We start from the raw sequence: 56,517 nt of genomic DNA on the forward strand, positions 1-56,517 counted from the left end.
GGGCTGCGATGCTGCACCGGTCCCGGGCTCGGGCCGGGCGGGTGCGTAGGCAGGCTGGTTCGACGCCACGGGGGCGCTCTCCTTTCCTTCCCTCTCGCCTACCGGGTTAGCTGACGGGTTCGGAGCAGGAAGGTCTCCTACGGACAGGCTCGCGACTGTCCGATTCACCCCAGGTTCTCGGGTCCCCGGTTCCCGCGGACGGGATTCGGCAAGCGCACGGTGCCGCCTCTTGCGGCGGTGGTGACGACCGCGCTGCGTTATCGAACGTTAATAGAGCCGGAGGCGAAATCCAAGCTGAATCGGGGAGTTGGCCACGGAACCAATCGGGCACGAGTGATGCAGAGAGGCTAAAGCGGTCACCCGGTGCGGTCCGGCAACGATATGAACGTGTGTCAGTTGTTATCAACGGCAGCCCTCCGTGACTACATTCGGTGAACGAGCGGACGCGGTCCGGCGCAGACCGGGACCCGGCGCGCGCGAGCCCCGGCCGCCGGCACCCGGCCGCCGGGCGGAGCGAGCGCCAGCGGTCTGGACCTGTGCCATTACGCGAACCGCTTGGCAGGCCGCGGCGACCGGCCCCACGATGGGCTGGCTCGACGTTCTTGTCATGCACTCGCCCTTGCACGTCCGCCGACCCCACCGCACCGCGACGCCTCAGGGAGCCCCCATGGCACGTCCCAGCCGTCCCCCCACCTCCCCCGACGGGACCGCGGCCGATCCCTCGGCCGCTCCCAGCCGCCGCTCGCTGTTACGCGGTGGCCTCGCCGTGGGCGCCGCGGCCACCGCGGGCCTGGCCGGCGAGTTGTGGACCGGCCGCGGCCGCGCGTCCGCCGCGACCGTCGACTACCCGGGCGCCACCTGGGCACCGGCCAGCACCGCCAACTACACGGCCTCCAACCGGCCGACGTCGTACCCGGTCAACCTGGTCGTCATCCACGTGACGCAGGAGACGTTCAGCGACACCATCAAGCTCTTCCAGGACCCGGCGCACGCGGCCGCCGCGCACTACGTCGTCCGGTCCGCCGACGGCGCGATCGACCAGTGCGTCCGCGAGCACGACATCGCCTGGCACGCCGGCAACTGGGACTACAACACCCGCAGCATCGGGATCGAGCACGAGGGGTGGGTCGACCAGCCGTCGTACTTCACGACCGCGATGTACCACGCGTCGGCCGCGCTGACCGCGGAGATCTGCGACAAGTACGGGATCCCCAAGGACCGCAACCACATCATCGGGCACTACCAGGTGCCCGGCACCGACCACACCGACCCGGGCCCCAACTGGGACTGGGTGCGCTACATGCGCCTGGTCAACGGCGTCTGACGGCACGACGCCACGGCGGCCCGCGCGGCCGCACGTCGCGCCGGCGGCCTGTCCCCGACCCGGGTCAGGCCGCCGGCAGCGGGAACATCTCGCTGAGGCGGGGCAGGCGGCGCGCCGCCTCCGGCTCGTCCAGCGCACTCCACCGGGGGCCGTGCAGAGTGGCCGTCCCGCCGGCCGCGCCGGAGATCCGCTTCGCCCGGACCGCCGCGTCCAGGGCGTCGGCCGGGAGCGCGGCCACCCTCTCGTACGCCTCGGGGGCGAGCCGGTCCAGCGACTCCCAGGCCGGGCGGTCGTCACGCCACGTCTCGCGGGGGAGGCCGGACAGCCGCAGCACCTCGGGGACGTAGGCGAGGGAATCGGGGTCGCGGACCGCCGCCTCGAAGACCGGGCGGCCCAGGCCCACCAGCCAGTGCCGGAACCAGCAGAAGGTGTCGTCGGAGCACCAGCCGCCGAAGACCCGGTCGGCGGCGGCCCACAGGCTCCACGTCCGGGACTCCGCCATGCGCTGCTCCAGCCCCGCCTGGAAGCCGATGATGCCGTCGAGCGACTGACGCGTGAGGGCGGCCCGCAGCCACGCGTCCCGTTGGTCGCCGGTGAGGCCCTGCCGCCGGCAGCCCGCGATGAGAGTCCAGAGGGGGTCTGTCTCCATGCGGTGACTATGCCAGCGGACTGTCACTGGGCGCAGGGGCAATTTCACCTGATGGACGGTCAGCGGCCTCCGGCCCGGTAGCGGGGTACGGCTTCCGGGGTCCCCCGGGCCCCGTTCCCGTCCTCCGCCCGTGGCCGGTTCCTCGCGCCCCTTCCGGGGCCCGTCCTGCCCCGCTGGGGTGGGTTCCCGGCCTCCGCCCAGTGGGTGGTTGCTCGCGCAGTTCCCCGCGCCCCTTTCGGGGCTCGTCCTGCCCCCGGGGGTGCGTTGCCGACTGCCACCTCGTCGTGGCTTGTCGCGCAGTTCCCCGCGCCCCTTTCGGGGCTCGTCCTGCCCCCGGGGGTGCGTTGCCGACTGCCGGTCCGCTGTGGCTTGTCGCGCTGGGGGCACCCCGGAGGCCGAAGGGGCGCGGGGAACGGCGCGACAAGCCAACGCGGCGGCGCACACGGCAGCAGCGGACCGGGGGCACCCCGGAGGCCGAGGGGGCGCGGGGAACTGCGCGACAAGCCAGCCACCGGGCGGAGGACGGGACACACAGCTGAGGGGCAGGACGGGGACCGGCCGGCGCGGGTGGACGGTACGGGCGGGACCGGGACCGTGATGTGCGGGCCGGGCGCACTCCGTACCCCCCACAGCGGGAGCGTGTTAGCTTCGGCAGCCCACAACCGGAGGTGCGGATGGGGACGGCGGTGCTGGGCGCGGTGCTGCGGGACATGGTGGGCGACGACGCGGTCGTGGACGAGGTGATCGCCGCGGCCCGCACCTCCCCCGAGGTCGCCCGGCTCCCCGTCGCCGAGAACCGCCGGCACGTCGCGGTGCTGCTCGCCTCGGGCCTGGCCTCGTTCGAACGGCCCGGGACGGACCCGCCCGACCACGACCCCGTCGCCGCCCTGCTCGGTGCGGACCGGGCCGAGCAGGGCGTCCCGCTGACCGCCCTGCTGAGCGGAGTTCAGGCGGGACGGCGGCGGGCCCTGGAGATCGGGGTGGACCGCGGCCGCGCGGCCGGGGTGCCCGACGCCGTGCTGCTCGACGCCCTGCTGCACTTCGACCGGCACGCGGGCGCGATGGAGCGGCACGTCATCAGCGGTTACCACACCGCGCAGCTCGAACTCGCCCGCACCGCACGGGACGCGCGCACCCAGGTGCTGCGACGACTGCTGCACGACGGGGCGGAGGCGTTGCCGTCCGACGAGATCGCGCAGGCGGGTCTGGACGCGTCCGCCCGTCACCACTGCGTGCTGTCCGAGGTGACCGATCCGGTGCGGGCGCGTGCCCTGGAACGTGAACTGGCGGTGCCCGGAGCCCTGTTCGGCCTGGTCGACGGCCGGTTCGCGGGATTGACGCCCCGGCCGCCCGCCCGACCGTCAGCCGGCCAAGGGCCCCTGGTGCTGGTCTCTCCCGCCGTGCCGCTCGACGGCGTCCCCGCCGCCCATCGGCTGTGCGCGGCGGCGCTGGCCACCGCGTCGGCCCACGGCCTGAGCGGCACGCGGCGGCTCACCGGCCTCGCCGCGGAGACGGCACTCGCCGCACAGCCGGCCCTCGCGGCCCTGCTGGCCGGGGAGTTGCTGGGCGCCCTGGACCCGTCGGACGACTTCCACCGCGATCTGGCCCGCACCGCCCTGACCTACCTCGACCTCGGCCACCGGCTGGACCTGGCCGCGGCGGCCCTGCACGTGCATCCCAACACCGTGCGGTACCGGCTGACCCGTCTCGCAGGCCTGACCGGGATCCCCGACGCCCTGGACGACCCGCGCGTCCTGCCCACCCTGCGCTGGTGGTGGGCCCTGCGCACCTGGCTGGACGCGTCGCGGTCGAACGGCACGGTCAGCCGAGCGACTCAGCGGCCTGCTGGTAGTCGGCGGCCTGGGACGGAGTGAGGATGCGGGAGACCCGGATCAGCGAGGCTCCGACGTAGTAGTGGTACTCGCTGGCCGCCAGCCCCTGGAGCGTGGCGGCCAGGTGCTGGGCGCGGGCGCGGGCCTGGCCGACGGTGGCATAGGTCTCGATCACACCGCCGAGATCCACCGGGCTCGCCCCGGTCCCGGTCACCTCTCCGGGCTGGATACGGGAGTCCGTGAAGGCGGCCTTCGACTGGTATCCGCCCGCTTTGCCGAGCAGGTGGTCGGGATCCGTTGCGGAGGTGTAGACCACACTGGTGGCCATCGCGGAAATGCCCTGCTCCAGGTAGGCGGCGACCTGTTCCGCGCTGCCGAGCCCGACCGGAGCCTTGTGGTCGGCGGCAGACTGCGTGCCGGCGGGTTGCGTGCCGGCCGCGGCGGTGTCCGCCGCGCAGCCGGCGAGCAGGGGCCCGGCGGCCAGCAGGACAAGGCAGACAGCGGTGACAGATGCGGTACGGATGCGCATGATCCCCCCGGAAGGGCCAGTGAAGGGACACACCGTAACGCCCTGCCCTATGCCTGGGAGGCACTTTGCCGAAGAAGAAGGAACGCGCTCTCACCGAGCGCCGGCAGGGGTCGTCGGGCCCGGAGCCCCGGCCCGGGGACCGGCCGGCCGCGCGCGTACCCTGGGTAACGGCCGCACCCCCGACGAAGGCGCGGCATTCCGGGTCCGGGAAACCGTTCCGGAAGGGCGGGGGAAGCTTCGATGACGGTTTCGGGAGTCCCCGGAATGGGCAGAAGTCAGCGTGTTCACCAAGAATAACCGTACGGGCACCAAGCGTGACCGACGAAGAGGCATCAAGCGCCTCACGGAACACTCCACGCCCTCATTCCCCTGAGGTGGAACGGAGTTCGCGACCAAAACAGGGCAAGCCGCCTCCGGGCTCTCGGAACAGCGGGCGCCGCTGCAGGTTCCTGACATCCTCGGTCGCTTCATTTTGCGCGCCTAATAACAGAGGTGTATACCGCGGAACTTGATCATCCGGGTTTCGTATTCTGTTGTTGACACCCTTCACTCCGCTGCTTAATCTCAGCCATGACCCGGCAAGATGACTGCCGGTCGGGGGCCTGAGGAGAACCACGGGGCTGGTCACCCTGTGGTTGCGAAGTCAACTAGATCATGCATGTGCCCCCGGCAATACGCCGCTGAACAGTCGGATTACCACGGGGGACAACGTGGCCAGTGCAAAGCAATTCGCTCAGCTGCCTTTACCACAGACCAGACATAGCCCCTCAATGGCTCTGTCACGGGAAAACGAGGGACAAAACTCCGCAGACGGTGTGGTGCGCACCCTGCTCGAGGCCAGGGCGCTGATCGACTCGACGATGTCGGCCCACCGCCACGGCGCGGGCCACGCACCGCTCGCCACGACCGGCACGGAGGCCGGCACCGAGGGCGAGTCCGTCGCGCGGCTCATCGGCGGCGCGGCCCGGCGGGTCACCGCGGTGCTCTCCGGAGATCCGGGCCAGTCGGAGGCGGTGGCCACCGGGATCGCCCGGCTCACCGCCGGTCAGCGACGTGCCGACCGCGGCGTCCACCCGGTGGCGATCCGCCTCCTCGCCGCCCCGCAGGCGCTGGAAACCTCCCTGGTGAGGACGGTCGCGCCGAAGACCCCGCACTGCCAGGTGCGCACGGTCGACAACGAGCTCGACCAGATCCTGATGGTGGACGGCCGGACCCTGCTCGTACGGTCCGACGGCCCGCCCGGCCACGAGCCGCTGGTGACCGCGATCGAGGAGCCGGGGGCCTGCCGGGCCATCGAGCTGCTGCTGATCGGCGCCTGGCGGGCGGGCAGTCCGCTGGCCGAGCAGAGCAGGCCGGGGGCCCGCCTGGGCACCCAGATCCGCACCAGCGTGCTGGAGAGCCTCTACGCCGGCCGGCCCGACGCGGTGGCCGCGGACCGGATGGACATCTCCCTGCGCACCTATCGGCGTCACGTCGCCGACGTCATGCGGGAACTCGGCGCCGAGTCCCGCTTCCAGGCCGGAGTGCGCGCCGTCGAGCTGCGCCTGCTGGCACACGTCTGATCGCCGATCGTGTCATCGACGGAAACATGCGCGGGAGCATGGAAGAAAACACGGTGATATATCGATCGGACGTCCCGCCGGACAAGATGGAGCAGGACCTGCTCAAGGTCCGGGCGCTCATCGATTCCACGGTCGCGCGACGCCGCCAGAAACTGGCCGAAAACTCACTCGTCAGGAAACTCGGGCTCGGCAGAAAAGAACTGGTCGCCGAAATAGGGCGCCAGGTCAACCGGTCCCGGAATTCCGTCGACATTCTGCTGCCGGACGACCTGGAAGTCGCCGGCGCCGCATTGGAGGCAGTGAAGGAACGACTCTCCCCGGCCGCACCGACGGTGACTGTCCGTGTTCTGTGCGCACCCGGGTGCGTGGACGAGAGCCTGGTCCGCCGCATGGAGGAGGATGAGCGGTTGACCGTGCGTACCTCCCGGTCGCAGGGACTGACCGCCAGCATCATCGACGGCAGGACCGCTCTGGTGTGCGCGGATCCCACATTGGACGCCCGCGCCTCGACGCTCCACGCGCCCTCCGTGATCCGGGCGCTGGAAAAACTCTTCGAGAGCATGTGGCAGGCTTCGGCGCTCGCCGCCGGGCCGATCGATTTCGGGAACCAGGCCCGCTCGGACATGGCACGCGAGGTCCTGCGATGCCTGCGCCTGGGTCTCACGGACGAAGTCGCCGCACGCGAGTTGTCCATTTCCGTGCGCACCTATCGACGCTACGTGGCCGACATCATGAAGGCGCTCGCCGCCGACTCCCGGTTCCAGGCCGGCGTGCGGGCCGCGGCACTCGGTCTGCTGCCGCCCGGTGGCAAGGGCGGCGGCGATCCGGCGTCCCGGTCCTCGGGCGCGGGCACCCACGCGGCCGACACCGGCGAACCGGAACCGCCGCACTGCTGAACCTCGGGCGTGGTGCCGGACGGTCCACGCACAGCGCCCCGCCGGGCTCGGCCCGGCGGGGCGTTTCCGTGCTCGTCTCGCGGGCATCGAGACGCACCGGGACGGACGGTTCCGCCCGGGTGTTCGGGTCAGCGGAGGCGCGGCCGTCGATCTGCGAGCCGCGCCCCCACCCTTCGGACGCCGTGCTCCCGGGCTGGTCGGCACACCGGGCGGCTTCCGGAAATTCCGCCGGACCGCAGGGGGGGTGAACGCGGTTGGCGGAATTCACCAGCCCGCTGTTCCGCACCGCGGTTGGGCTGTTGAAAACATTTCTATCCCGCGGGTGAGAGCCGGGGCAACTCCGCGGCAGGATAGTGCCATGGGCGCGCGGCTCACGCGCTCCGGACAACCTCCGACCATTCCCCGGCCGCCGGGAAACGAAACCCCCCGAGCATCTTTCCGTCCCGCGGCAACCCCTGCGACCTGGCACTTTGGTGCCTGAAGGCCGCCGGGCGAGGGCGGCGGAAGCCCGGTGAGAGGGCAGGGGAAAACGCCTCGGAGTCGCGCCGGATACCGGCGCCGGCAGAATTCGACTCATTCCGGGGAAGCCGCCGAGGACCGCAGTGCGCCGACGCACCCGCCACACGGGAGGTGCCCGGGAAAGGGGGATGCGGCACCGAATCCGGCACCAGAAATCCGGTCCAGCATTCTCCATTCCCCATACCGTTCAGGCCTTTACGGCCGAACTCCCGCGGCACGGCGAGGAAAGGGGGATCAGCGCGTCCTGGAGGCCACGAAGCCGCAGAGCGAGGCGAGGGCGTGGCGGGCCGGCCGGTCGGGCAGCACGGTCAGGGCGCGACGGGCCCGCCGCAGCCGGTCGTCCCGCATGACGCGGGCCTGGTCCACGGCCGGCGACGCGCACAGCAGCGCCAGCGTCCGGGAGCGGGCCTCGGGCGTCGCGTCCGGCCCGGCCGCCAGCAGCTCCCGCAGTTCCGCGCCCTGCGGGCGGTCGTCCTCCAGGGCCAGCAGCACCGGCAGACTCTCCACACCCACCGCGAGGTCCCGGCCGCGTTCCTTGCCCAGCCGCTCGGACGGCGCGGTGATGTCGAGCAGGTCGTCGCCGATCTGGAACGCGACGCCCAGGTGCTCGCCGTACTCGGCCAGGCTGTCGGTCTCCGACGGCGTGGCCCCGGCCTGCAACGCCCCCGCGCAGAGCGAGGAGGCGATCAGCGCGGCCGACTTGCCGGATATCACGGCGAGATAGTGGTCGAGCCGTCGCTGCCGCTCGGAGGGCCCGACAAGTTCCAGCATCTGGCCCTCGACGAGCCGCCGGGACGTCCGTGCCTGCAACTGCACCATGGCCGGGCCGAGTTCGGCGGCGAGCTGGGCGGCCTTGGACAGCAGCCAGTCCCCGGAGAACGTCGCCACGCCGTTGCCCCAGCGGGCGTTGACGCTGCTCACCCCGTGCCGCGTCTGCGCCTCGTCCATCACGTCGTCGTGGTGCAGCGAGGCGACGTGCACCAGCTCCGCGACCACGGCGGCGGTGACCACGCCGTCCCAGACCTCCGCACGGCGTTCCGCGGGCCCGAACTCCGCGCCCAGCAGCGTCAGCAGCGGGCGCAGCCGCTTGCCCCCGGCCTCGATGAGGTGCGCCACGACCTCGGCCACGAACGGGTCGGCGGCCTCCAGCGAGCACCCCCGCAGCCGCCCCTCGACCACGTCCATGCCGCGGCGCAGCCGGCGTCGCATCCCGGGGTCACCGGCGGTCACTTCGGCGATGAGGGAGTGTCGTCTCCATCGTGCGGCAAGCGTGGGCACGCGGCCTCCTCCGGTCACGGCCCGTGCGACAGGCCCGTACTGCCGTGATCGTAGGAACGGAACGGCCGTGACCTCGCGGTTCGCCGGGGAACCTGTCCGCAACCGGCCACCGGGGCCTACTGGTTGGCGCCTGCGGCGGTCCGCGCCGGGCCCCGGCGTCCGTTCGACGCGACGCCGGGGCCCGGCACTTGCAGGTTCATGCCGCGCGCTCGACGCGCGGCCTCATGTCCCCGTGTCCGGGAGGGACGCCGTCCCTGCCTCAGCTCTGCCGGAGCGCGGGCATCGGGATGGGGATGTTGAAACTGGTGGCGCCCGCGCCGACGCCGCCCTCACAGGAGTTGGGCGGGACCGTGGTCACCCCGCGGGTCGCCGGCCGCTCGGCCGCCCAGAACATGTAGCCGAGGAGCCCGGGGCTGGTGCCGGCGCCCGCGGGTGCCGCGCTCTGGGTCCACGCGCTGGTCCCGTTGGTCACGGACGACGGGAAGTCCGTGCACTCGGGGCGGACCTGGGAGCCCTCGGCGATGTAGAGGCTGCCGGTGAACTTCGCCGGGGCGAGCGGCGGGATCGCCGGGCTGTAGTTGGCCTTGCCGGTCAGGTGCTCCTGCCAGTTGGACTCGGCGCCGGCGGCCGTGGGCTGCTTGCTGGGCACCATCGCGTTGGCGTAGTCCAGCACCGGGCCGCTGGTGGTGAGCCAGTGGGCGCTGGCGTACTGGTCGAGGTCGATGAGCCAGCGGTCGCCGGCCGCGACGTCGATGGTCAGCCGCGCGGTGGGGTCGGCGCCCGACGCGTCGTAGGGGTGCGCGGCCCGGTAGGCGTCGATGAACGCCTGGAGCCCGGCGGTGTTCGGGCCGGAGCTCTGCTCGTAGTCGATCTCGATGCCCACGCCGAGCCGGGAGGCCAGCGCGGCGGCGCGCTGCCCGAGCAGGGTGGGGTTCTGCGCGAGGGCGGTGTTCCAGTCGTCGGTGTACGTGATGCCGCCGATGGAGAGCATCACGCGGATGCCGTGGCTGGTGAAGTAGTTCACGACGCCCTGGTTCATGCCGACCGGCACCCCGTCGGCGTTGCCGCTGTTCGTCGTGCCGTTGAGCAGGGTGAGCGGGTTGACGAAGCTGAGCACCACCAGGTTGACCGAGGGGCGGCCGTCACCGCGGTCGATCAGCCAGTGGTTGGCGTGATCGAAGTCGGTCATGTCGCGCACGGTCGCCCAGGTGCACGCGTCGTTGCCGCAGTGCCAGGCGCCGTAGACCTGCGGCGGCGTGCCGGTCGCCGCACCGGCGGGGGCGGTGGACGGAACGACGGCGGCGGCCGCGGTGAGCAGCGCGGCGACCGCGTAGGACGTGAGCCTGCCGCGCGAGGGCGGGGCCGGACGGGAGGAACGAGACGGACGACGCATGAACGCCTCCTGACGCACCGGTGACTTCGGGACGGGGGCAACGGTGAGGCCGTTGACCGAGTCCTGTCAATCTGTAGGTCCGGACCATTCTGCGGCGCGGCACGGTAACGCTTCGGGCGTCCGGTGCGTCCCTTCCTGAGACGAGCCGTCGCGTCGCCCTCGCCGGGCGGGGGAACGCGGCAGGCGGAGCGGACGGTGGACGCCATGAGGCACACGAGGCGGGGCGAGCCGGCGGAAGGGCGCGGGCTGCCGGGCGGGCCCGGACTCGGGCGCGTACCGGGCCGGGGCTCAGGGCCCGGGCCGGCGACCGGCGGTGAGCAGGCCGTTCGGCGCCGGGAGCCGGCCGGGACCGTGACCTGGTGGACTGCCGCGACCACCGGGCGCGCTATCTTTCGACAGCCGCCCGGCGCTCCCGCGCCCGGCGGCCGGTTGTGGAACCGCCTCGGTACGGCGGACGGGTGGTACGGGATCGGGATGGGGCCGCAGGAGGGCCCGCGCGTCCCCCCGCGCCGCGGCGCCCGGCCGGTGTCCGGGGTGAGCTCCACGGACCGGGACACGGGGCGGCGCACGGCAGTGCCGGTGCCGCCGGCGGCCGGTGAACGCGACGAGGACGGGTGGGCAGGGCGGAGGTGCGGCGGCGGGACACGACGGACGACGCGGAGTTCGGCGCCGCTCTGGCCAAGGCCCGCGAGGGCGACGAGGCGGCGTTCGGCACCGTCTACCGGGCGCTCAACCCGCGCCTGGTCGGCTACCTGCACGGCCTGGTCGGGCATGACGCCGACGACGTGGCGTCCGAGACCTGGCACGACATCGTCCGCGGGCTCGGCGACTTCCGTGGCGAGGGTCCCGCGTTCCGCGCCTGGGCGGCGACCATCGCCCGGCACCGCGCGCTGGACCACCTGCGCAGGTTGAAGGTCCGGCCCCGGACCACGGAACTGGAGGACGGCACGGCGGAACCGCCGGCCGAACGGGACTCCGAGGGACTGGCCCTGGAGAACCTGTCCACCGCGCACGCGCTCTCCCTGATCGCCGAACTCCCGCGCGACCAGGCCGAGGCCGTGCTGCTGCGTGTGATGCTCGGGCTCAACGCCCCGATGGCCGCGAAGGTCCTGGGCAAGCAGCCCGGCGCAGTCCGAACCGCCGCTCACCGCGGCCTGAAACGCCTCGCGGATCGCCTGGGCCGCACCGGCGGTGCCGAGGAGGAGTGACGAGATGACCGCGAGCGAGCACCCCGAGTTCCCGTTCCCGGACGACCGCCCCGGACCCCACTGGCTGGACGAAGAGGTGGCGGAACGGCTGCTCGACGGCGAGCTGGACGCCGCCGGCGTGGACGGCCGGGCCGCGGACCTCGCCCGGCTGCTCGCGCTGGCCGCGTCCGAGGCCGACGCCCGCCCGGTGCGGCCCGACGCGGAACGCGCCGTGATGGCGGCGTTCCGGGAGGCGCACGCGGCCGGGCATCGTGCGCGGCCGGTCCGAGCGGCCGGCGCGGCACCGGGACGGCGCAGGACGCGCGGGCCGCGCTCGCTGAAGGCGCTGGCGGGCGGCGTCGCCGCGGTGTTCGTGCTCAGCGGGGTGGCGATCGCCGCGGAGACCGGAACGCTCACGCACCCGTTCCACTCGGGCGGCGGCACCCCCGCCCGCACGCGGTCCGCCTCCCCCTCGGGGACGGTCACGGGGTCGGCCAGCCCCTCGCACGACCGTCCGGCCGGAACCACGGGGGCGCCGACGCACACCACCCCCGGCAGCAGCCCGTCCGCGACCCCTCCGTCGAGCCCGTCGCCCCTGCCCGGGGTCAAGGGCCTGTGCCAGTCCTACGCGAAGGCGTCCCAGCACGGTCACAACCTGGACTCCACGGCCCAGCGCCGCCTCGCCGCGGCCGCCGGCGGCCCCGCCAAGATCCCCGCTTTCTGCGCCCAGTTCACCCCCGCCCCTCCTCCCGGCCACACCAAACCCACCCCCACCGCCTCGACCCACAAATAACGAGCATCGGGGTCTCCCCAGGCCAGCGCGTCGGCGCCGACGCCGGCGCCCGGGGGGCAGGTCGAACCCGGAAGGGGCGCGAGGAACGGCGCGACCGGCCACAACGCACCGCCCGACGGCAACGGCGCCCAAGGGGCGGATCGGACGCCGAAGGGGCGCGGGGAACGGCGCGGGCGATCCACGGGGACAACGCGACCGCCGGGCCGGGAGAGGCGTGACCCCTCCCGGCCCGGCGGCCGAGGACCATCAGGACGTCACAGCGTCGCGAGGTGACGGCGTCACTGCGTCACGGCGTCAGAACGCGCCGACGCCGTTCGGGGTGCCGAGCCCGGTCGGCCCGTCCCAGCCCGCGCGGGCGTTGCACCACTGCGAGGTGGTGCAGCTGCCGTTGCTGCCCGAGGTGACGTCGTTCAGCGAAGACGCGTGCGTGTACGGGTAGTTGTTGTCGATGGAGCCGGTGTTGCCGGCCAGCGCGAACACCGACGCGATGACCGGGGACGACACACTGGTGCCGCCGAAGACCATCCAGCCGACGTAGCCCTGGTAGGCGGTGCTGTCGTACACCGCGACGCCCGTCGAGGGGTTGGCGACCGCGGACACGTCCGCCTCCGCGCGCTTGGCGCACCCCGTGCCGAACGAAGCGGCGCCGCTCAGCGCCGTGTTGTAGGCCGAGCAGCCGCTGCCCGCGCCACTCCACGCGGTCTCCGTCCAACCCCGCGTGTTGGACGCGGTGTTGAGGGTCGTGCCGCCGACCGCGGTGACGTAGTGGGAGGACGCCGGGTAGCTCGCGCCGTACCCGTTGTCACCGGAGCTCGCGGTCACCGCGATGCCGGGGTGGTTGTAGTAGGAGCCGTAACTGGCGTCGGAGGCGTCCGAGCCGCCGTAGCTGTTGCTGATCGCCACCACGCCGGGGGTCTTGGCCGCCTGGTTCACCGCCGCGCCGAGGTTCGCGAAGCTGGAGGTCTTGGCCTCGACCAGCAGGATGTGGCAGTTGGGGCAGATCGCCGAGACCATGTCGAGGTCCAGGGAGATCTCCTGGGCCCAGCCGCCGTCCTTCTTCGGGTAGGTGGTGCCGCCGGTCTGGCTGACCTTGCTGAAGCAGCCGTTGGCCGTGGTGCAGGCGGGCAGCCCGAACTGGGCGCGGTAGACACCGAGGTCGGCCTCGGCGGTCGGGTCGTCGTACGCGTCGACGATCGCCACCGTGCGGCCCGCGCCGGCTGTCGCCGACGGCAGGTTGTAGGCGGACTGGAGGCTGGACGGCCCGTAGCCGGACGGCGTCGCGTTCGGCGAGACCTTGTTCGCCTGCACGATGTCGGTGCGGACGATCGCCTTGCACGACGCGAACCCGGGCTTGCTCGTGGCACAGGAGTGGGCGGTCTTCTGGGCGGGCTGCGCGGCCTTGGTGGCCGCGTGCGAGGCACCGGCGGGGCCGAGCACCGCGAGCGGGATCCCCGCCAGGGCCGCCACACCTATACCGAACAGCCGTGCGCGCAGTTGCATGAACTCTCCTCAGGGGTCATGGCCGAGCGCTGCATGGTGGGGGCATGACAATCGCTGAGCGATTCCGCTGGTGAACGGGTGAAGTGTGGTGCTCTCCGGGTCAGTTGCGCAAGATGTCCGCAGGCACCGGCCGTTGCGATCGGGGTCCCGGCCGGCGGGTCGTCCGGCGGCCGGGGGCGGGCGGGAGGACGCAGGTGACGGCACGGGCGAAGGTGCGGGCAACGGCCCCGAGCGGGGCCCGAGTTGCGCGTGAGGGACCTGGGCAGGTATCCACAGCGGTAACGCTTGGGGGAAGGGTGAGCCCATGGCCAGACTGTCCGACGCCTGGAAGCGGTCCGCGCCGGGACGGTTGACGAAACAAGCCACGCACATCGAACTGCTCCACCGCTCCATGGGGTTCGCCGCGCTGGGCTTCGTCACGCTGATGCCGCTGCTGGTGGTGGTCGCGGCCGCGACGCCCTGGGAGAACCGACCGGGGTTCGCCCAGTGGGTCGTCGACGGCATGGGGCTCAGCACCGACGGCGCGCACAGCGTCCGGAGCATGTTCGCTGCGCCGCGGAGCGTGCTGAACGCCACCAGCGCCTGGGGGCTCGTCTCACTGGCGTACTTCGGCCTCAGCTTCGTGGCGAGCGTGGAGAACGGCTACCGCAAGATCTGGGACCTGCCGGCCGGGCCCTGGCACCGGGACTGGCGCCGCACGGTGTGGCTGGCCGTCCTGACCGCCTTCCTGTTCTGCGAGTCGCAGAGCGCGGCCGTCATGGGCAGTGGGCCGGTACGGGGAGGCCTGCGGTTCGCGCTGACCTTCGTCGTCGGCGTGCTCTTCTTCGCTTGGGGGCAGCGGTTCCTGCTGTGGGGGCAGGTGAGCGTGCGGACGGCGCTGCCCGGGGCCGTCTTCACCATGCTCGGCCTGGCCGGCCTGCGGATGTTCTCGCAGCTCTTCTTCGCGCCGATGATCGTCAGCAACGCCGACGCGTACGGGCCGGTGGGTACCGTGCTGACGATCGAGACATGGCTGGTCGGCGTCGGCTTCGTGGTGTTCGGCGGGGCGCTGCTCGGGCGGCACGTGCGGGATGGCCGCATGCTGCGGCGCGGGGCGGAGATACCGAGGCCGCGGCCGCCGGAGGGGTGGTTCGAGACGCCGGAGGTGCCGGCGCCGGAGATTTTGTGGCGGTCCGACGGAGCCGGCGGGGCCATCGACTGACGGCCCGCCGTCCTTCCGCCCGGGTGCCCCCGTCCCCCCTTTCGCCCGGCCACTCCCGCACGCCCTTCTTCGGGCTCCGCCCTGCCCCCTGCGGTGCGTTGCCGTCTGCCGGTCGGCCTGTGGTTGCTCGCGCTGGGGGCACCACCGGGCGGAGAGCCGGGAACGCGCACCCGGGGGCAACCCCGAATCCGCACCCCCGGGAACAGCTAAAGCAACGGCTTGAACATGTGGACGTCCTCAGCCCCGCCAGGGATCCCGAGGGTGCGGCCCGTCTCCACGTACCCGTGGCCCGCATAGAACGCCGGAGCCTGAAACGTGAAGGACGACACGCACGCACGATCACAGCCGCGCCGCCGCGCCTCCTCCTCCGCCGCCAGCAGAATCCTCGAACCCCAGCCGCCGCGGCGACTCCCCTCCCGGATCCAGAGCATCTCGATCCCGAGCAGACCGCCCCACGTCCAGGCGGTCAGCCCGCCGATGAGCTCGCCGTCGTCATCGGCGACCCGCACCGAGAGGGTGCCCTGATCCGCGGCCGTCGTCCCGGTGGCGGGGAAGTTGACCTCCTCCAGCCCGCGGGTCAGTCGCGCGGTGAGCTCGGGGTCACGCTGCCCCACCCGCAAGGTCCCGTCCTCGTGATCACGCGTCATACCGCCGAGTCTCGCACGCCTCCCCGCAAGAGACGACGACGCGGCAGCCGACGCCAAGCCCCCGGGCACCACGGAAGCCGCACCGCACTCACGCGCAGAGCCGCACCCCGGTCCCGCGGAAGGCGACCCCTCTTTGGACCAGCGGGACGCCCCCTCTTTGGCCCTGGGCGCCAGGCCAACCCCCGGCCAGGGTGAAGGAAGAACCCGAACCCCTTCGGAGGCCACGCGTGAGCATCCCCTTCCTGCTGACCACCCTCGCGGTCGTGGCCAGTCCCGGCCCCGGCGTCGTCTACACCCTCGCCGCCGGCCTGGCTCACGGCCGCCGCGCGGGTGTGGTCGCGGCGGCCGCCTGCACACTCGGCATCGTCCCGCACCTCGCCCTGAGCATCACGGGCCTCGCCGCCCTGCTGCACGGCAGCGGCCCGCTCTACGCACTGGTGAAGTACCTCGGTGTCGGCTACCTGCTGTTCATGGCGTGGGCGATGCTCCGCGACAAGGAGGCGCTGACGTTCGAGGACAGCGCCGAGCCGCGCCCGGTCTCCCGCGTGGTCGTCTCCGCCGTGCTGACGAACCTGCTCAACCCCAAACTCACCCTGTTCTTCGTGGCGTTCCTGCCTCAGTTCGTGCCGCGGGACGACCCAGGTTCGACCGGCACGATGCTGGAACTCGGCGGCGTGTTCATGGCCGTGTCCCTGGTCGTCTTCACCGCGTACGGGCTGGGCGCGGCCAAGGTGCGGGGCCGCCTGCTCGCCCGACCGCAGATCGTGACCGGCTTCCGCCGCACCTTCGCCCTCTGCTTCGTCGCCCTGAGCGCCCGGCTGGCGGTGGCCTGACCATGAGCGCGACCACGACCCCGGGAACGGCCGGGACCACTCTCCGCTTCCGCCACGCGGACGCCCTCCGCGCCGACTTCCCCGAACTGGCCGCGGCCGTCCTCTTCGCCGACGGCGTCGACGCCACCGCCGACGTCGGTCCGGGCGTCGCCCTCCACACCGCCCGCGCGAAGGCCCGGCTGGCCACCGCGAACGAGAGCGAGTTCCCCGAAGTCGCCGCCTGGCGGCGGGCGTTCTCGCGTATGGGTCTCAAGCCGACGCAGTACCGGTGCGCCGCGGAGTCGCTGCTGCGCAGGCTCCGGAAGCACGGTGAACTCCCCCGCATCCACCCGGTGGTGGACCTGTGCAACGCCCTCTCCGTCGCCTACGCCGTGCCGGTCGCCGCTCTGGACGCCGACCGCATCGCCGGGCCGCTCCTCGAAGTGCGGTACGCCCGTGGCGACGAGCTGTACACACCGTTCGGCGGCGGGACCGAGCATCCCGCGCCCGGCGAGGTGACGTTCGTCGACGGCGCGGGACGGGCGCACGCGCGCCGCTGGACCAGCCGCCAGAGCGGGTACTCGGCGGTCGGGCCGCACACCCGCCGCATCCTCGTGGTGGCCGAGGCCCTGCACGACGGCGGCGCCAGGGTCGTGCCCGAACTGATGACGGCGCTCGCGCGGGAACTGACCGCCCACTGGCCGGTCGAGATCATCGGCCCTCACCTCACGTCGCCCTCGCCCGCCGAGCCGGGCGACGGCCGTCCCGCGTGACACCATGGGCCCCGGCGGAGGGGGGCCGGGAACCATGAAGACGTCGGGCGGCGCCTCAGACGGAATCGGGCGCGGAAACGCCAGGGCCCCGCGCCCCGAGCCGGAACCCGCCCCCTACGGCTCGGACTTCCTGCAGCTCGACGCCGCCGACGCCCCCGTCGGCGGCAAGTCCGACTGGCTCACCGAACGTCTGCGTCAGGCGATCGCCGACGGCCGGCTGCCCGTCGGCAGCAGGCTCCCACCCACCCGGGTGCTCGCCGCCGAACTGCGCGTCTCCCGCGGCGTGGTGACCGAGGCCTACCAGCGGCTCACGGAGGACGGCCACGTCGAGGGACGCCGCCGCGCCGGCACGGTGGTCGTCGCCGCGCCCCTGACCGCGTCTCTCGCCGCATCCCTGACCGCCTCCCCTGCCGCGTGCCCGGTCCCGGCCCCCGCCGGATCCCCCGCGGCACGGCCGGCCGAGCCCGCCCGGTCCGCGGCGGCACCCGGCGCCCACCCCGTCACCCCGCCCCTGTTCCCCGCCACGCCCGCCCCCGACGTCTTCGACGCCCTGCGCGCCGCCCCGGCCCGCATCGACCTCACCCCCGGTCTGCCCGACCTGGCCGCGTTCCCGCGTACGGCGTGGCTCCAGGCCGAACGGGCCGTGCTCTCCGACCTGTCGGCGGCCGACCTCGGCTACGGCGATCCCCGGGGCGCCCCGCGACTGCGGAGTGCCGTCGCCGACTGGCTCGCCCGCAGCCGCGGCATCCGCGTGACCCCGGACGAGGTGCTGGTGGTGGCCGGTACCGCCCAGGCCCTCACGCTGCTGCACCCGGTGCTGCGGGCGGACGGCGTCGAGAGCGTCGCCGTCGAGGACCCCGGCTCGCTCGGCACCCGCCAGCACCTGGTCAACGGCGGCCTGGCCACCCCGCCGGTGCCGGTCGACCAGGACGGCGTACGCGTCGACGCGCTGCACGCCACCGGCGCCCGCGCGGTCCTGCTCACCCCCGCCCACCAGTTCCCGACCGGCGTGGTGACCAGCGGGGAGCGCCGCCGCGAACTGCTGCGCTGGGCGGCGGGCGCAGGGGACGGCGGGCGGGCCGGTTCACAGAGCGGCGGGCGGCTGATCATCGAGGACGACTACGACGCCGAGCACCGCTACGACCGGCCGCCGGTTCCCGCGCTGCGTGCCCTGCTGGCCGACCGCGTCTGCTACTTGGGCAGCATCTCCAAACTCCTCGCGCCCGCGCTGCGGATCGGCTGGATGGTGCCGCCGCCGCACTACCGCGACGCCCTGGCCGGCGCGAAACGCTTCACGGACCTGGGCAACGCCGTGCTGCCCCAACTGGTGCTCGCCCGGCTGATGGCGTCCGGCGAGCTGGAGCGGCACCTGCGGATGCTGCGCGGGCGCCACCGGCGCCGCCGGGACGCGATGGCGGCGGCGATCGCCGAGCACCTGCCGGGCGCGGTCACGCACGGCGCGGCCGCCGGACTCCATCTGACCGTCACCTACCCCGCACTGGACGTGCCCGACACCGAGCTCGCGGCCGCCGCGCTGGCCCGGGGGGTCAAGTGCCAGCCGCTGTCCTGGCACCGCCAGGTGCCCGGCCGCCCCGGTCTGGTCCTCGGCTACGCGGCCACCCCGCCGGGCGCCGTCGCCGAGGGGGTCGCCGCCCTCGGCGAGGCCCTGCGCGCGCTCTCCTGACGTCCGGGGCCCGGGCCGGCCCCCGGCGACGAGGTGGTGGCCGTCGTCGTCCACCACGACCCGTACACGTCGCGTTCCCTGCCGCACGCGTGGGAGCGGTGGAACACCGGGGTGCGGCTGGACGTGCTGGACATCCCGCGCCGGTCGCCGGTGCAGCCGGCGGTGGCGTACGCGCAGGAGGCGGCACGCGACGGCCGCCAGGTGGCGGTGCCGATCCCGGAGGTCGAGCCGCGCAGCCGCCGCTGGACCTTCCTGCAGAGCCGGCGGGGCATTTGCCGGCCACGGTGCTGCGGGTCCGCACGGACGTGGCGGTGTGCCTGCTTCCGCACCGCCTCGATCTCCAGCCCGCCGCCCCGCCCGATGCCCGGCCCGACGCCTGATGCCCGATGCCTGATGCCTGATGGCCGCGGCGCCCCGCCTTCGCCCGCGTTCGCGGTGGAGTGTCGGTGGGCCGGTCCACACTGGGAGCATGAAGCTTCCGCGTATGGAGTGCCCGGACTGCGGACGGCCGATCGCCGCCGGCCCGGTCGCCGGGCGCGTCAGCAAGGGCCGGCTGTGGCGGCACGATCCGCCGGGCCAGGCGCGCACGCCGGGCGGCCCTCTGGTGTCGTGCGGCGGGTCGCTGCGGCTCGTCGACCTGCCCGGCCGTAACCGGCAGTTGGAGATCGCCGTCCCCACAACCGCAGGGCCGGCCGCCGAGGACCGTGACCCGGCGCTGTTCTGAGTCCGGTGCCTGACCACGCCTTGCCGATCGTCGCGCGCGTGCGCACCTGACCGCCCGTCACCGCGTCTTCACCCGGACGCCCCCCGCCGTACAACCATAGGGCCGCGACGGCGGTCCAACCCCGCACAGACAGCCACCTCCCCCACACGAACCGCCATGGGCGGTGTGTTGTCGTGCCCGAATTCCGCTACGGCCGGGAGTCGTTCGGCCGTACGAGCCCAGGGGGGGCTTGTTCCATGCCAGCATCTTCGCCCGCGTCTCCGTCCGCGTCCCTGTCCGCGTCCCCGTCCGCCGCCGGCGGCCGTGCTCCCGGGGCCGGGCGGACCCGGAGGCTGCGGCTGCTCGCCACCGCCTGCGCCGCCGTCGCGCTGTCGGTGACCGCCGCGCTGCCCGCCGTCGCGGACACCCCGTCGGCACCCCCGGCGCCGGTCACGGCCGCGAGCGCCGGCGCCACGGCCGGCCACACGGCGGCCGGTTCCCCGTCGCTGGTCCGCCCGAACGTCCCGGGCGGCAGCGTCACGCAGGACGCCGTCCCGCTCGTGATCGGCGGCACGAGGCCGGTGACGACCACGTTCACCGCCACGCTCCCGGCGGGCGCGCACGGCCCGGTCTCCGCGATCATGGCGTTCGGCGAGGACCAGATGCCGCCCGCCGGGGGCTACACCTGGCGCATCGCGGCCGGACTCGCCAGCACCTGCTCGGTCAACGACGGCCCGTTCGTGCCGTGCGACTGGCGCGGCGGATCGCCCGGCGAGGAGCCGGTCGGGCCCTACGACGAGTACCTGCGCCTGATCCTGCCCACCGTGGAGGCGGCGCCCACGATCACCTACCGGATCCGCATCGCCTCCGACCCCTACGGGGTGGCCGGCGAGCGGCTCACCGGCTTCCTGCTGGTCAGCGACGCCGACGGCGGCGCGCTCGCCGACGGCGGGGCCGCGATCCAGTTCCGGACGGCCGCCGACTCGCCCTACTACCGGCCGGCGCTGTACGCCGTGGACGGCTCGGGCGTGATGTGGCGGTACGACGGGACCGCTCCCGGCAGCGCGGCGCCGTTCCAGCCGCGGGCCAGGGTCGGCGCCGGCTGGGGCGTCTACACCGCGATCACGCCGCTGATCGGCACCACGGCCGCCGGCAGCGGCGACGTCGTGGCCCGCGACAGCGCGGGCGTGCTCTGGTACTACCGGCAGTCCGGCAACCCCGCGCAGCCGTTCCAGCCGCGGGTGCGGGTCGGCGCCGGCTGGAACATCTACACCGCGATCGCCGGCACCGGCGGCGGCACGCTGGACGAGCTGGCCGACCAGCGGTCGGGCGACCTGGTGGCCCGCGACAGCGGCGGCGTGCTGTGGCTCTACCGCGCCACCGGCGACCCGGCGGCGCCGTTCGCGCCGCGCGTCCGGGTCGGTTCGGGCTGGAACGCGTACAGCTCGATCACCACCAGCCAGGACGGTGTGATCGCCCGCGAACCCTCCGGGGTCGTGTGGCGGTACAACCGCCACCACACCGACACCGGCAGCGAGCCGTTCGCGGCGCGCGAGCAGGTGAACGAGGGCTGGAACATCTACACGGCCCTGAGCGGCGCGGGCGCCGACGGCCAGCTCCTGCTGGGCCGGGACGCGGCCGGGAAGCTGTGGTCCCTGAACCCCGTCGGCTCGAACCGCACCCTGGTCGGCGGCGGCTGGAACATCTACAGCAGGTTGTTCTGATGCGCGCCCGGCCCGGGACCGGCGCCACCGCGACGGCGCCCACCACCGCCACCACGTCAGGGGGGACTTCCACAGCCATGACCGCACGTATGACACCACGCCCGAACGAAGCCACGACCGCCCCGGCAAGCGCACGCACGAGCGTCCGTGCCGGGCGCGGCACCACGCGCCGCCCGCGCGCGGCGTCCCGGATGCGGCTGCTCGCCGCCTCCGCTGCCGCGGCCCTCGCCCTGCCACTGGCGGCCGCGCTCCCCGCCGGGGCCGCGACGCCGCACGCGACACCCGGGGTGTTCATCTGGCAGGGCGCGGTGCCGACGCTGTACGGCGGCGCCGACCCGGCCGCCGACTCCTACCAGGTCCAACTGCCGTCCAGCGTGCAGGGTCCGGTCTCCGCGGTCCTGGCCTTCGCGCCGAACCAGTTCCCGAGCGGCACCGGCACCGCGGCCGTGGCCGCCCACCTGCACTCCACCTGCGCGGTCGGTGACGGCCCGTACCAGCCCTGCGCGTGGCAGGGCGGACCGTCGGACCGCGCCGACCTGAACGGCTTCCTGCGGCTGCAACTGCCCACCACCGACGCCGCCGCGTCCCTCCTGTACCGCGTGCGGATCGCGGCGGACGCCGGCACGCTGCCCGCCGACCGGCTGGTGGGCGGCTGGATGGAGCTGTCGGGCGCGGACGGCACCGTGATCGGCGACGGCGTCTCGGAGTTCGGGTACTCGGGCGGCCTGCCCCCCGCCGACCGCCGCGGACAGCTGTACGCCGTGGACACCGCGGGCGTCCTGTGGCGGTACGAGAGCACCGGCAACTCGTCGGTGCCGCTGCGGCCGCGCGTGAAGATCGGCCGCGGGTGGGACGCCTACGACGCGATCACCCCGCTCGGCAGCACCACCGCCGACGGCTCGGGCGACGTGGTGGCCCGCGACAGGAACGGCGTCCTCTGGTACTACCAGGCGTCCTGGAACAGCGCGGAGCCGTTCAGGCCGCGGGTGCGGATCGGCGCCGGCTGGGACATCTACACGTCCGTCGTGGGCACCGGAACCCGGGTCGCCTTCCCCGGGCAGGGGGACGGACTGGTCGCCCGCGACAAGCAGGGGGTGCTCTGGTACTACCAGCGCTCGCAGTCGGGCGACCGGGGGTTCGAGCCCCGGGTCCGCGTCGGGGCGGGCTGGAACGTCTACAACGCCCTGTCCACGTACGGCAACGGCATCGTGGCGCGCACCACGGACGGGCACCTGCGCTCCTACACGCGGTCGTCGGTCTGGGAGGGCCCGGTCTTCCAGGCCCCGGTCGACGCGGGCGGGTCCGGGTGGAGCGGCTACACCGCGTTCGCACCGCTGGCCGTGAGCGGCACCGACCCCGACGCGCTGGCGGCCCGTGACGCGTCGGGCCGGCTGTGGCTGCTCTCGGACCAGGCGGGCACCCCGCAGATCCCGGCCGACCCGCATCTCGTCGGCGGCGGCTGGAACATCTACACCAAGCTGTTCTGACGTTCCGGGGCGGCGTCGCCCCGGAACGCGAGGAAGCCCTACCCCCGCCGGGGGTAGGGCTTCCTGCCGTCTTTCCGCGGACGGTGGACCGGCCGGCTCAGACGAGGGTGTTGTACGTGTTCCAGCCGGAACCGATCCGCGAACGGGCCGCGAACGGAGCCGACGCGCTGCCCGTACCGCGGTACAGCCACAGCACACCGCCGGCGTCACGCGCCACCAGATCGGCCTTGCCGTCACCGGTCACGTCCCCGACCGCCGTCAGCATGCCGTAGATGTTCCAGCCCGCGCCGACCCGCGTCCGCGCCGCGAACGGAGCCGACGCGCTGCCCGTACCGCGGTACAGCCACAGCACACCGCCGGCGTCACGCGCCACCAGATCGGCCTTGCCGTCACCCGTCACGTCACCGACGCCGGTCATCGTGCCGTAGACGCCCCAGCCCGCACCGACCCGCGTCCGCGCCGCGAACGGAGCCGACGCGCTGCCCGTACCGCGGTACAGCCACAGCACACCGCCGGCGTCACGCGCCACCAGATCGGCCCTGCCGTCACCCGTCACGTCACCGACGCCGGTCATCGTGCCGTAGACGCCCCAGCCCGCGCCCACACGGACCCGGGGGGCCAGCGGGGTGGTGGTGTTGCCGGTCCCGGCGTAGTACCAGAGGACGCCGGAGGTGTCCCGGGCGACGAGGTCGGCGTGGGCGGTGGCCGTCCGGGTGGACAGCGAGATCAGCGCGTTGTAGATCTGCCAGCCGCCGCCGACCTTCTGCCGCGCCTGGAAGGGCGCCGCGGCGTTCCCGGTGGTCCGGTACTGCCACAGCGTGCCGGTGGTGTCCCGCGCGAGGAACGGCGGGGCGGCGGCGGTCGGCGGAGTGGTGGGCGGCACGTCGCTGACGACCACCCCGCTGACCTTGTGCGCGTCGGAGTTGACGCCCGTCCCGGCGGACAGGGCGAGGAGCGCGGTCGGCGGCAGGGCCTGCGTGCTGTCCATCACCTGCGTGCCGTCGATCCGGACGTACAGGTGTCCGCCGGTGCTCTCGATGTCCACCTGGTGGGTGCCCTGGCGCAGGGCGGTGGCCAGGGAGGCCTTGGACGTGTAGGTGATGTTCGGGGAACCGGCGGTGCTGGTGCCCACGGCCACGTAGTTCTGCATGCCCGTGGCGGCGCTCCAGCCGGTGCCGAGCGCGACGACCACGCCCTGCTGACCGGCGATGCCGAGTCCGGTGCCCGAACCGCCCAGTGCGGAACCGGTGTTCTGGGCCGGGTCGAGCAGCGCATAGGCGATGCCGTAACCGCCGGTGCCAGGACCGAACTTCGCGGTGAAGGTCGCGCGCAGACCGTCGGTGGGCAGCGGCTTGGTGTAGACCACCGAGCCCGCCTGGTCGCCGGGGCTGGCCGGCGTCAGCTGGACGCTGCCGTCGTCGCTGACCGCGGCGGTGCCGTTGGCGTGCCAGGAGCCGTCGGCGACCGTGGTGGTCGCCGGGGTGCCCGTGCCGGTGCCCGAGACGGGGACGAACTGCGCGCCCTGCCCGGCGTCTCCGGTGACCTCATAGAAGGCGCCGCTCTGCGCGGTGGTGGACCGCGGGGTGAAGGTGACGCTCTGCACGGTGCTCTGCTCGGGGCCGATGACCAGGCCCTCGGACAGCTGCACCGCGCTGCCGAAGTCACCCGCGGGCGCCTTGGCCTTGGTCACGGTCACCGGCAGGTTGCCGGTGTTGTTGATCGTGAACGTCAGCGTCTTGGAGCTGCCGATCGGCACCTTGCCGAAGTCCAGGGAACTCGGCGAGAACTCCAGGTGCCCCTGGCCGGTGACCGCCGAGCCCCCGACCGGCACCTTCAGGGCGTGCGACTGGCCGGCGCTGCTGCTGTTGACGACCAGGGCGTCGCTGTCCGACTTGGAGCCGGCGACGGGCGCGTAGGCGACCGTGGCGACGAAGGATCCGCCGGCGGGCACGACCGTGCCGGCGGCCGGCAGTCCGGTGGCGGAGAACGCCCCGGCCGGTGCGGTCACCGAGTCGACGGTCTCCGCGTCGGTGCCGGTGTTGGTGATCTGCAGGTTCAGCGTCGAGACGGAACCGGTGGGCACCTCGCCGAAGTCCAGCGAACCGGGCGCCGCCCCGAGTCCGGGCCGGGTGCCGACGCCGTGGAGGGCGAAGACGAGCTTCTCGCCGTCCGACAGGTTGGCGGTGAGCATCCCGCTGATGCCGCCCGTGGTCTTGGGCGTGAAGCTCAGCGGCACGTCCAGGGTGGCCCCGGACGCCAGCAGGGTGGGCTGCCCGGCCGACGGCAGCGAGTGCGCGGTGACCGCGAACGCGCCCGAGGCGGTGAGCCCGGTGATGCCCAGGTCCTTGGTGGCGGTCAGGGTCATCGTGCCGGTGCCGCTGGCGCCGACCCCGACCTGGCCGAAGTCGACCGGGGCGGCGGTCAGCGCGGTGGTGGCCGGGCTGCCGAAGCCGTAGAGGACGCCGTCCCGGGTCCCGACGTACACCACGCCCTTGTCGGCCGTGGGCGTGCTGAACTTGGTGGCGGTGCCGACCGGCGCCGACCACAGCAGTTGCAGCAGCCCGTCGCCGTCGGGGACGGGGCTGTACGCGCGCAGCGTGCCGCCCCCGCCCGAGGCGTCGTTCGCGGAGACCACCCAGATCAGGCCGGTGGAGTCGTCGGTGCCGTTGGAGGTGACCAGGGGCGAGCCGCTGGTGTAGCCGAAGGAGTCCTGGCTGCGTCCGGTGAAGGTGAGCGCCGGGTTGCCGTTGTTGACGCCGTACGCCAGCGCCCGCAGCGGGCCGTTGTTGCCGACCAGGTAGACGTAGCCGCCGTCGCCGCCCCAGAACGCGGGGTGGCCCCACAGCCCCTGGTAGGGACCGCTCGTGCTCACGACCGCGTTGCCGCCGCCGGGCGCCTGGCTCATGCCGCCGAGGTTGTCGCGGTCGAGCAGGAACACCCGGCCGTCCTTGCCCTGCTGGACCATCAGGTGCGGGTGCGCGGCGGTGCCGAAGCCGTCGGGCAGGGCCATCGGCGCGCCCGAGGAGATGTCCTGGTCCTGGAGGTCCAGGCTCGCCGCGTTGCTGGGGCTGAAGAAGTCGGCGGTGCTCAGGCTCTTGTCGGCGTTGACCTGCAGCCGCACGACGGACTCGGCCAGGCTGCCCTGGACGGTGGTGCCGGGGCCCGGGGCCGGGCTGATGCCGTTGCCGGTGCTGAAGAAGATCCGGCCCGGTCCGTCGGAGACGAGACCGCCGCCGGACTGCCAGATGCCCGCGCCGGCGACGGAGTCACCGGTCTCGGAGGCCCACATCGAGGTGACCTTGTGCTCGGCGACACCGACGCCGACCACGTAGCCCCGGTACGGGACCACGTCGCAGTGCGCGCCGAAGCCCGCGTAGACGACGCCGTCCATCAGCAGCAGGCCGGGGCGCTGCTGCTCGTAGTAGGGGTCGAAGGTGATGTTCGCGGCGTTGCCGGGCTTGCCGCTGATGGTGACCGGCCAGCCGTCGCGTTCGGTTCCGGTGGACGGGTCCACGGCGTGCATCAGCCACGTGGGGTGGCGGTGCGTGGCGGTGCCGTCGTCGACCTTGGTGGTGAAGTACACGGCGTTCGTCGCCGGGTCGTACACGGGCGTCGCGGACGCGCCGATCGAGGGCGTCAGGTCCCCGCAGCCGATCGCGGCGGCGGGGAACGCCGGCCCGAAGTTCCGCTGCCAGTCGATGTGACCGGTCCTGCGGTCGAGGCCGTACGCGGTGTTGTTCTCGGTGACGGCGATGACCTCGTCGCCCACCGTGAGCGGCTGGGCGTAGATCTGCCCGTCCAGCTGGGTGGCGAAGAGCTGCCCGAAGGCGGAGGACTGCACGACGGCGGGCGAGAGCCCGGACTCGCCGGCGTCCCAGTTGGTGCGCAGGTTGTCGACGCCCTGGGTGATCTGGTCGGCCTGCGCGGCCGATCCCCCCACCACGCTGAGCGTGGCCCCGATCACCGCGGTGCCGACGACGGTCGCGGCCGCGGCACGCATGCTGCGCCACACGCGCGAGGCGCGGGGTGTGCGGTTCTGCCGGCCATGACGCCGTCTGCGGCGGTCATGGCTCGACAGCATGGATTGTCCGGCCAACGCCGGCCCCCCTCCGGAAGTCCGCCGCGGCAGATCGGCCTGCGGCGGTGGGACAAGTCCCCAAGTCTGCGGGAATGTTCATATCATCCGGACACTCGCCCCCGCACCGTTCGGCGGGAGTCGGTCCGGTCACGCGGAACCGGCGGCGACCGGGTGCGGACACGCGCCGGGATTCTGTCATCCGTGCTGGTCGGCGACCGTGAACTCGTCGGGCGGAGCGGCCGGCTGGAACCAGCTCGCGGTCCCCCCGCCGTCGTCCGCCCCAGGGGCCCACGCGGGCCGCGGGCCGGGTTCCGTCGCCGCTTCCTCGTCCGGGACCTCGTCGAGCACCTTGAACACCCAGGTCCGGTAGGACCAGAAGCGGAACGCGGTGGCCACGCCGACGCCGACGAACTTGAAGACGTTGCTCTGCAACCGGCCGTCCCAGCCGAGCCCGTAGGTCGCGGCGTAGAGAACGGAGTTCTCGATGACCAGACCGACGAGGCTGAAGCCGAAGAACAGCGCGAGCTCCCGGGCGCGGCTGCCGCCGTCCCGGTCCCGGTAGGTGAAGAACCGGAAGCCCACGTAGTTGCAGACGATGGAGATGAACGTGGCCAGCACGCTGGCCCGGACGGTCTGCAGGCCCCAGTAACGCTGGATCGCGTTGAAGGCCAGCAGGTTGACCACGACGCCCGCCAGACCGACCACGCCGAACTTCGCGATCTCCCGGTAGAAGTGGCCCAGCCGCGACGGGAGTGCGTGCCGGCCGCTCACGAGCGGCGGTTGCGCAGACGAAGGCGCACCGGCATCACGGCGGACTCGACCTGCGTCGACATGCTCATCTTGGAGACGCCCTCGGTGCGCTCCTCGAAGTGGATGGGGATCTCGACCGCGCTGTGACCCCGGCGCACGGCCAGGAACTTCAGCTCCACCTGGAAGCTGTAGCCGGCGCTGGTCAGCGAGTCGAGGCCGATGTCGCGCAGCGTCTGCGCCGGCCACAGGTTGAAGCCGGCCGTGATGTCCCGGATCCGGGTGTCCAGCACCGCGCGGGCGTAGCGGTTGGCGAACCGCGACAGCAGCTGCCGGTGCTTGCCCCACTCCGTGTCCAGCGAGCCGCCGTCCACGTAGCGGCTGCCGACCACGAAGCCCGCGCCCGTCGACAGGGCGGTGCCCAGCATCTGCGGGACGGCGGACGCCGGGTGGCTGCCGTCGGCGTCCATCTGGACGACGAACTCGGCGCCGTCGTCGAGGGCCGCCTGCATCCCGGCCGCGTAGGCGCGGCCGAGACCGTCCTTCTCGGTGCGGTGCAGGACGCTCATCCGGCGGCGGCCGTCCCAGAGGTACTTCTCCGCCAGTTCCTCGGCGAGCCGGCCGGTGCCGTCCGGGCTGGAGTCGTCCACGATCTTCAGGTGCAGGCCCGGCAGCGGCAGGCTCATCACGATCTCGGTCATGCGCGGGAGGTTGGCGGCCTCGTTGTAGGTCGGCATGACGATGGTCAGCGGTCTCTGGGCCCAGGTCGGCGGCAGCTCCACGAGCGGGCGCCGAACGGCCGGAGTGGGAACGTGCATGGTCTCTCCTCAGGGTCTCCTGCGCCCTCGTGAGCCGGTTCGTGACGAACGGCGGGTTCAGCCGGTGGGCAGGGTCGTGGGTCAGGTGGAGCGGGACGCGGCGAGGGTCCCGCTGCGGTCAGGTGTGCACCTTGCGGTCGGCGGCGGAGTCACCGGAGCTTCCGGTGGCGGCCGTCACGACCCGCTTGAGGAGCAGGACCTGGATGTCCGTCAGCTTCGTGGTGCGGATGACGCGGAACTCCTTGCGGAGCACGTCGGCCGTCGCCTTGGGCATGTTCACGTACTGCAGACCGGGCGGTGAGGTGGTCACCAGCCACAGCCGGTCGGTCTTGGCCAGGCAGGCGTCCGGGTGCGTGCACTCGACCGCGTCGTACATGCCGGCCTGCTGCGGGGTGCGGGCCATCAGCACGTCGTGCGGGCGGCCGCTGTCGTCGCGCAGCTCGTAGGCCATCCCGCGCCGCTCGGTCATCACCCCGCCGAACGCGATGCCGTCGTGCGGCTGCTGCCCGTCCTCGACGATGCGGGCCACGCCGCGGAAGTCCGGCTCGCCGAGGATCGGCCCGCGGGCCTCACGGATGCCCGGCAGCGCCGACCAGGCCAGGGCGGCGACCGAGGCCGCCGCGAGCACCCAGCCGACGGCGATCCGGAACGTCGGGGCCTGTCCGGCGAACCGCCCGGTGACGGGCCCGGCCAGCCGGCACACCGCGACGGCCGCCAGCAGCACCCAGGCCGGCACGGTGAAGAGCAGATAGCGCGGCAGGAACAGGTGGAGCTGCGCCGCCGTCGCATAGGTGGCGAGCGGCGGCACCAGCACCCACAGCGCGAGCGGGAGCGCGTACCGTCCGGCGAAGCACAGGCCCACCAGGCCCAGCGCCATCACCGGGGCGCCGACCGCCCAGCTTCCGAACAGGTGCTGGGGGAGGTTCACCAGGTCCTTGGTGCCCGGGTTGTTCCAGGAGATCTGGCCCTTCTGCGTGGACCCGGCCGCCGCCATCGGCAGCACGAAGCACAGCCCCATCGTGCCCGCGGCGGCGTACGCCCAGGCGGCGATGTGGTCGCCGCGGCGGCGCGCGATGACGACGATGACCACGTGCGGCAGCAGCACCGCCATGGACGCCAGGTGGCTCCAGCCGATCAGCGGCACCGACAGCGTGTAGCCGATCCACCCCTTGAACGTCGGCTGTTCCAGCGCCCGGACCAGCAGCAGCGTGGAGAGCAGGACCGCCGCCACGGCGAACGCGTACGGCCTCGCCTCCTGCCCGTAGCGGGTCACCGTGGGCACCACGGCGAAGGCGAGTCCGGCCGCGACGCCCACCTGGGTGGTGAACATCCGCCGGGCCAGCAGGGCCAGCAGTCCCGCCGCGGCGCCCATCGCGATCGCCGACGGCAGCCGCAGCGCGCTCGCGGAGTCGCCGGCCGCGTCCACCCAGAAGTGCATCAGGATGTAGTACGGGGTGAACACCGCGTCGATGCTGCGGATCAGGTGGCCCAGGTCCCCGAAGGACAGCCCGGCCGCCCACCAGGTGGCGTGCTCGTCGCGCCACAACTGCCGGCCGCCGAGGTCCTTCAGGATCGAGACGAGGGCGGCGGCGGTCGGCAGGAGGAACAGGGCCGCGGTCGCGAACGGACTCCACCTTCGGACGGCGGTCCCGCCGCCGTCCGCGGTCTCCTGGTCGCCGAGCCGCCCGGCATCGTTGTCGGCAAGGCCGTTCAGCGCGGATGTGTCGACGGTCATTGCTTCACCCAGATTCGGTAGTCGCCCGAACCGATGGTCGTGGTGAAGGGCAGCACGGCCACCAGGCGATAGTGCGGATTGCCCTTCAGGGCGTCCATGACGGCCTGGTCGTTGTCGGGTGTCACACCGCCGCGCAGCACGATCGCGTTGTAGCGCCCGTCCATGACGGCGGCGTGGAAGGCGGCAGGGCCGGAGTAGTGCTTGCCGTCCTTGGCGTCGTAGTCCAGGTTGAACGTGTTCTGCCACTGGTTCCACGTGGTGACGTCCTGGAGGTAGTACGCGGGTACCTCGCTCTCCTCCGCGAGATAGGTGCCCTTGTCGTTCACCACCGTCCGCATGTAGGCGACCATGTTCGTGGAGTCGGGGAAGCTGTACTCGTCGTGGGCCTGCACCATGCCGAACGTGAGCGTGCCGACGTAGAGCATGATCCCCAGCTGCGGGTTCCTGAAGTGCGGTCCGACCAGGCGCGCAAGACCGAGCCCTGCCATCGGCGCCGCGAACAGCAACCCGAAGCCGACGTGCTTGAACAGCGAGGTCTCCGTGCCGAGGTGAATCTGGTACAGCGGTGCCAGCAGCGTGGAACCGGTGAGCACGACGCCCAGCGAGATGCGGCGCAGCGGCCCGGGGGTGGCGCTTCCCACCCACGGCATCTCGCCCATGCGCGCCCGCATCCCGTAGGCGATCGAACCGCCCACCGCGGCCAGGGCGAGTAGGCCACCCCAATTGGCGCAGTCCCGCAGCATCTGCATCGCGGTGTCCGTGCCGTGCGCCCGGTTGGTGGTGGTCTGACTGATGCCGCCGATGTGGCCGGTCACCAGACTTCCGGCACCGAGCAGGACCGCGCACCCGATTCCCAGGACCACACCGCGGGCCAGTGCCCGCCATCCCCGGTGGCGGTAGGCGGTGATCACCGCGAGCAGGACGAGGGTGGGCAGGAACAGGCCGGACGCGTACTTGGTGCCGAACGCGAGCACGGCCGGAGGCGCGGCGAGCAGGACAGCCAGGGTGTGCGTCCGGCCGGTACGCACGACGACCCACGCGGAGAGCGAGAGCAGGAACAGCGCGGGGGCGTCGAAGGTGGCGAAGTAGCCGAGGAAGACAGTGGACTGTACGACCGAGAAGAGCGCCGCCGCCCCCAGCGCGGCGCGCACATTGAACATCCGCTGCGTCGTCGCGTACAACAGCCCGGTGGTGCCGAGCATGAACGCGAGGCTGACGACCCGCACGCCGGTGAGGCCGAAGTGGGTGTCCACTACGGCGGCGAGCACCGGATAAAGCTTGGGGTAGCCGGAGAAGTACCCGTTGAAGTCCACCGGGAGCGGGGTGCCGTGCAGGAGGTTGGCGAGCTCGTAGTGGCCGGAGGCGATGTACAACGCCTCGTCCTCGAACGCCGTCCCCCGCAGCCGCAGCGACAGCACGGCCTGGACCAGCAGCACGCAGGCCAGCAGGATGCGGCCCAGCCGGACGCTGCGCCGCGCGTCGAACGACCACGCCGACTCGGGCACGTCCGGCAGGACGTAGCCGGGCGGCACGCTCTCCGCCTCATAAGCCGCGTACCCGGCGTCCGGCTCGTCCAGGGCGTAGGTGTCCACCGGCGCGGCCTGCTCGTGCGTGCCGTACGCCCCGTTCACGGCCTGGTCGTAGTAGGGAGCCCGCGGGTACTCCTGACCCGCGGACGGGCCCGGGCCGGGCGTGCTTTCGCCGTACGGATCATCGGTGTACGACGGGCTCGGCGGGGTAAACGTCTCCGCGTAGCTGTAGGCCGGCGGCGCTTCCTCGTAGGCGTACTGCGGGGCCTGGTAACCCGGTTCGGGCTCGGGTTCGGGCGCCGGACGGTCGTCCGGCGCGTTGACCGCCCAGGACGGCTGGGACCTGCCGCGCTGCTCGTGTGCCCCGGGTCTCGGGGGCCTCCAGTCGCTCACGGCTTCCTCACGTCGACCCCGTAGGGCTTGCCGGCCGCCTGGCGGCGGAACTCGGCGGCGGCCGTGGAACTGCTGTCCACCCGCCAGTCGGTCTCCTTGTTGTAGTCGAACCAGACGAAGCCGACCACGTCGGAGCGCTTCGCGGTGCCGCGGAAGAGGTCGTCGATGTCCGCCGGCTTGCGCTGTCCGCCCTCGGAGGCCGTCTCGGCGATGACGAACGGCTTCTTGGTGAAGCCACGCACCTCGTCCATCGTCGGGTCGTACAGCGTCTTGTAGGTGTGCGGTCCGTTCAGGGCGTAGTAGCCGATGACACCGACCCAGTCGACGTAGCCGTCACCGGGCCAGAACGGTTTGAGGCGCACCGACTTCATGGGCGCGATCACGTTGGGGCTCCACACCCAGATGACCTGGGTGGCGCCCTCGTCGGCGAAGACGTCGTGCACGTGCTTCCACGCGCTGACGAACTGCTGCGGGGTCGCCTTCTTCGTCCCCCACGGGTACCAGAAGCCGTTCATCTCGTGGGCGAAGCTGATCGCGACCGGCAGGTTGAGCTCCTTGACGGACTGGGCGTACTGGTGGATGTACGCGTCGTCCTTGCCCGCGGCGATGTCCGCGAGCGACTCCTTCATCGGCTCCCACGCGATGAAGGACAGTGCCCCGTAGTCCCAGGTGTCCTGCACCTGCTGGGACTCGAACTGGTCGCCCCACGCGGCGTAGGACTCCACCAGGTCGGGCTTCTTGCCGACCAGGCTCGCGTACTTCTGCAAGGGCTGCATCGAGGCCGGGAAGCCCGGCAGCGACACCCCGAAGTACTTCTTCTCCGGCTTGAGCAGCGGCCGGATGTCGTACGGCAGGACCGGCTTGGCCGAGGCCTTGGCCCCGTCCGTGGGCGTGCCGGAGACGGACGGCTGCCCGCCCTCGGCGTGCTGGTACTTCTCCCGGCCGGACGAGGAGAAGGTGCTGCAGCCGGCGGTCACCGTCAGCAGCAGGCCGACCGCAGCCGCGGCGGCCAGGGAACGTATGCGGGAAGTCACGCGGTCGCCTTCTGGGAACGGGGCTGAACGAGAACACGGCCGGCGATCATCGCGTAGAAGAGTCCGGCGGAGAGCATCAGGGCGAAGTCCGGGGGGTACATGGTGAACATCCGCCAGGCGGCGAGCACGACCCACAGCACGGCGGTGCCGCCGGTCCAGGCGATCATGCCGACCCAGTACCGGCGCATGCCGTTCTTCTTGGCGCCGTCGGAACCGGTGGGCTTCCAGCCCATCTCCCGCCCGCGGAGCACGTCCCAGACCGCGAAGACGTGCGACCAGCCGTACATCATGCGGGCCGCCCACGCCTCGAGCCGGTACGGCGCCCGGTGCCACAGGGGCAGCACCAGTGCGACGTAGGCGACGCTCGGCAGCACCAGGACGCTCGCCTCGGCGCGCAGCAGTCCGGGCTTGAGGATCAGCAGGCCCAGCGGGATCAGCGGCGTGACGAAGGTCGCCAGCGCGGTCTGCAGGTAGTACAGGAACCCGGAGACGTAGCAGAGCCGGGTGGTGAGGCGCATAGGGGTGTTCCAGAACCGCTTGCCGGTCAGCAGCGACAGGGAGCCCATGCACCAGCGGTACTGCTGGTTGTGGAAGGCGCCGACGGTGTCGGGGCACACCCCGGCGGCCAGCGCGACGGGCACGTACCGCAGTTTCCAGCCCAGACCGCGCAGGTCGAAGCCGGTGTACATGTCCTCGGAGTGCTCGATGAGGGAGACGCCGCCGATCTGCTCCAGGGCCTCCCGCCGGTAGAGCGCGCAGGAGCCGACACAGATGGAGCCGTCCTTGTCCTCCCGCGAGGTCTGCACCGAGCGGTAGAAGAGCTCCTGCACCGCGCCGGCGCCGCGCTCGATCCAGTTCTGCCGGTCGACGCTGCGGAAGAACTGCGGGGACTGCACGATCGCGGTCCGCTCGTCCTCGTCCATGTGCGGCAGCAGCTCGTCGAGCAGGTCGGCGCGCGGGGCGAAGTCGGCGTCGAGGATCAGGATGTGGTCGCCGCCGGTGATGCCGAAGGCGTGGTTGAGGTTGCCGGCCTTCTTGAACCAGCCGCGGTTGGGGCGGACCACGTACTCGAACCCGAAGTGCCGGGCCATGGCGGCGACCTCGGGCTCGGCCGCGTCGTCGAGGACGTAGGCGCGGACGGTGCCCCGGTAGGTCGAGGCCATCCGCTGCACGTACGTCCAGGTGTTGTGGAGCACCTCCAGCGGCTCGCCGCACACCGGCAGGAAGACGTCGACGCTCGGGTACGACGCCGGCTGCCAGCGCCGCACCATGCGGCGGTGCGCCTTCATGTCGAAGTCCTTGCTGAACCCGTCCAGGTACAGCGAGATCAGGTAGTCCGCCAGGAGCGGTGCCAGCAACGGCAGCAGCAGCCAGAACCAGGGGCTGGACGTCGTGAACAAGAACTGACTGGCGGCCAGGCACAGGAAGCTGAGCAGCGAGCAGACCGTCAGGATCCACAGCCGGCGGTGGGCATAAATGTACTTTTCACTGTCCGCGGGCGGCTGCGGAAGCAGCCCCTGCGGAAAGTCACCTTTCGCGCCACCCGCAAAGGTGAGGACGGAATTCCGCTTTCGGCGGCTCGGCGCCCTGTCTCCACGTCCGTCAACACGGGCGGATTGCACTGCACCCATGACAAATAATCCGGGCCTGAACAGGCCCGGCACCCCCCCACCGGAGTACATTCCTGCGATAAAAACACTGCTGAGCCGCGTCAGTATAGCTGATGCTCGGCGTGCCTTTTTGCCCTATTTTATACGTTTCCTTGCACATATCCGCTCATCGGAGGTCCCCAGCTCATTTCTCGGGAGATGCGAAAGGACTGTCAACAGGCGGATACCTCGCATACAGGACATACAGCCCGTGAGTTGTGCATATGATGTGTGCGTATCATGACGGCAGGGAGGGGAGAGCCGCCGCCGGCAAGCGCGGCGGCCAGTCGAGCATGTCTTCACGCGCAAAAGCACCGCACGGTCAACACATCACCAAGGCGGTCATCCCGGCAGCGGGTCTCGGAACCCGGTTTCTGCCTGCATCCAAGGCGATGCCCAAGGAAATGCTTCCGGTCGTGGACAAACCGGCCATCCAATACGTGGTCGAGGAGGCCGTGACCGCCGGTCTCACCGATGTCCTCATGGTCACCGGGCGCAACAAGAGAGCACTCGAGGATCACTTCGACCGCAACTACGAGTTGGAGGAGTTCCTCAGCCGGCGCGGCGACACCGCCCGTCTGGACACCGTGCGTGAGTCCAGCCGGCTGGCCACCGTGCACTACGTGCGCCAGGGCGACCCCAGGGGCCTCGGCCACGCGGTGCTGTGCGCCGAACCGCACGTCGGCGACCAGACGTTCGCCGTCCTGCTCGGGGACGACCTCATCGACCCGCGCGACCCGCTGCTGCCGCGGATGGCCGCGGTGCAGAATCGTTACGGCGGCAGTGTCGTCGCCCTCATGGAGGTCGACCCCGACCGGATGCACCTCTACGGGTGCGCCGAGGTCGTCCCCACCGACGGCGACGGCGACGTGGTCCAGGTCACCGACCTGGTCGAGAAGCCGGCTCCGGGCCGGGCGCCCTCCCGCTACGCGGTCATCGGCCGGTACGTGCTCAGCCCCGAGATCTTCCCGGCGCTCGCCAAGACCCGGGCCGACCACGGCGGCGAGATCCAGCTCACCGACGCGCTGCGCGAGCTCGCGCAGCGGCGCAACGACGGCGGCCCCGTGCACGGCGTCATCTTCACCGGGCGGCGCTACGACACCGGCGACCGCGACGCGTACCTGCGCGCCACCGTCCGGCTGGCCTGCGAACGCGCCGACATCGGGCCGGGCTTCCGGGCCTGGCTGAAGGAGTTCAGCGCCACCGAGCTGGGCTGAGACCGACCCCGTCGCCCTCCTGCCGCATCCCCGGAGAACACCGTGAACCACCTGTCCCAGATCAGACCTGCCCGCGTGCCGGAGACCGCGGCGAGCGAGGCGATCATCCTCGTCGGCGGGAAGGGGACCAGACTCCACCCGCTGACCACCCACACCCCCAAGCCGCTGCTGCCGGTGGCCGGCGTGCCCTTCCTCACCCACCAGCTGGCCCGCGCCGCCGCGGCCGGCGTCACCCGGGTGGTGCTCGCCACCTCCTACCTCGCCGGCCTCTTCGAGGACCGGTACGGCGACGGCAGCGGGCTCGGCCTGGAACTCGTCCACGTCACCGAGGACGAGCCGCTCGGCACCGGCGGGGCGATCCGCAACGCCGCCCGGCACCTGACCTGCGGCCCCGACGACCCGGTGCTGGTCTTCAACGGCGACATCCTCGCCGGCCTGGACATCGCCGCCCTGCGCGACGGGCACCGCGCCTCCGGCGCCGACGTCACCCTCCACCTGACCCGGGTTCCGGACCCGCGCGCCTTCGGCCTGGTCCCCACCGACCCCACCGGACGGGTGCTCGGCTTCCTGGAGAAGCCCGAGACGCCCGAACAGATCGTCACCGACCAGATCAACGCGGGCTGCTACGTCTTCAGCCGCCGGGTCGTCGACGCGATACCCGAGGGACGGCCGGTCTCGGTGGAACGCGAGACCTTCCCCGGCCTGCTCGCCTCCGGCGCGGTGCTGCGCGGCGTCTGCGACGACAGCTACTGGCTGGACCTGGGCACCCCGGCGGCGTTCGTGACCGGCTCGGCCGACCTGGTCCGCGGCCGCGTCGACTCCCCCGCGCTGCCCGGGCCCGCCGGCGAGTCGCTCGTGCTGCCCGGGGCCGTCGTCGCGCCCGGCGTGCTGCTCGGCGGCGGCACGGTGGTGTGTGAGGGCGCCGTCGTCGAGGCCGGCGCCGTCGTGGAGGGAAGCGTGGTCCTGCGCGGGGCGCGGGTCGGGGCGGGCACGCTGCTGCACCGCTCGGTCGTCGGCGAGGGCGCGGTCATCGGAGCGGAGTGCTCGATCGCCGAGGCCGTCGTCGGCGACCGCGCCGAGGTCGTCGCGGGCTGCCGGGTGCCGCGGGAGACCCGGATCGACTGCGGCGGCCGGTGGCCGGCCGGCCACGCGAGCACGGTGCCGGCGGCGCCGGCCGCCGCCGCGCCCGCCACGGGGTGAGCGTCGCCCGCGGGGTCCGGCCCGCGGGTGGGCCTCCCTCGTGGGATGAGCGGCGCCCGCGGGTGGGCCTCCCCCGTGGGACGGGCCGCGCCCGCGGAACGAGCGTCGCCCGGACCCGGTGAGCGGCACCGGGTCCGGGCCCCGGGCGCTCGTGCCGTGCAGCACCCCGCCACGGCGAACGCGCACGCAGTCCCCGCACGACGGTGCCCCGGTCGCCGTGAAGGCAACCGGGGCACGAACACGCAGGTCAGCGACCCCGCGGAGGGATCGACCCGGTAGGCCGTGTGGGACTCGAACCCACAACCAATGGATTAAAAGTCCACTGCTCTGCCAATTGAGCTAACGGCCCGCACCCCGAAGCATAGCCGGGCGCCGGAGGACGGCCGAGACCATATCGGGTCCGGCGTTGGCGGGAAACCGGGGCGGGGCGGCCCGGGGCTCGGGGCCCCGGGCCGGACCTGACGCGGAGCCGGGGTCAGAGGAGGGTCTTGTAGGTCTGCCAGGCCCAGCCGACCTTGACCCGCGGGGCGAACAGGCCGGTGGAGAGGCCGCTGTAGCGGAACAGGTCGCCCGAGGGCGTACGCGCCAGCAGGTCGGGGCGGCCGTCGCCGTCCACGTCGCCCACACCGACCAGGGCGTTGTAGATGTTCCAGCCGCCGCCGACGAGGACGCGGCGCTTGAGTCCGCCGTGCCCGTCGCCGTCGTAGCGCCACAGCGAGCCGGACGCGTCGCGGGCCAGGACGTCGCCGGGACCGTCGCCGGTGAGGTCCTGCACACCGGTCATCAGCGCGTAGATCTGGAAGCCGTAGCCGACCTTGACGCGCGCGGAGAAGGTGCCGACGGCGTCCCCCGCGTAGAAGTACAGGTCCCCGGAGGTGGTGCGGGCCAGCAGGTCGGGAACCCCGTCGCCGTTGAGATCGCCGGGCGACACCAGGGAGTTGTAGATGTTCCAGCCGGCGCCGATGGTGTGGGCGGCGCCCAGCGGCAGGCCGCCGGACGGCCCGGGGTAGCGGACCAGGGTGCCGCCGGCCGTACGGACCAGCAGGTCGTTGTTCCCGTCGCCGCCGCCGTCGCCGATCGTGACGTACGTCGAGGAGGTGGACCAGGTGCCGGCGTCGTCGGCGGCGCCCACCGAGCCACTGCTCGTGCCGGTGCCGGGACGGATGTCGAGGCGGCCGCCGGGGGTGAGGGCGAGCAGGTCGCCGATGCCGTCCTGCGTGTAGTCGCGGGGCGCGGCCGGCGCGCCCGAGACGTACACCGGGCCGGTCGCGGTCCCGGCGGGTCCCTGGCCGTCGGCCGGGGTGGCGGTCAGCGTCCAGGTGTAGGCACCGTCGTAGACCGGACGGCCACTCGAGTCCTTGAGGTTCCAACTGGGCCTGACGCGCGTGCCGTCGCTGCCACTGCCACTGCCACTGCCACTGCCGGTGGCGATCGTGCGGCCCGCGGTGTTCCGTACCGTCAGCGTCCAACGCCCCACCGGGCGGGAGAAGTTCACGCTTCCGTGCCACGTGTCGCCGCTGCCGACGCCCGCGCCGAAGGGGTCGACCGCGGTCATCGTGAGCGGGGAGCGCGTGATGTCGGCCAGCGGGAAGAGGTGGACGTTCTGGTCGGCGTCGGTGTACGCGACGCCGCCGCCGTACTTGTCGACCGACCACGTCACCCCGCGGTCGTCGGTGAGCGCAGACGCCGGGAGGTCGGCGAGAACCCCGGTGACGGCGGTCCCGGTGTGGAAGTCGGTGAGCACGAGCGTGCCCGCAGCCGTGTCGTGCCGCACCAGGAACCCGTCGCCGAGCAGCGCGGCGCCGGCCGGGACGGCGATGTTCTTCCGGGTGGTGAGGTCGTACACGCCGGCCGTCGTGCCGCACGACCAGTACAGCCAACGCCCCTCCGCCTGCAGCTCCTTGAACGTCGCGCAGGTCGCGTTCGTCTGCACGGTGGTGCCGTAGGTGCGGGACGTCAGCGCGTAGGGACGGATGCTGCCCGTGGTGGTGCCGGGTGCCCACAACGTCGTGCCCCACAGCGCGGAAGCGGTGAGAGGGCGGGTGAACGCCACGTCCCCGGCCGAGGCCTGCTGGAACCACACGATCGACTGGGTGCTGTGCGAGGGCGTGTTGACGATGGCGTAGTCCCCGGCGGCGTCGGCCACCACCGCGTCGGTGCCGCCGACCTCGGCCAGGTACGCGCTGGACGGGGAGATCCACTGCTCCACGAAGTCCGTGGAGGGGTCGGCGTAGTCGACGGTGTCGCCTCCCTCGCCGACGAGGCGGACGCAGGAGATCCCGGTGGCGCACTTCACCGCGACGGGGCCGTCGGTGCGCATGAGGGACGGGGCGGACACGGTGGGCGCCGCGCCGGTGGACACGGTGCGGCTCATCAGCGGGGAGCCGCTGCCCGAGTCGTCCTCGTACACCAGGCGGCCGCCGCTGTACGACAGGCCGTACTGGTGCGCGGGCACGGGCGGCAGCGGCCGCACCGGCGTCACGGATCCGTCGGCGGCGATCCGCCGCACCGCCCAGTCGGTGGCGCCGGTCCCGCCGGTCACCAGCACGGAGCCGTCCGGGGCGATCGCATAGGAGCCGCCGGCGTACGGCAGCACCGTCTGCGGGTCGCCGCCGGTGGCCGGGACGCTCAGCAGCGGGTTCCCGAGGGTCGGCGGCGAGGTCGCGACGCTGCGGACGAAGAGGATCCGGTCGCCGGCGGGGACCGCGCTGATCACGTGCGGGCCGCCGCCGAGGACCATCGCGGGCACGGCAGCGGTGTCGACCGTGCCGGACGTGTCGTCGATCCGCTGCGAGTACACCGTCGAGGCACCGGACAGATAGGCGAGGACGCGGCTGCCGCCGATCACCACCTCGGTGTCGTTGGCGAAGGTGACGCCGGTGAGGATCTCGCGCAGGGACGGGGCCCGGTAGTCCAGCAGGTACAGGTGGCGGACGCCGCCGACGCTGAGCAGGACCGTGCCGAGGTCGCCGTTGTCGCCGTAGCCGCCCAGCAGCGCGGCGCCGTCCGGCACGCCCTCGACGGTGCTGTCGACGACCTGCCCGTCCGCGCCCGCCCGCAGCACGTGCAGCGTCAGCGGGCCGGTGCCGGTGGACTCGGTGAGAACGGCGTCCTCGGAGTACTGGCCCTCCCACCGCTGCCCGGCGGGCACCGCGATGGCGGTGGACGCGCCCGTCACATAGTCGGTGAGCGTGACGGTCGCGGGCGTCGTCCCGTTCGACCGGGCGTGCACGGTGTGGTTGTTGACGGTCGCGCCGGAGGAGACGGGCGCGCCCTCGTGGCCGTCCGCCTCGTTCACCCAGCGGTACGTGCCGGCCTCGTTCTCGGCCAGGTAGCCGTCGGAGCCCGCCGAGATCAGCGTCTCGCGGCGCGGCACCCAGCGCGCGGCGGCCGGCACCACGGTCTGCGGCTCGGCGGCCGCGGAGACGGCGGGCGTGGTGGACTTGGTCGTGGACGTCGTGGACGTCGTGGACGTCGTGGACGTCGTAGAGGCCGCGGACGTCGTAGAGGCCGCGGGCGCGCCGGCTGCACGGACGGTCTGCGCCTGCGCGACCCCCGGCAGACAGCCGCCGCCCACGACGGTGACAACGATCGAAGTCGCCGCGGCTGTCAGGCCGCGCACGAGCGCGCGTGATGGCACTCGGTCCTCCCCCAGAGAATGCCTGCCCCCCGGCAGCACATGTGAAGTCCTCTCAGTATGACGCTGGTTGAGGGCGGCGCAGCCGGGGGAACGGGCATCACGTCGTACGGACGGCGGCGGGGCGACGGCGGCCCGCCGGAACGTGCTGGTCAGAGCAGGGACTTGTACGTCTGCCAGGCCCAGCCGATCTTGACGCGGGGGGCGAGCTGTCGGTTGCCCTTGCCGAGATAGCGCCACAGGTCGCCGTTGTGGTCGCGGGCGATCAGGTCGTCGTGTCCGTCACCGTTGATGTCGCCGACGCCGACGATGGCGTCGTACACGTTCCAGCCGCTGCCCACCCGTTCGCGGACGTTCATGTAGCCGCCAGGGGCAGCGGCTTCGTAGCGCCACAGAACGCCGGACTTGTCCCGGGCGAAGAGGTCGACGACCGGGTACTGGGCGTCGTTGTCTGGGATGCCGAAGATCGTGTCGTAGATCTGGTAGCCGTGGCCGATGTTCACGCGTGGGGCGAACACACCGGAGGCCGTACCTTTGTAGAGGTAGAGGTTGCCCGAGGTGTCCCGGGCGACCAGGTCCGGGTGGCCGTCGCCGTTCATGTCGCCCGGTGAGGTCAGCAAGTTGTAGATGTTCCAGCCGGCGCCGATCAGGTGGTGCGGCAGGGACGCTGCGGGTGCCTTGCCGACCGCTCCGTCGTAACGGGTCAGGTGGCCGGACGCGTCGCGAACAAGCAGGTCGTTGACGTGGTTGCCGTCGAGGTCGTCGATCGGGACAAGGGTCGAACCGGCAGGCCAGCTCGTGGATTTGAGCGTGGTGGCGCCCACCGAGCCGGTGCCGGTTCCCGGGCGGACATCGATACCGCCGGCGGAGTTCACGGCCAGCAGGTCACCGACCGCGTCACCGTCGTAGTCCCGGCGCGCGGCCGGGCTGTCCAGCGTCACCGTGCCGGTAGCGGTCGTGGCACCCGGCTGGCCGTCGGCGGCCTTGAGGGTCAGAGTCCACGTGTAGTCGCCGCTGGGGAGCGGCTGGTGCTGCGAGCTGCGACCATCCCAAGTCGTGCTGACCACGCCGGTAGTCGTGCTCAGGTCCGACCAGACCACCTTGGTGGCGCCCTTTCGGCGGACGTCCAGTTGCCACGCCGCGCCGGCGGTGAGCGTCCACTGCGGCTGCCAGCCGGTGCCCGCGGACTCGGCGGTCGCCGGAACGACGCTGTCCAGCACGGCGATCGGGGAGTGCGGTACGCCCGAGGCGAGCACATGCGTGGTGCCATGTGGGTCGGTGTAGGCGAGGAAGTCGCCGAACTTGTCGAGGGTCCAGGTGATGTCGCGGTCGTCGGGGTACGCGCCGGCCGGGAGTGTCGCGACGACGCGGTCGGCTGCCGGGGTGCCCGTGTGCACGTCGGTGAGGACGAGTTGGTCACCCGCGTGCCGCAGCACGTATCCGTCGCCCAGCAGGGCGTGACCGGCCGGTACGGGGACCGACTTTCCGGAGTTGGCGTCCCACACGCCCGCGGGACCATCGGTGCCGCACGACCAGTACAGCCAGCGGCCCAGGGCCTGGAGTTCGCCGGGCGCGCACGGCGCGCCGGTCGCGACGGTCCCGCGGACCGTGCTGGTCGCCGCGTCGGCAGTCGAGACCTGGCCGTTCGCGCCGGTCGCGGAGAACAGGGTGCCGCCCCACAGCGCGGCCGCGATGATCGGGCGCGTCGTCAGGATCTTGTGCTGCGCGAGATCGATGACGTACTGCTGCCCGTCCGAGCCACTGTCGTACACGGCGAGGGGGCCGCTCGCGGAGACGATCCGGCCGTCGTGCGAACCGGTCACCGTGACGCCGCCTTCCGCGCCCTGCACCACGTCGCCGCTCGCCGACCGCGTCACGAAGGCCGCCAGGGCCGCTCCCGCGGCCCCACCGTCCGCGAGGGGCAGGCAACGAAGAGAAGGACCGCAGCGCGGTATGGACGTGTCGGGCACCTCGGTGTCGAAGAACATCTGGCTGGCCACGGGTGCCGCCCCGGAACCGAACGCCTCGCCGTCGATGTGCGCGGTGACCTGGGCCCCGGCACCCGTCTCGGCGCGGAGGAGCGTGCCACGGGCGAGCGAGAGGCCGACGTCCTCGGGCTGGTAGGTGGGAAGGCGGTACAGGAGCGCGGGCGCTCCCCCCTGCGCCGGCACCTTGTACGTCGCTGCGGCGACCTGGTCCTCGACCAGGTTGACCAGCGCGCCGCCGTCCCCGCTGGGGCGGAGCGATGCGCCGCCGGCCAGCGGAACGGTCGCGGGACCATCGTCGAGAGGGATGGAGTAGACGGTGCTCCTGCCGCTGGGCGGGGACACCTCGTCAAGGAGGGCCGTACCGGTCAGGACCAGGCGATGCAGATCGTTCGCGGCCCCTGGCAGGGTGAGGACGCGGGGGGCGGCCTGCGGATCGGCGAGCGGACGCAACTGAACCGTGTTGCCGCTCATCCAGCCGAAGAACTCACGGCTGATCACCGGTGTCCTCGCTGCCAAGGACGTCTGCGCCGAGGCGACGACCCGCCCGCTGTCCGTGTCGATCAGTCCGGTCACGCGCGTGCCGTCAGCCTGCGTGAACAGCATGACCGCGGCACCCGGGACCGCCCACCAGCCGTTCTCGCCCGTGCTACTTGCGCCGGAAAGGCCCGTCAGGGTGCGGTCGGTGAAGCCGCCACCGGGCCGGGGATCCAGCAGGTGCAGCGTCTGGTCCACAGTGTCGCCCGATCCTGAGGAGGGCGGGTTCGCGGCTGCGATGGTCCAGCCGTTCGACAGCGGCAGGACGCGGATCGGACGCAGACCGCCGGGAAGGGCGTAGTCGTTCCGGGCGCCCGTGCCCGGGTCGAAGGTCTCGATGCGCAGCCCATCCCGGCTGACTGCCCACAGCAGCGTGCTGCCGTCACCGAGACCGGTGGCCCGCGGAGCCACGTCCAGGGCGCCGAAGTCGCGGACGAGGGAGCCGTCGTCGGCGTACCACGCGTAGGCGCTCGCCCCGGTCTCGGTATTCGACCTCAGCAGGTATCCGGATGCGTCCGCCGCCACGACCGGATACCCGAGCGGCCCGGCTTTCGTGCTCGGCGCGATCGTCGCCTCCGCCGGAGCCGCTGGGTCCGCGTGGGCGGTCTGCGGCAGGGGGCCGGCCGCGGCCGCGACGACGGCGAGCGCGGCGATCAGGCCGCGGCGCAGGACGGTGGTGCTACGGGTCAACGTGGGTCCCTCTCGTGCGCGCCCCCGCGCCCCGCGCGGAGGATCTGCGGACCGCCGGTGACGACCGGGTCCGCGTCGATGAGGAGGTGCCCATGGCTCGGAGGCGAGCGGATGGGCGCGCTGCGGCACGTGAGGACGCGGCGGCGCGCGAGAAGATCGGGAAGCCCCCCGGCCCCTGGTCATCCCCCCAACAAGACAGCGCACTGTAACAGGCGCCGCACCCGCAACGGAATGCCGCCGGGGAGGTGACGGGAGGTGAACTGCCGTGGTCCGCGGGCACACCGGCCGGCGAACGAAAGGGCCCGCCCGGCCGGGAGACGAACTCCCGGGCCGGGCGGGCCCTTTGTGGTCGACTTTGCGGTCGACTTCGTGGTCGACGCCGAACTACGCGTCAGCCGTTGCGCTTCCAGCGCGGCTTCCGGTCCCCGTACGACGTCGTGGACGACGAGCCGTTGTCCCGGTTGTACGAGGTCGGGCGGTCGCGGTCGCGGTCGCCGCCGTAGGACGGGCGGCGGTCACGGTCGCCGTACGACGGACGCGAGTCGCGGCGGTCCCGGTTGAACGGGCGGTCGTCGCGGTTGCCGTACGCCGGGCGGCGGTCGCGGTCGCCGTAGGACGGGCGGCTGTCACGCCGGTCGTCGCGGTTGTACGAGGACGGACGGCGGTCGTCGCGGTCGCGGTTGCCGTACGACGGACGGCTGTCGCGCCGGTCGTCCCGGTTGTGGGACGGACGGCGGTCACGGTCGCCGAAGGACGGACGCGAGTCGCGGCGGTCCCGGTTGCCGTACGACGGACGGTCGTCGCGGTCCCGGTTGCCGTACGACGGGCGGTCGTCGCGGTCGCGGTTGCCGTACGACGGGCGGCTGTCGCGCCGGTCGTCGCGGTCGCGGTGGTCGCGGTCCCGGTTCTCCCGGTGCTCGCGGTAGGACGGACGGTCGTCACGCCCGTCGCGTCCCTCCCGGCGGCGGTCGAAGTTGCCGCGCTCGTCCCGGCGCTGGTAGCCGCCGGCCGGCCGCTCCTCGCGCGGCTCGGGGATCTGCACGGCGGCCTCGACCGCGGCGGTGGCCTCGGCGGTCTTCGCCGCCACGGCCTCCTCCGGGTCCTCGCCGCGCTCGCGCGCCGAGCGGGCGATCAGCCGGTCGGCCTCCTCGCGCAGTTCGGCGGCGCGGCGCTGCAGCCGCTCCAGCTGACGGGTGGCCTCGACGACCTCGCGCTCGGCCTGGGTGGCGGCGTTCTGCACCGCGTCGGCCTGCACGTCGGTCAGCGAGCGGGCGCCGGTGATCCGGGCGACGTCCTCGTCGAAGACGCCGGCGCCGCCGATGATGTGGCGTGAGGCGTCCACGCCCGCGTCCTCCATCAGCCGGAAGATCTGCCGGCGCTGGTGCGGCAGGGCCAGCGAGACGACCGTGCCGGACTGGCCGGCGCGCGCGGTGCGGCCGGAGCGGTGCAGGTAGTCCTTGTGGTCGCCGGCCGGGTCGACGTTGAGCACCAGGTCGATGCCGTCGACGTGGATGCCGCGGGCGGCGACGTCGGTGGCGACCAGCACGTTGACGTGCCCGCCCTTGAAGTCCTCCAGGGTGCGGGTGCGCGCGCCCTGGGTCATGCCGCCGTGCAGCGCGTCGGCGCGCACACCGGCCTCGACGAGCTGCTCGGCCACCCGGTCGGCGCCCATCTGGGTGCGGACGAAGATGATCGTGCGGCCCTTGCGGGCGGCGATGGCGGCGGTGACCGGGGCCTTGTCCTTGGGCTTCACGACCAGGACGTGGTGGCTCATCGTGGTGACCGCGCCCTGGGCGGCGTCCACCTCGTGCGTCACCGGGTCGACCAGGTACCGCTTGACCAGGGTGTCGATCTCGTTCTCCAGCGTCGCGGAGAACAGCAGGCGCTGGCCGCCGGCCGGGACGAGGTCGAGGATCTCGGTGACCTCGGGCAGGAAGCCCATGTCGGCCATCTGGTCGGCCTCGTCCAGGACCGCGATCTCCACCTGGTCCAGGGCCGCGGCGCCGCGGTTGATCAGGTCACGCAGCCGGCCCGGGGTGGCGACGAGGATGTCGACGCCGCGCTCCAGCGCGTAGATCTGGTTCTGCATGGAGGTGCCGCCGCAGACGACCTTCATCTTCAGGCCGAGCAGGTCACCGTAGGGCTGCAGGGCGTCGGCGACCTGCATGGCCAGCTCACGGGTCGGCGTGAGGATGACGCCGCGGGGGTGCTTCCGCTCGGTGCGGCCGCCGGCCAGGCTGGTCAGCAGCGGCAGGCCGAAGGAGAGCGTCTTGCCGGAGCCGGTGCGGCCACGGCCCAGGATGTCCCGGCCGGCCATCGCGTCCGGGATGGTCGCCGCCTGGATCGGGAACGGGGTCACGACGCCGTTCTGGGAGAGCTTGCGGACGACGGCCTCGGGCAGGCCGAGGTCGGCGAAGGTCACGCCGGGAGCGTCGTCGTGCTCGTCGTCACGGTCGTCGTGGTGGTCTTCGTCGTGGCGGTCTTCGTCGTGGACGTCGTTGTGGTGGACTTCACGGTCGTCGCGGCCGGCGTCGGAGCCGGTCCCGCCACGGGTGTCGGGGTAGGTGTCGTCGCCGGTGTCGGCGGTCACGGCGTCCATGGCGAGAACGGAGTTCTCCACGCTCTCGGGCATGGCGGCACGGTCGGCACTGTCAAAGGGCATGCTGAAGCTGAACCTCTCGGAGACTTACGGCACGCGCCAGCTCCACAGGTTGCTTACAACCGCCTCGATGCGGTCAGCCACAGGAGATAAGGAACGCGCCACGCGGCGCGTTTCGGATACAGGCGCCAGGCATCGGAAAATGGGGATCAAACGATCTACCAGCATACGCATCGAAGGCCCGATACGCCAATCCCCTCCGGATCCCGGCGCTGACCTGGCAAGAGTCCGCTCAGGGACGGCTTCCCGCCCGGTCCGGACCGGGGTCAGGGGGTGCCGGCGCCGGACGGGTCCCCGCCGTCGCCGGGGGTCGCGGTCGTGGGGGGCGGATCGGCGGGCGTGGTGGTGGTGGCCGGGTCCGTCGGGGTGGGCGTGGTGGTCGGCCCGTCGCCGGTGGGGGACGGCTGGACGGTCGGGTGGGGCGCGGTCGTGGCGCCGCCGCCCGGCGGCACGGCCCGCGTGCCCGTCCTGCCGGGGGCGGACGCGGGCGTCGTGGCCACCGCGGACGCGCCCGCGGTGGCGGTTCCGGAGGCCGCCGGGGAGGGTGACATGCCGTCCCGGCCGCCGCCGTGGCCGCCGGCCGGGAAGCCGCGGACCGCGTGCCGGGCGTCGGCCGCGCCGCCCTTGCCGGACACCGGGGGGCGGCCGGGCGCCTTGGGGTCGGACCCGCCGGTGCTCACGCACGCCGCGACGCTCGCCGCCAGCAGCGCGACGAGCGCCGCCGACCGGACCCCGGCCGCGCGGGCACGGGCGTGCGGGGGGCGTGCGGCGGCGGGTACGGACATGCGCGGCGACCTCGGACTCGGTACGGGCCGGCGGGCGCGCGGACGCACACCCGGCCGGGCGGGCTCGCCGTGTCCAACGCCGACGCCTGCGGCAGGACACGCGCGACCGGACCGGAACGCCGCAGGTTCGTTCGAGTGGCCCAGTGCCGGACAGTGCGGGACAGCGCGGGACAGCGCGGGAGACCGCCGAGCGCCCCACCCGGTGGCCCGGGCCGGCCTGTGGCGAGTCCGCACCGCCCGCTCGCCGTCAGCCGTGGCCCCTGCCGCGGCCCCGCGTCCTCACCCGCCGCCGCGGCCCCGCGTCCTCACCCGTAGCCGAGCCCGTGCAGCCGCTCGTCGTCGATGCCGAAGTGGTGGGCGATCTCGTGGACGACGGTGATCTCCGTCTCCTCGACCGCCTCCTCGCGGGTGGCGCACATCCGCAGCGTCGGACCGCGGTAGACGGTGATCCGGTCGGGCAGCACGCCCGCGTACCACTCCCCGCGCTCGGTCAGCGGTGTCCCCTCGTACAGGCCGAGCAGGTCCGGGTCCGACGGGTCGGGCTCGTCCTCGACGAAGACGGCCACGTTGTCCATCAGCCGGGTCAGCTCGGTGGGAATCCGGTCCAGCGCCTCGCCGACCAGTTCCTCGAAGTCCTCGCGGCTCATCTCCAGCACAGGCCCATTGTGTCGTGCGCCACCCTCGCGGTCCCGTTCGGCAATGGTTTTGCCGAACCCGCGGGCCGTCCCATATGCTTCCCCCCGTCCCCGAAGTGCGCCGAAAGGCCCACCACGGCAGGCCCTTCGCCCTCATCGTCTAGTGGCCCAGGACGCCGCCCTTTCAAGGCGGTAGCACGGGTTCGAATCCCGTTGGGGGCACCACCTAGGAGATCGTCGCCCGGCGGCGCTCCCTGCTCATCCACGGGCCGAGTGCCGCCGCGAGGACCACCGCGCCGATCATGAAGTAGACGTCGATGGCGCGGCCCGACCACACCGCCCAGGACGACGTGGCGTTCGTCTGCTGGTCGAAGAGCCCGTAGCGCATGATGCCGGTCAGCCGCAGCGCCTCGTCGACCGCCGTCGCCGCGCCGCGCAGGACCAGCAGCGGCATCCCGATCCAGGCTCCGGCGAAGACCGTCCAGGCCGGCGCCCGGGGGCGCGGCGGGCTCGTCGTGCGGTGGATCACCCCGGCGGCGACCAGGCAGATGGCGATGACGACCGCGTTGGGCAGCACGCAGAGCAGGCCGCTGTCGCCCTTGCCCGGATCGATCCCGGCGGCGTAGCGGCCGTTCGCCGCGATGGCGAGGACGTGGATCAGCGCGAACCCCGCCACCCAGGCGTAGGCCGCGGGCACGGCCCACGGCGGCCGGGCAGGTCCTGCGGTGCGCTCGCCTGTGCCGCGGGGACGGACCATCGGGACGGGCTCCTCTCCCGGAGAACGACGCGCAGAACGCTAGACGGCGGCCGGTCCGCGCCGCATCCACCCCAAGTCGCTTCCCGCGCCGCCCTGGTGCACCTTTCGGGGGGAGCCGTCTACGCCCGAAGTCGCATGCGGACCGGATCCCGCGCGGGTCGCCGGCCCCCGGTCCCGCGGCCCTCAACGGCTGCGCGAGCGAGCGGAGTCAGGACCGGAGCTGCGACCGGACTTACGACCGGAGCTGCCGCCGCACCTGGCATCTTCCTGTAACGGCCATTGCCCCGGGCCGCGGCCGCTGACCGTAATGACTCCCGGGAATCGCACTCGGTGGACACGGCAGAGGGCGAATGCCCCCGGCGGCCGCGAACCCCCGAGCGTGCCGCCGGGCCAGACACGCGTGCCGGTGAGGCCGGCGGGTGCCGGACCGGCGTGGCGCGACGCCACCCCGCCGTTCCGGCCCGGCGATCCCGGCAGACCACGGCGAGCAGGAGGGCAGTCCCTTGGGAGCGGTACCGATCGGCCTGGTGTTCCCCGGTCAGGGAACCCAGCGCGAGGGCATGGGCGAGCCGTGGCGCGGCACCGAGGCGTGGGAGCTCGTCGCGGAGATCTCACGGCACACCGGTGAGGACGTCGAGGAGCTGGTGCTGCGCACCCCGGCCGAGCAGCTGCGCCGCACCGACCTGGCCCAACTGGCCGTGTTCACCGTGTCGGTGCTCGCGCTGCGCGAGGCCGAGCGGCTCGGTCTGACCGAGGGCGCCGTCGCGTGCGCGGGGCACAGCCTGGGCGAGTACACGGCGCTGGTCGCCGCCGGGATGCTCACCGTCGCGGACGCCGCCGTGCTCGTCGCCGCCCGCGGCCGGGCGATGCGCGAGGCGGCCGGGATGCGGCGCGGGACGATGGGCGCGCTGGTCGGCGCGGGCCACGACGACGTGGCGGAACTCGTCCGGGAGATCGACGCGTCGGGGTGCCCGCTGTGGGTGGCGAACATCAACGCGCCCGGGCAGGTGGTCGTGTCCGGTTCCGTCGAGGGCGTGGAGCGGGCTGCCGCGGAGGGCCACCGGATCGGCGCCAAGCTGATCACGGTCCCGGTCGGCGGCGCGTTCCACAGCCCGTTCATGGCACCGGTCGCGGAGCGGCTGCGGGAGGTCCTGCGCGCGACGCCGTTCGCCCGCGGGCACGCGCCGGTGGTGGCCAACGTGGACGCGGAACCGCACACCGGGGACGACGACTGGGTGGAGCTGTCCACGCGTCAGCTGACCCACCCGGTGCTGTGGGAGCGCAGCGTCGGGACCCTGACCGGGCCGCTGGGCTGCGGCCGGCTGCTGGAGCTGGGCTCGGGCCGCACGCTGTCCGGCATGATCCGGCGGATCGTCCCGTACGTGACGGCCGTTCCCCTGAACAGTCCGGACGGTCTGGCGGCCGCGGCCGGCGCACCCGCGGTGGCCGCGGCGCCCGCGGCGGAGGCGGCCCGATGACGGCGCCGGCGTCCACCGCCTCGCGCTGGTTCCGGCGTCATCCGTCGGTCACGGGTCCCCGGCTGCGGCTGGTGTGCCTGCCGCACGCGGGCGGCGCGGCATCGTTCTTCCACGCGTGGGGCGGCGCGTTCGGCCCCGACGTCGAGGTGCTGGCGGCCCGCTATCCGGGACGGCAGGACCGGATCGCCGATCCGTTCCTGGAGGACATGGCCTCCCTCGCCGACGCCGTCACCGCCGCCCTGCCGCCCTTCCTCGACCGGCCGCTGGCGCTGTTCGGCCACAGCATGGGCGCCTCCCTGGCGTACGAGGTGACGCTGCGGCTGCGGGAGCGGTACGGGTTCCGGCCGGAGGGGCTGTTCGTGTCCGGCCGCGAGGCGCCGCACCTCGTCACCCCGAAGGACATCCATCTGCGGGACGACGATCAACTCGTCGACGAGGTGCTGCGGTTGGGGGGCGTGGACACCGCCCTGCTGGCGGAGCCCGGACTGCGGGACCTCGTCCTGCCCGCGATCCGCTCGGACTTCAAGGTGTCCGGCACCTACCGCGCCGCCGGGCCGGTGCCGGTCGGCACCCCCGTGACGGCGTACGTCGGCGACCAGGACCCCAACGTGACCCCCGAGGACGTCGCGGCGTGGGAGCAGGTCGCCGGCGGCGGATTCGCGATGCGGGTCTTTCCGGGCGGCCACTTCTATCTCGAACCCGAGCGCGACGCCCTGATCCGCGACATCGCCGGCCGGATCGGGGTGGCATCTTCCTGACGACGGACTCAGGAGGCCGCCGGTCCGATGCTCTAATGATTCCCGGGTATGCCGAGCCGTACGAAATGGCGGGCACCCGTTTCCCCGTCCCGCAATTCTGCGGGCATTTCGGAACCACCGGATTCCTGAGAGGTTCTTCCACCATGCCTACCATCACCGAAGAGCGCGCCGCGAAGATCAAGGAAATCGTGTGCGAGATTCTCGAACTCGAGGAGGACGAGGTCACCGACACCAGCCTGTTCCGTGAGGACCACGACGCCGACTCGCTGCGCGCGATCGAGATCCTGGCCTCCCTGGAGAAGGAGTTCAAGGTGGTCATCGACCAGTCGGAACTCGCCCGCATGGTGAACCTCCAGGGCGTCTACGAGGTCGTCGCCGAGTCCGCCGCCCGGTAATTCCTGTTCGCTGTCCAGGTCGAGACTGGTTGGGGATTCGATGTCGACTCTCGCGGGAAATGGTTCGAGTACAACAGCTCACAGGGTGGTTCTGACCGGATTCGGCGTGTTCTCCAGCATCGGGGTCGGCGCCGCCGACTTCGCTGAGGGACTGCGATCCGGGCGCAGCGGTGCGAAGCCGATCAAGGCATTCGACACCAACGGATTCGCACACGCCAACGGTTGCGAGATCGTGGACTTCCGGCCGGAACGGTGGATCCGCACTCTCGACGCGGAGGAACTCGGCCGGGCCAGCCAGTTCTCGGTCGCGGCGGCACGGATGGCGATCGAGGACGCCGACCTCGACGTGGACGTCCTGCGGCGGCAGCGCGGCCTGATATCCATCGGCACCACCGACGGCGAGTCCTTCGACCTCGACCAGCTCGTCGAGAGCCAGATCCGCTTCGGCCCGGAGCAGATGGACTCGACCATCGCCCGCCGGGTCCGGGCGGGCCGGCTTTCGGCGGCGGTGGCCCACGAGCTGGGGCTGACCGACGTCGAGGCGGTCACCATCCCCACCGCGTGCGCGGCGGGCAACTACGCCATCGGCTACGGCTTCGACGCGGTGCGCACCGGCGAGGTGGACTTCGCGCTGTGCGGCGGCGCCGACGCCATGTGCCGCAAGACCTTCGCCGGCTTCTACCGGCTGGGCACCATCGCCCCGGAGCTGTGCCAGCCCTTCGACGCCGACCGCAAGGGCATCCTCACCGGGGAGGGCGCCGGCGTCCTGGTGCTGGAGAGCCTGGACTCGGCGCTGGCCCGCGGGGCCCGCATCTACGCCGAGGTGCTGGGCTACGGCCTCAACTGCGACGCGTACCACCAGGTGGCGCCCAACCAGGCCAGCGTGGCCCGCTGCATGCAGCTCGCCCTGGACAACGCGGGCGTCAAGCCGTCCGAGATCGACCTGATCTCCGCACACGGCACCGGCACCAAGGCCAACGACATCACCGAGGCGCGGGCGATCCGCGAGGTCTACGGCGACCGCCCGCCGCGGACCATCTCGATCAAGTCGATGCTCGGCCACACCATGGGCGCGGCCAGCGCGCTGGCGGCCATCGCGTGCTCCCTGGCGATCGTGCACCGCTTCATCCCGCCGACCATCAACCACGTGACCACCGACCCGGAGTGCGAGGTGGACTGCGTGCCGAACCAGGCGGTCGAGGCGGACCTGCGCATCGTGCAGAACAACGGGCTGGCCTTCGGCGGCAACAACTCCATCGTCATCCTCGGCAAGTACGAGGGTCCGCGGTGAGCCGGCTCGCGGTGACCGGCGCCGGCGCGGTGGCGAGCATCGGCCGCGACACCCGGGAGATCTTCGCCGCGCTGTGCGCCGGCCGCGAGGGCCGGCACCCGCTGCGCGGCTTCGACCGCGCCTGGTACAACGCCGGGCACCTCTACGAGGTGGACAACCGGCCCGCCCCGGGCACGGACGCCGTCGGCCGCGCCACCGGCCTGCTGCTCGACGCGGTGGGCCAGGCGGCACGGGACGCGGGCCTGGGCGACGACCTGTCCGGGGTGCCGGTGCTGGTCGGCACGGGCCTGCGCGAACTGCGGTCGCTGGAGCTGTGGTGGCGCGACGGGCAGCCGTTCGGCGCCGACCGGATGCACTTCGGCACGGCGCTGCGCGAGCGGTTCGGCGCGCGGGACACCCACACCATCTCCAACGCCTGCTCCGCCTCGCTGTACGCGCTGGCGCTGGGCGTGGACCTGCTGGAGTTCCAGGAGGCCGACACGGTGATCGTCGCCGGTGTCGACGTGATCACCGAGAGCATGTTCGGCCTGTCGGACCGGCTCCAGCTCGACCCGCCGGACCGGCTGCGGCCCTTCGACCGCGACCGCAAGGGCACCGTGATGGGTGAGGGCGCCGCCGCCGTGGTGCTGCGCCGTGACGCCCCGGCCGACCGGGACGCGATCCACGGCTGGGTGCGCGGCGTGGCCGTCAACTGCGACGCCTTCCACGCCACCGCGCCCGACCCGGGCGGCATCGCCGCCGCGATCCGGGACGCGCACGGCCGGGCGGGCGTGAAGGCGGAGGACGTCGGCCTGGTGCTGCTGCACGGCACCGGCACCTCGCTCAACGACGCCGCCGAGGCCACCGCGCTCACCGACGTCTTCGGGCCGCACGTGGGCAACCCGCTGATGACCGGGGTGAAGTCGATGACCGGCCACACCTCCGGCGCCTCCGGGGTGCTCAACCTGCTGGTGGCGCTGCACGCCATGCGGGAGGGCCGGGTGCCCCCGATCACCGGCCTGGACAACCCGGCCTCCGAGGTGGCGGGCTTCCGGCTGGTGCGCGACACCCCGGTGGAACAGCAGGTGAACCTCGCCCAGGTCGACGCGTTCGGCTTCGGCGGGATCAACGCGGTGGCGATCGTGGAGGCCGGCCGATGAGCACCCTGACGACCGAGTCCCCGACGACCGAGGCGTCCGCCGCGCCCGGGCATCCGGAGAGCGCGGCGCCGGCCCGGATCGTGGTGACCGGCGTGGGCCTGGCGGTGTCGGGGGCGGACACCCCGCGGGACCTGCTGGCCGCGCGGCCCGGTGACGCCGCGCCCGTGGACCCGGCGGCCCGGCTGGGCAAGAAGGGCCTGCGCTACAAGGACCGGGCGACCCAACTGGCCCTGTGCTGCGCGCGGGACGCGCTGCGGGAGGCGGGCATGCTCGGCGAGGACGGCGCCCTCACGGTGCCCGGTGACGGCTTCGCCGTGCTGATCGCCTCCGACTTCGGGAACGTCGACACGGTGTGCTCCATCGTGGAGACGATCGCCGCCGACGGCTCCACCGCGGGCCTCAGCCCGATGGACACCCCGAACGCGTCGAGCAACGTGATCGCCTCGACGCTGGCCGTCAAGTACGGCCTGCGCGGCCCCAATCTGATGCTGTGCAACGGCCCGACCACCGGGCTCGACGCGGTCCGCTGGGCGGCCGTGCTGATCCGGTCCGGCCGCGCCGACCGCGCGCTGGTGCTCGGCGTCGAGCCGGACAACGCGGCGGTCCGCCGGCTGGCGGGCACCGACCGGCTGATCGACGGCGGCGCCGCGCTGATCGTCGAACGCGCCGGTGCGGGCCCGGCCCGCGGCGTCACGGAGCTGGCCGAGATCGGCGCCACCACCAGGACCGGCGGTGTCCGCGCGTGCCTGGACCGGCTGGGCGCCCAGGCGCCCGCCGCCTGGTTCGGACCGGGTGGCGGCCCGGAGCCGGCCGGCGGCGGGCCGCTGCCGGCCGAGGTGTCCCACTACGACCTGACAGGCGAGTGGGGCGAGGCGTCGGCCGCGCTCGGCGTACTGCAGTGCGCGGCCGCCGTCGGCTGGTTCGCCGCGGGCGGCGCCGGACCGGTGTACGCGGTGTCCGGCCACGACGGCGACGACGGCACCGCCGGGCTGGTCCTGCGAGCCCCGGGCGACCTGCCGTGAGCAGCGCGACCTTCACCGCGGCTCCCGCCGCGCGGCGCGAGGATCCGGTGCTGCCGCTGCTCGTCAGGCAGCGGCACACCGGTGACGCGCCGCGGCTGCGTGCGCTGATGCTGCACGGCCTGGCGAGCGGGAGTTCGGTGTGGGACCCGCTGTGGCGGCACGCGCCCGCCGAGCTGGACTCCTGGGTCGCCGACCTGCCGTGGCGCGGCGACCACGTCTCGGAGTGGGGCCGGCAGTCCGACAGCCCCGACTGGATGGCGGCCTGCCTGGAGGCGGTGCCCGGCGCCGTGGACGTCGTGGTCGCCCACTCCTTCTCCGCGAACCTGCTGCTGGACCACCTCAGCCGGGCCGCGGCGCGCGGCGAGGACCCCTGCGCCGTCTACGGGATCAGGGGCATCGTGCTGGTCTCGCCGTTCTACCGGCGCTCCCCCGACGACTTCGGGTGGGACGCGGTGGCCGGGATGCAGCGCAACTTCCTGGCGATCACCGAGGAGGGCATCCGGCTGCGGCCGGGCCGGCCCATCGACCCGGAGATCCTGCGCGACATGGCCCGCCGGGTCTGCGAACGGGCGGGCCTGTACGGCTGGATGCGGTTCCTCAACCTCTACCTGCACACCCCCTGGCTGCACACCGGTCTGATCGACGTGCCCGCCCTGGTGGTCACCGGCACGGAGGACTTCGCCGCGGCGGAGAGCGTGGCGCTGGCCGCCGACCTGCCGGCCGCGGAGCTGCAGACCCTCGGTGGCTGCGGCCACTACCCGATGTTCGAGCAGCCGGAGCGTTTCACCGCGCTGCTCGGCCGATTCGTCGAAAGCCTCTAGGAGAGCGCCTGATGTCCGCAACCTCGGCCAAGTCCCTGCTGAACGAGACGACGACCGTCGTCCTCAGCCCCGGGTACGAAGGTGCCAACATCGGCACCATCATCGGCTTCAAGCACGTCAACTACCTGGCCGAGAAGGCGGTCATCGAGCACTTCCGGCACTGCGGGCTCCCGGTCGGCCGCCTGTACGAGGAGCACGGCCTGGGCTTCGACGTCGTCGAGATCGACTCCCGCCTGCAGACCGCCCTGGTGGTCGACGACGAGGCCTCGGTCGAGGTCACACCGGTGACCAAGGACGACGCCACCGAGCTGGCGTTCAAGGTCGTCTTCACCGTGGAGCGGGACGGCGCGCCGAAGAAGGCCGTCACCTCGAAGATCAAGGTCGTGCTGCGGTACGACGACAACGACGTCCGCATGCTGCGCCGGCTGCCCGTCCCGGAGGGCCTGGAGCGGTACGTCGCCGCGCGGATCGGCGGCGCCGAGCCCGGCGCCGAGGTCGCGGCCACCGGCGAACCGCTGGTCTCCGGCGGCTCCACGGACGTCGACCCGGTGCTGGACCAGCTGCTGGCCGGGCAGAACGCGTACGGCTGGAAGTTCCGGATCCCGTACCCGTACGTGCACTTCTTCGACCGGATCGCCATGTCGGGCTACCTGCGGCTGATGGAGGAGGCCAAGCACCGCTTCGTGGACGCCCGCGGCATCTCGATCCGCGCGCTGCTGGCCGAGAAGAACCACATCCCGGCCGTGACCGCGTCCAAGGTGACCATGCTGGACGAGGCCCTGCTCGAAGAGGACCTGTACGTCGTCTACACCGTCGACGACATCTTCAAGAACCTGCTCTACACCTCCCGGCTGGACTACTACGTGGTGCGCGGCGGCCGGCTGGTGAAGACCGCCACGGGCAGCATCACCCACGCCTACGGGGTGGTGGAGAACGGCAACAGCGGCCGCCTGGTCACCTTCGACGAGCGCGTGCTGCGGGCCTTCAACAACGACGTGGCCCAGTGAGCGCCGCGGCCATGGCGACGGCCGCCCG

At 72.9% G+C, this 56,517-nt stretch carries 43 protein-coding genes, 2 tRNA genes, 1 pseudogene and 1 riboswitch (1 of these 47 running past the window's edge); of the genes and pseudogenes, 25 read left to right on the top strand and 21 right to left on the bottom strand.

Features of this window, described 5'->3' with window-relative positions:
* Positions 1-69 carry the 5' portion of a M23 family metallopeptidase gene (locus K7862_RS19360; protein ID WP_308012071.1) on the bottom strand. The gene continues 1,200 nt to the left of window position 1, outside the view, so 69 of the gene's 1,269 nt are visible here — the first part of the coding sequence; the start codon lies at positions 67-69; the stop codon falls past the left edge of the window.
* 11 nt (positions 70-80) lie between these two features.
* Positions 81-221: riboswitch (cyclic di-AMP (ydaO/yuaA leader) on the bottom strand.
* A gap of 446 nt (positions 222-667) precedes the next feature.
* Between K7862_RS19360 and K7862_RS19365 the strand changes: the two genes are divergently transcribed.
* The gene (locus K7862_RS19365; protein ID WP_222964135.1) at positions 668-1,324 is read left to right on the top strand and encodes an N-acetylmuramoyl-L-alanine amidase; all 657 of its coding nucleotides are present in this window, start codon (positions 668-670) and stop codon (positions 1,322-1,324) included.
* Between the two features lie 64 nt (positions 1,325-1,388).
* Here K7862_RS19365 and K7862_RS19370 read toward each other — a convergent pair whose 3' ends face one another.
* Positions 1,389-1,973: a DUF4240 domain-containing protein gene (locus K7862_RS19370; RefSeq protein ID WP_222964137.1), complete on the bottom strand. Its 585-nt coding sequence runs from the start codon at positions 1,971-1,973 to the stop codon at positions 1,389-1,391.
* Between the two features lie 674 nt (positions 1,974-2,647).
* Between K7862_RS19370 and K7862_RS19375 the strand changes: the two genes are divergently transcribed.
* Positions 2,648-3,847 (top strand): helix-turn-helix domain-containing protein, encoded by a 1,200-nt coding sequence (locus tag K7862_RS19375; protein ID WP_222964139.1) that lies wholly within the window; start codon positions 2,648-2,650, stop codon positions 3,845-3,847.
* On the opposite strand, the gene K7862_RS19380 is transcribed toward K7862_RS19375, so the two are convergent.
* Positions 3,795-4,334: a hypothetical protein gene (locus K7862_RS19380; RefSeq protein WP_222964163.1), complete on the bottom strand. Its 540-nt coding sequence runs from the start codon at positions 4,332-4,334 to the stop codon at positions 3,795-3,797. The genes K7862_RS19375 and K7862_RS19380 overlap by 53 nt on opposite strands.
* A gap of 818 nt (positions 4,335-5,152) precedes the next feature.
* On the opposite strand from K7862_RS19380, the gene K7862_RS19385 reads away from it, so the two are divergent.
* The gene (locus K7862_RS19385; protein ID WP_222964165.1) at positions 5,153-5,896 is read left to right on the top strand and encodes a helix-turn-helix transcriptional regulator; all 744 of its coding nucleotides are present in this window, start codon (positions 5,153-5,155) and stop codon (positions 5,894-5,896) included.
* A gap of 38 nt (positions 5,897-5,934) precedes the next feature.
* On the top strand, positions 5,935-6,792 hold the full coding sequence (locus K7862_RS19390; protein WP_222964167.1) for a helix-turn-helix transcriptional regulator: 858 nt from the start codon (positions 5,935-5,937) through the stop codon (positions 6,790-6,792).
* 753 nt (positions 6,793-7,545) lie between these two features.
* Here the strand turns inward: K7862_RS19390 and K7862_RS19395 are convergent.
* Both K7862_RS19395 and K7862_RS19400 read right to left on the bottom strand, forming a co-directional pair.
* Positions 7,546-8,589, bottom strand: coding sequence for a polyprenyl synthetase family protein (locus tag K7862_RS19395; RefSeq protein WP_308012072.1), 1,044 nt, complete (start codon positions 8,587-8,589; stop codon positions 7,546-7,548).
* 259 nt (positions 8,590-8,848) lie between these two features.
* Positions 8,849-9,982 (bottom strand): glycoside hydrolase family 18 protein, encoded by a 1,134-nt coding sequence (locus K7862_RS19400; protein ID WP_262413440.1) that lies wholly within the window; start codon positions 9,980-9,982, stop codon positions 8,849-8,851.
* Positions 9,983-10,596: 614 nt separating this feature from the next.
* Between K7862_RS19400 and K7862_RS19405 the strand changes: the two genes are divergently transcribed.
* The gene (locus K7862_RS19405) at positions 10,597-11,190 is read left to right on the top strand and encodes an RNA polymerase sigma factor (protein ID WP_222964169.1); all 594 of its coding nucleotides are present in this window, start codon (positions 10,597-10,599) and stop codon (positions 11,188-11,190) included.
* Positions 11,191-11,194: 4 nt separating this feature from the next.
* Complete coding sequence (locus tag K7862_RS19410; protein WP_222964171.1) at positions 11,195-11,962, top strand: hypothetical protein; 768 nt, start codon at positions 11,195-11,197, stop codon at positions 11,960-11,962.
* Between the two features lie 294 nt (positions 11,963-12,256).
* Here K7862_RS19410 and K7862_RS19415 read toward each other — a convergent pair whose 3' ends face one another.
* Positions 12,257-13,462 carry a S53 family peptidase gene (locus tag K7862_RS19415; RefSeq protein ID WP_222964173.1) on the bottom strand — a complete coding sequence of 402 codons (1,206 nt, stop codon included), beginning with the start codon at positions 13,460-13,462 and terminating at the stop codon, positions 12,257-12,259.
* Between the two features lie 304 nt (positions 13,463-13,766).
* Here K7862_RS19415 and K7862_RS19420 point away from each other — a divergent pair, with 304 nt between their 5' ends.
* Positions 13,767-14,663 carry a YhjD/YihY/BrkB family envelope integrity protein gene (locus tag K7862_RS19420; RefSeq protein ID WP_222964175.1) on the top strand — a complete coding sequence of 299 codons (897 nt, stop codon included), beginning with the start codon at positions 13,767-13,769 and terminating at the stop codon, positions 14,661-14,663.
* Positions 14,664-14,869: 206 nt separating this feature from the next.
* Here the strand turns inward: K7862_RS19420 and K7862_RS19425 are convergent, their stop codons facing one another.
* A complete protein-coding gene (locus K7862_RS19425) occupies positions 14,870-15,310 on the bottom strand; it encodes a GNAT family N-acetyltransferase (RefSeq protein WP_222964177.1) in 441 nt (146 codons plus the stop codon).
* Between the two features lie 227 nt (positions 15,311-15,537).
* Between K7862_RS19425 and K7862_RS19430 the strand changes: the two genes are divergently transcribed.
* The 7 genes and pseudogenes from K7862_RS19430 (at position 15,538) to K7862_RS19455 (ending at position 22,493) form a co-directional block, all read left to right on the top strand.
* On the top strand, positions 15,538-16,143 hold the full coding sequence (locus tag K7862_RS19430; protein WP_222964179.1) for a LysE family translocator: 606 nt from the start codon (positions 15,538-15,540) through the stop codon (positions 16,141-16,143).
* Between the two features lie 2 nt (positions 16,144-16,145).
* On the top strand, positions 16,146-16,895 hold the full coding sequence (locus K7862_RS19435; RefSeq protein WP_222964181.1) for a B3/B4 domain-containing protein: 750 nt from the start codon (positions 16,146-16,148) through the stop codon (positions 16,893-16,895).
* Positions 16,896-16,929: 34 nt separating this feature from the next.
* A complete protein-coding gene (gene pdxR, locus K7862_RS19440) occupies positions 16,930-18,579 on the top strand; it encodes a MocR-like pyridoxine biosynthesis transcription factor PdxR (protein WP_222964183.1) in 1,650 nt (549 codons plus the stop codon).
* Positions 18,580-18,615: 36 nt separating this feature from the next.
* A pseudogene (locus K7862_RS38615) lies at positions 18,616-18,789 on the top strand (amino acid permease); the annotation flags it as partial.
* 259 nt (positions 18,790-19,048) lie between these two features.
* Positions 19,049-19,303 carry a hypothetical protein gene (locus K7862_RS19445; RefSeq protein WP_222964185.1) on the top strand — a complete coding sequence of 85 codons (255 nt, stop codon included), beginning with the start codon at positions 19,049-19,051 and terminating at the stop codon, positions 19,301-19,303.
* 236 nt (positions 19,304-19,539) lie between these two features.
* Positions 19,540-21,006: a tachylectin-related carbohydrate-binding protein gene (locus K7862_RS19450; protein ID WP_222964187.1), complete on the top strand. Its 1,467-nt coding sequence runs from the start codon at positions 19,540-19,542 to the stop codon at positions 21,004-21,006.
* Between the two features lie 89 nt (positions 21,007-21,095).
* Positions 21,096-22,493, top strand: coding sequence for a hypothetical protein (locus K7862_RS19455; RefSeq protein ID WP_222964188.1), 1,398 nt, complete (start codon positions 21,096-21,098; stop codon positions 22,491-22,493).
* A 97-nt stretch (positions 22,494-22,590) separates the two neighbouring features.
* On the opposite strand, the gene K7862_RS19460 is transcribed toward K7862_RS19455, so the two are convergent.
* The 7 genes from K7862_RS19460 to K7862_RS19490 form a co-directional block, all read right to left on the bottom strand.
* Complete coding sequence (locus K7862_RS19460; protein ID WP_222964190.1) at positions 22,591-26,493, bottom strand: Ig-like domain-containing protein; 3,903 nt, start codon at positions 26,491-26,493, stop codon at positions 22,591-22,593.
* A gap of 273 nt (positions 26,494-26,766) precedes the next feature.
* A complete protein-coding gene (locus K7862_RS19465; protein ID WP_222964192.1) occupies positions 26,767-27,342 on the bottom strand; it encodes a GtrA family protein in 576 nt (191 codons plus the stop codon).
* Complete coding sequence (locus tag K7862_RS19470) at positions 27,339-28,055, bottom strand: polyprenol monophosphomannose synthase (RefSeq protein WP_262413452.1); 717 nt, start codon at positions 28,053-28,055, stop codon at positions 27,339-27,341. Before K7862_RS19470 ends, K7862_RS19465 begins: the two co-directional genes overlap by 4 nt.
* Positions 28,056-28,254: 199 nt before the next feature.
* Positions 28,255-29,871 (bottom strand): glycosyltransferase family 39 protein, encoded by a 1,617-nt coding sequence (locus K7862_RS19475; protein WP_222964196.1) that lies wholly within the window; start codon positions 29,869-29,871, stop codon positions 28,255-28,257.
* The gene (locus K7862_RS19480; protein ID WP_308012073.1) at positions 29,868-31,793 is read right to left on the bottom strand and encodes an ArnT family glycosyltransferase; all 1,926 of its coding nucleotides are present in this window, start codon (positions 31,791-31,793) and stop codon (positions 29,868-29,870) included. The genes K7862_RS19475 and K7862_RS19480 overlap by 4 nt, the downstream gene beginning before the upstream one ends.
* Positions 31,790-32,827: a glycoside hydrolase family 26 protein gene (locus tag K7862_RS19485; RefSeq protein WP_222964198.1), complete on the bottom strand. Its 1,038-nt coding sequence runs from the start codon at positions 32,825-32,827 to the stop codon at positions 31,790-31,792. The genes K7862_RS19480 and K7862_RS19485 overlap by 4 nt, the downstream gene beginning before the upstream one ends.
* Positions 32,824-34,458 carry a glycosyltransferase family 2 protein gene (locus K7862_RS19490; protein WP_222964200.1) on the bottom strand — a complete coding sequence of 545 codons (1,635 nt, stop codon included), beginning with the start codon at positions 34,456-34,458 and terminating at the stop codon, positions 32,824-32,826. The genes K7862_RS19485 and K7862_RS19490 overlap by 4 nt, the downstream gene beginning before the upstream one ends.
* Before the next feature lie 311 nt (positions 34,459-34,769).
* Here K7862_RS19490 and K7862_RS19495 point away from each other — a divergent pair, with 311 nt between their 5' ends.
* Positions 34,770-35,693, top strand: a complete 924-nt coding sequence (locus K7862_RS19495; RefSeq protein ID WP_222964202.1) for a UTP--glucose-1-phosphate uridylyltransferase — start codon at positions 34,770-34,772, stop codon at positions 35,691-35,693.
* 51 nt (positions 35,694-35,744) lie between these two features.
* On the top strand, positions 35,745-36,893 hold the full coding sequence (gene manB, locus K7862_RS19500; RefSeq protein ID WP_262413456.1) for a mannose-1-phosphate guanylyltransferase: 1,149 nt from the start codon (positions 35,745-35,747) through the stop codon (positions 36,891-36,893).
* Between the two features lie 276 nt (positions 36,894-37,169).
* Here the strand turns inward: manB and K7862_RS19505 are convergent.
* From K7862_RS19505 to K7862_RS19530, 6 genes are all read right to left on the bottom strand, one after another.
* Positions 37,170-37,242: transfer RNA gene (locus K7862_RS19505), tRNA-Lys, on the bottom strand.
* A gap of 126 nt (positions 37,243-37,368) precedes the next feature.
* Entirely contained in the window at positions 37,369-40,533 is a 3,165-nt protein-coding gene (locus K7862_RS38280; RefSeq protein ID WP_222964203.1) for a VCBS repeat-containing protein, read from the bottom strand.
* Positions 40,534-40,682: 149 nt separating this feature from the next.
* The gene (locus tag K7862_RS19515; protein WP_222964205.1) at positions 40,683-43,742 is read right to left on the bottom strand and encodes an FG-GAP repeat domain-containing protein; all 3,060 of its coding nucleotides are present in this window, start codon (positions 43,740-43,742) and stop codon (positions 40,683-40,685) included.
* Between the two features lie 391 nt (positions 43,743-44,133).
* On the bottom strand, positions 44,134-46,374 hold the full coding sequence (locus tag K7862_RS19520; protein ID WP_372461596.1) for a DEAD/DEAH box helicase: 2,241 nt from the start codon (positions 46,372-46,374) through the stop codon (positions 44,134-44,136).
* A gap of 293 nt (positions 46,375-46,667) precedes the next feature.
* Positions 46,668-47,186 (bottom strand): hypothetical protein, encoded by a 519-nt coding sequence (locus K7862_RS19525; RefSeq protein WP_222964207.1) that lies wholly within the window; start codon positions 47,184-47,186, stop codon positions 46,668-46,670.
* Positions 47,187-47,491: 305 nt separating this feature from the next.
* Complete coding sequence (locus tag K7862_RS19530; RefSeq protein WP_222964209.1) at positions 47,492-47,842, bottom strand: metallopeptidase family protein; 351 nt, start codon at positions 47,840-47,842, stop codon at positions 47,492-47,494.
* Between the two features lie 128 nt (positions 47,843-47,970).
* Between K7862_RS19530 and K7862_RS19535 the strand changes: the two genes are divergently transcribed.
* Positions 47,971-48,046: transfer RNA gene (locus K7862_RS19535), tRNA-Glu, on the top strand.
* Between the two features lies 1 nt (position 48,047).
* On the opposite strand, the gene K7862_RS19540 is transcribed toward K7862_RS19535, so the two are convergent.
* Positions 48,048-48,578, bottom strand: a complete 531-nt coding sequence (locus tag K7862_RS19540; RefSeq protein ID WP_222964211.1) for a hypothetical protein — start codon at positions 48,576-48,578, stop codon at positions 48,048-48,050.
* Positions 48,579-49,081: 503 nt separating this feature from the next.
* Between K7862_RS19540 and K7862_RS19545 the strand changes: the two genes are divergently transcribed.
* From K7862_RS19545 to K7862_RS19580, 8 genes are all read left to right on the top strand, one after another.
* On the top strand, positions 49,082-50,056 hold the full coding sequence (locus K7862_RS19545; protein ID WP_222964213.1) for an ACP S-malonyltransferase: 975 nt from the start codon (positions 49,082-49,084) through the stop codon (positions 50,054-50,056).
* Positions 50,053-50,814, top strand: a complete 762-nt coding sequence (locus tag K7862_RS19550) for a thioesterase II family protein (RefSeq protein ID WP_222964215.1) — start codon at positions 50,053-50,055, stop codon at positions 50,812-50,814. Before K7862_RS19545 ends, K7862_RS19550 begins: the two co-directional genes overlap by 4 nt.
* 143 nt (positions 50,815-50,957) lie before the next feature.
* On the top strand, positions 50,958-51,209 hold the full coding sequence (locus K7862_RS19555) for an acyl carrier protein (RefSeq protein ID WP_222964217.1): 252 nt from the start codon (positions 50,958-50,960) through the stop codon (positions 51,207-51,209).
* A gap of 40 nt (positions 51,210-51,249) precedes the next feature.
* Positions 51,250-52,500 carry a beta-ketoacyl-[acyl-carrier-protein] synthase family protein gene (locus K7862_RS19560; RefSeq protein ID WP_222964219.1) on the top strand — a complete coding sequence of 417 codons (1,251 nt, stop codon included), beginning with the start codon at positions 51,250-51,252 and terminating at the stop codon, positions 52,498-52,500.
* On the top strand, positions 52,497-53,639 hold the full coding sequence (locus tag K7862_RS19565) for a beta-ketoacyl synthase N-terminal-like domain-containing protein (protein ID WP_222964221.1): 1,143 nt from the start codon (positions 52,497-52,499) through the stop codon (positions 53,637-53,639). The genes K7862_RS19560 and K7862_RS19565 overlap by 4 nt, the downstream gene beginning before the upstream one ends.
* Positions 53,636-54,661, top strand: coding sequence for a beta-ketoacyl synthase N-terminal-like domain-containing protein (locus K7862_RS19570; RefSeq protein ID WP_222964223.1), 1,026 nt, complete (start codon positions 53,636-53,638; stop codon positions 54,659-54,661). Before K7862_RS19565 ends, K7862_RS19570 begins: the two co-directional genes overlap by 4 nt.
* Complete coding sequence (locus K7862_RS19575; protein ID WP_222964225.1) at positions 54,658-55,482, top strand: alpha/beta fold hydrolase; 825 nt, start codon at positions 54,658-54,660, stop codon at positions 55,480-55,482. The genes K7862_RS19570 and K7862_RS19575 overlap by 4 nt, the downstream gene beginning before the upstream one ends.
* 11 nt (positions 55,483-55,493) lie before the next feature.
* A complete protein-coding gene (locus tag K7862_RS19580) occupies positions 55,494-56,489 on the top strand; it encodes an acyl-CoA thioesterase family protein (protein WP_222964227.1) in 996 nt (331 codons plus the stop codon).
* The last annotated feature ends 28 nt before the right edge of the window (positions 56,490-56,517 follow it).

Origin of the sequence: Actinacidiphila acidipaludis, from assembly GCF_019890725.1 — a bacterium.
Classification (GTDB): Bacteria; Actinomycetota; Actinomycetes; order Streptomycetales; family Streptomycetaceae; genus Actinacidiphila; species Actinacidiphila acidipaludis.

Excerpts from the sequence above, each read along its gene's own strand:
- K7862_RS19365 (WP_222964135.1), top strand. The coding sequence starts at position 668 with ATGGCACGTCCCAGCCGTCCCCCCACCTCCCCCGACGGGACCGCGGCC.
- K7862_RS19370 (WP_222964137.1), bottom strand. The coding sequence starts at position 1,973 with ATGGAGACAGACCCCCTCTGGACTCTCATCGCGGGCTGCCGGCGGCAG.
- K7862_RS19375 (WP_222964139.1), top strand. The coding sequence starts at position 2,648 with ATGGGGACGGCGGTGCTGGGCGCGGTGCTGCGGGACATGGTGGGCGAC.
- K7862_RS19380 (WP_222964163.1), bottom strand. The coding sequence starts at position 4,334 with ATGCGCATCCGTACCGCATCTGTCACCGCTGTCTGCCTTGTCCTGCTG.
- K7862_RS19390 (WP_222964167.1), top strand. The coding sequence starts at position 5,935 with ATGGAAGAAAACACGGTGATATATCGATCGGACGTCCCGCCGGACAAG.
- K7862_RS19400 (WP_262413440.1), bottom strand. The coding sequence starts at position 9,982 with ATGCGTCGTCCGTCTCGTTCCTCCCGTCCGGCCCCGCCCTCGCGCGGC.
- K7862_RS19410 (WP_222964171.1), top strand. The coding sequence starts at position 11,195 with ATGACCGCGAGCGAGCACCCCGAGTTCCCGTTCCCGGACGACCGCCCC.
- K7862_RS19415 (WP_222964173.1), bottom strand. The coding sequence starts at position 13,462 with ATGCAACTGCGCGCACGGCTGTTCGGTATAGGTGTGGCGGCCCTGGCG.
- K7862_RS19420 (WP_222964175.1), top strand. The coding sequence starts at position 13,767 with ATGGCCAGACTGTCCGACGCCTGGAAGCGGTCCGCGCCGGGACGGTTG.
- K7862_RS19425 (WP_222964177.1), bottom strand. The coding sequence starts at position 15,310 with ATGACGCGTGATCACGAGGACGGGACCTTGCGGGTGGGGCAGCGTGAC.
- K7862_RS19435 (WP_222964181.1), top strand. The coding sequence starts at position 16,146 with ATGAGCGCGACCACGACCCCGGGAACGGCCGGGACCACTCTCCGCTTC.
- pdxR (WP_222964183.1), top strand. The coding sequence starts at position 16,930 with ATGAAGACGTCGGGCGGCGCCTCAGACGGAATCGGGCGCGGAAACGCC.
- K7862_RS19445 (WP_222964185.1), top strand. The coding sequence starts at position 19,049 with ATGAAGCTTCCGCGTATGGAGTGCCCGGACTGCGGACGGCCGATCGCC.
- K7862_RS19450 (WP_222964187.1), top strand. The coding sequence starts at position 19,540 with ATGCCAGCATCTTCGCCCGCGTCTCCGTCCGCGTCCCTGTCCGCGTCC.
- K7862_RS19455 (WP_222964188.1), top strand. The coding sequence starts at position 21,096 with ATGACACCACGCCCGAACGAAGCCACGACCGCCCCGGCAAGCGCACGC.
- K7862_RS19460 (WP_222964190.1), bottom strand. The coding sequence starts at position 26,493 with ATGCGTGCCGCGGCCGCGACCGTCGTCGGCACCGCGGTGATCGGGGCC.
- K7862_RS19470 (WP_262413452.1), bottom strand. The coding sequence starts at position 28,055 with ATGCCGACCTACAACGAGGCCGCCAACCTCCCGCGCATGACCGAGATC.
- K7862_RS19475 (WP_222964196.1), bottom strand. The coding sequence starts at position 29,871 with ATGACCGTCGACACATCCGCGCTGAACGGCCTTGCCGACAACGATGCC.
- K7862_RS19490 (WP_222964200.1), bottom strand. The coding sequence starts at position 34,458 with ATGGGTGCAGTGCAATCCGCCCGTGTTGACGGACGTGGAGACAGGGCG.
- K7862_RS19495 (WP_222964202.1), top strand. The coding sequence starts at position 34,770 with ATGTCTTCACGCGCAAAAGCACCGCACGGTCAACACATCACCAAGGCG.
- K7862_RS19520 (WP_372461596.1), bottom strand. The coding sequence starts at position 46,374 with ATGCCCGAGAGCGTGGAGAACTCCGTTCTCGCCATGGACGCCGTGACC.
- K7862_RS19525 (WP_222964207.1), bottom strand. The coding sequence starts at position 47,186 with ATGTCCGTACCCGCCGCCGCACGCCCCCCGCACGCCCGTGCCCGCGCG.
- K7862_RS19540 (WP_222964211.1), bottom strand. The coding sequence starts at position 48,578 with ATGGTCCGTCCCCGCGGCACAGGCGAGCGCACCGCAGGACCTGCCCGG.
- K7862_RS19550 (WP_222964215.1), top strand. The coding sequence starts at position 50,053 with ATGACGGCGCCGGCGTCCACCGCCTCGCGCTGGTTCCGGCGTCATCCG.
- K7862_RS19555 (WP_222964217.1), top strand. The coding sequence starts at position 50,958 with ATGCCTACCATCACCGAAGAGCGCGCCGCGAAGATCAAGGAAATCGTG.
- K7862_RS19560 (WP_222964219.1), top strand. The coding sequence starts at position 51,250 with ATGTCGACTCTCGCGGGAAATGGTTCGAGTACAACAGCTCACAGGGTG.
- K7862_RS19570 (WP_222964223.1), top strand. The coding sequence starts at position 53,636 with ATGAGCACCCTGACGACCGAGTCCCCGACGACCGAGGCGTCCGCCGCG.
- K7862_RS19580 (WP_222964227.1), top strand. The coding sequence starts at position 55,494 with ATGTCCGCAACCTCGGCCAAGTCCCTGCTGAACGAGACGACGACCGTC.